Origin of the sequence: Mycobacterium sp. E2479, assembly GCF_001667925.1 — a bacterium.
Classification (GTDB): Bacteria; Actinomycetota; Actinomycetes; order Mycobacteriales; family Mycobacteriaceae; genus Mycobacterium.
In genome coordinates this window covers 1-55,389 of record NZ_LZJR01000079.1, presented here as the reverse complement: position 1 = coordinate 55,389, position 55,389 = coordinate 1, and the positions used below count along the sequence as shown (strand labels likewise).

Here is a 55,389-nt window from a genome sequence, read left to right as displayed (position 1 = left end):
AGTCGGCAAATCTGGAAATTACGGCGGCAGTGGTGGCGATTACAAAGCCGGTGCCGCGACGCTGAGCTTCCCGCCGAACCTGGCCGACGACAAGTTCGCTCTGCGGGGCCGCTGGACCCTGGACGACCAAGGGGCCATCGCGGACGGCGACGACTCCGCCGTCCGGCTGAACTACATCGCAAAAGATGTGTACGCCGTCGTCGGTGGCAGCGGCACCATCACGGTGACCCGGGACGGCAAGACCACCACGACCACGATCGGCGGAGCGCCCACGCTGCACCGCATCGTCGGCGACGACTCCGCGCACCGCGATCAGCTCGATATGCGAGTCAGCAGAGGCTTGCAGGTGTTCTCGTTCACATTCGGTTAGACGCCGAACTCACGACTTCGTCGCGAGACTGCCGAGCACCGCGACGATCACGCCCAACGCGACGATGGCGGCGCCGGCGAGCAATGTGGCGTCGAGCCACTGGCGCAGACCGGCTTCGGCGTGTTCGATCATCACCTCGGCGACTTGGCGGACGTTGCCGGTGGTGCGATTCAGCGCATCGTTGACGTAGCGGCGGGCGACCTCGATGCCCGCCCAGCCACCCGCCCCGACGACCAGCGCCGAGACGCCAAGGCTGCTCAGCGCCTTGCCGCGGCGGCGGGCGGTCGCCACCGTGAGCAGCGCGCACAAACCGCACAGCGCCGCCGCACCCAAACTGACCCACGGACCCCAGCTGGACATCCGGCTCAGCCGCCCCTGTCGCATCGAATGCGGGACCGAGACAGTAAGCGGGACACTAAGTTTCGCGGGAATCGTGACGTTGTGGCGGGCGAGTAGCGGCTGAATCGAGTCGTCGTTGAGCATCGGCGCCACGTCGACCGCCCATTGGTTGCCGTTCTCGTCGGCCACCGGGTCGCTGAACAGCCAGCCGTGTGCCGCCCGGTTCGCCCGGGCGAACAGTGGCGGAAACGCCGGCCCCGCAGTGAAGGCGTGGGCGGCCTCGTGAACCTCGGAACTGCCCGCCGCGGAGGGGATCCCGCCCTGCTCGGCGATGAGAGTCATTGCCCGGCTGCTCAATTCGGACGCCATAGCGGACTGCAGAGCCGGGTCCGTCGCCGCCTGTCGCGCCAGGGCGGCATAGCCGTCGGCGTCAATGACATGCAGTTGTGTCCACGCCGAGGGGATCGCCGCCGCCATTGCCAGCGTGGTGATGAGCCACAACAGCACGGTCGCCGCGAATCGCACGCCTGCGAATCTACTGAATCCCCCGCACGTACGCGGCCTGCCCGAGGTGCTGGGCGCAGTCGTCGATGATGCTCACCAATCGCGCGCTGGCCGTCACCGCCGGATCCCAGTTGGTGTCCACGATGCGGGCCAGTTCCTCGGCGCTGACTCCGGCGATGTATTCGAGGGTGAGCTTGTGCACCGCGTGGTAGTAGCCGGACAACAGATTCGCGGGCGCCTGCACCTTGGCCACGTCGTCGGGCCCGTGTCCATAACCGGTGTCGTCGCGCGGCAGGTCCAGTCCGAACCGGTCCACCCAGCCATCGCGGAACCACACCTGCTCCACACCGGCGACGTCGGCCAGCTGGACGTCCTGCACCCGAGCGCTGTGCCAGAGCAGCCACGCGATGCTGTTGGCGTTCGGGGTGGGCCGGTAGCCGGCCTCCTCGTCGGTCAACCCCTCGGTGATCTGGTCGACGTGCTCGATCAACCGGGTGAACGCGTCGCGCAGGAGCTCCTGTAGGGCGGCGGCATTGTCGGTGCTGGCCATACTCGCGACCCTACGGGAGGTTCCCACCGAAGGCGCATTCGACGTTACTGCCGTCGCGATCGCTTACGCAGAAGATCCTGGCACGACCTACCGCTGCGGTCGTAGATTGTTTGAATGACTTACGACCTCATCATCCGCAACGGCACCATCGTCGACGGGCTTGGGGGTGAGCCGTACATCGGTGATGTGGCGGTGCAAGGCAACGTCATCAAGGCGGTCGGCGCGATCAACGGGGCGACCGCCTCGCGGGAGATCGACGCCACCGGGCTGCTGGTCACGCCCGGCTTCGTCGACCTGCACACCCATTACGACGGCCAGTCCATCTGGTCGGAACGCCTGACACCGTCGTCGGCGCACGGGGTGACGACGGTGGTGATGGGCAACTGCGGGGTCGGCTTCGCGCCCTGCCGGCAGTCCGACCATGACGTCTTGGTCGACGTGATGGCGGGCGTCGAAGACATCCCCGGCGTCGTCATGACCGACGGACTGCCCTGGACGTGGGAGACGTTCCCCGAATACATGGACGCGCTCGACTCGGGTAAGCGCGACATCGACGTGGCCGCCTACCTGCCGCACTCACCGCTGCGGGTGTACGTGATGGGTCAGCGCGGCGCCGACCGCGAGCCGGCCACCGCCGACGACCTGGCCACGATGCGGCAGCTGGCCAAGGAGGCGATCGAGGTCGGCGCGCTTGGCTTCGCGTCGTCGCGGCTGACCATCCACAAGACCGAAAGCGGTTCGCCCATACCGAGTTACGAGGCCGCCCGGGAGGAGATCGAGGAGATCGCCCGCGGGGTCGTGGACGGCGGCGGCGGCCTGTTGCAGTTCGTTCCCGACATCCCGTCCGGCGGCTACCAGCCCGTGCTGCAGACGGTGTTCGACGTCGCCGAGGACGTCGGGCTGCCGGTCACCTTCACCCTCGTCGTCGCCAACGCCGGTGACCCGACCTGGCCGGACGCCATCACCATGATCGAGAAGGCTAACGCCGCGGGAGGCGATGTCACCGCGCAGCTGTTGCCCCGGCCGATCGGTCTGATCATCGGGTTACAGCTGTCCGCCAACCCGTTTGTGCTCTACCCCAGCTACCGGGAGATCGCGCACCTGCCGCTGGCCGAGCGGGTGGCCGAGATGCGCAAGCCCGAGGTCCGGGCCCGCATCCTGGCCGACAAGCCCGGTCAGGGTCACCCGATCCTGTTCGTGACGCAGATGTGGGACTGGATCTTCCCGCTGGGCGACACCCCCGACTACGAGCCCGACCCGTCGACCAGCATCGGTGCCCGCGCCCGCGCCCGCGGCGTGGAGCCGAGGGAAGAGGCTTATGACCGGCTGCTCGACGACGAGGGCCGGGCCATGCTGCTGGTCGCGACCAGCAACCTGCAGAACAACTCGCTGGACACCGTCGGGGAGCTGCTGCACCGCGACGACGTGGTGCTCGGTCTGGGCGACGGCGGCGCGCACTACGGAATGATCTGCGACGCCAGCTACTCGACGTACTTCCTGACGCACTGGGCGCGGGACCGCCAGGCCGGACGGTTCACGGTGCCCGAAGCGGTCCGCGAGCTCACATCGGTGCCGGCCCGCATCGCCGGGCTGGGTGATCGCGGCCGGATCGCGGTCGGCTACAAGGCCGACCTCAACGTCATCGACCACGCCGCACTGCGGCTGCACAAGCCGGTGATCAGCTACGACCTGCCCGCCGGGGGACGGCGCCTGGACCAGACCGCCGACGGATACGTCGCCACGATTGTGGCCGGCGAAGTGATCGCCGAAAATGGTGTTCCCACCGACGCCCGTCCAGGCAAGTTGGTGCGCGGCCGCCAGCCCGTCCCCGCAGCCTCGCGATAACACCACCAAAAGTGGCATATACCAGCTAAGTTGGGTCCGTGACGAGCCCGCATTTTGCGAGGTTGCCGCCAGAAGTCAACTCGGCATTAATTTTTTCCGGTCCTGGTCCCGGGCCGCTGCTTGCTGCCGCGGCGGCGTGGGACGGGCTGGCCGGGGAGTTGGCATCGTCGGCGTCGTCGTTTTCTTCAGTGACGGCGGATCTCGCGAGCGGGTCGTGGCAGGGCGCGTCGTCGACGGCCATGATGTCCGTGGCCAGCCACTACGTGAGCTGGCTCAGCGCGGCGGCCGCGCAGGCCGAAGAGGTGTCACACCAGGCCTCGGCCATTGCGACCGCGTTCGAGGTGGCACTGGCGGCCACGGTGCAGCCCGCTGTGGTGGCGGCCAACCGGGCCTTGGTTTCGGCCTTGGCGGCGAACAACCACCTCGGTCAGAACACCCCGGCCATCGCTGACATCGAGGCCGCCTACGAGCAGATGTGGGCCTCGGACGTGGCGGCGATGTTCGGCTACCACGCCGACGCGTCGGCGGCCGTGGCCAAGTTGCCGCCCTGGAATCAGGTGCTGCAGAACCTCGGCTTCTCCAACGTTGGCACGGCCGCCACGAGCCCGGCGCCGCAATAAATTCGGCGCCTATCCTGGAAGGTCATGCGCACCAAGAAGAAAGTCGATCTGCAGGCGCTGGCCAACGCGCTGGCTGACTACCCGTACGCCTACTTGATCACGGTCGACGACGAATACCGGGTGCACACCGTTACGGTCGAGCCGCAGCTGCGCGAGGCCACGCTCGACGTCGGGCTCATCGGAGGACGGACCCGCAACAACCTCGCCCGGCGCGCCGACGTGACCCTGTTGTGGCCGCCCACCGAACCCGGCGGTTACTCGCTGATCGTCGACGGCACCGCCGAAGTGACCGAGGCCGGGGCCGAAACCGCCCGCCTGGCGGTACTTCCCACCCGCGCGCTGCTGCATCGCGACGCCGACGAGCCCGACGCGGCGAAGGGCTGCCTGCACGACTGTGTGGTGTTCTCGCTGCCGGCCTAGCGGCGATCGCAAGCGCGGCGAAGCCGGGCGCAGCGGGTCGCCGCCATCGGGCTAGCGGCGATCGCAAGCGCGGCGAAGCCGGGCGCAGCGGGTCGCCGCCATCGGGCTAGGGCCGTACAGTCTCATCCGTGAGCCGCGTCGCACCGCTCGCTCCGCCGTGGAGCGAAGAAGATGCCGCTGGCATCAACAGCTGGGGCCACCCCGACCGCACTTACGAGCCGCTGCTCTTGGTGCGTTGCCTGCAGCGCCATCCGGTGCTGGCCTCCCGTCTGCGTAAGCTCGGCGAATCCCTCTATGTCGCAGCGCTTTTGCCGGGACGGACGCGGACCATCGCCATCCTTCGCATCTGCGCGCTACTGGGCTGTCAGTACGAGTGGGGCGGACAGGCGGCGTTCTGGGGCCCGATCGCGGGCGTCAGCGACGGCGAGTGCGACGCGTTGGTCAGCGGCGGCCCCGACGACCCGCGGTGGAGCCCGGCCGAGCGGACGCTGATCGAGGCGGTGGACGAACTCGAGCGCACCGGCACGTGGTCGGAGGCGACGTGGAGCGCGCTGGGCCGCGAGCTGGACGACGAGCAGCGCATCGAATTGCTCACCGCCGTGGGCTGGTATCGCACGATTTGCACGCTGTGCAACGCGCTCGCGCTGCCGGTGGAGGGCTGGATGCGGCCCTGGCCCGGCTCAGCGCGCTGAGCGGTCCCTGCGCAGTCCCGGGTGCTGGTTGTTCAATAGCGGCAACAGCACCCGACGCGGCATGAACCGAAACAGCTTGGTGCTGATCTGGCTTGGCAGGCCCGGGATCACGGTTCCGCGATCGCCGTCTAGCGCGTCGATGCCGGTGCGCGCCACGTCGCGGGCGGGCATCCACAGGAACTTCGGGAATGCGTCGGCGAAGGTGCGCTCGTCCATGCCGGCGCTCTTCAGGAATTCGGTGCGCACCAGGCCCGGGTTCAGCAGCGCGACGGTGATTCCGGTGCCGGCGAGTTCGGCGCGCAGCCCCTCGGTGTAGGTGATCACGAATGCCTTGGTGGCGGCGTACCCGACCTGCCCCGGGAAGGGATGGTATCCCGCGGTGGATCCGACGTTGAGGATCGCGCCTTTCTTGCGGGGCACCATCTGCTGGACCGCGCGGGTGGTCAAATCGATGACGGCTTCGACGTTGACCCGCACCTGTGCGATCTCGTCGCCGACGGAGGTGGTCGCCACCGATCCGATGGTGCCTATGCCGGCGTTGTTGACCAGGATGTCGGCGGTCAGGCCGCGACGGTCGACCTCCTCGAAAAGGCCGGCGCGGGCGGCGGAATCGCCGACGTCGCAGGCGATCACCTCGACGCGGACGCGGCCGGCGAGCTCGTCGGCCAGCTCCCGCAGCCGGTCTTCGCGGCGGGCGACGAGCGTGACGCCATGGCCGCGGCCGGCCAGCTCGCGCGCGAGGTCGGCGCCGATGCCCGACGACGCGCCGGTCACGACGGCGGTGCTGGTGGGTGAGGGAGTCGGAAGGGACACGGCCTAACACTAGGTCGCCGCGTGTTCAGAGCCCTCACCGCCGCCGAACGTGAAGCTGGCCGCACGCTCGGCGTCGAATGTGCGGCTAGCTTCACACTCGCCCGGGCACGAGCACACGAAAAAGCCCGGCCCCTTGTGAGGGCCGGGCCTTTTCGTACTCGAGTCGTGGACTTAGAAGTCCATGCCGCCCATGCCACCGGTCGGGTCGCCCGCGGGTGCGGCCGCCTTCTCCGGCTTGTCGGCGACGACGGCCTCGGTGGTGAGGAACAGCCCCGCGATGGACGCCGCGTTCTGCAGCGCCGAACGGGTCACCTTCACCGGGTCGGCGACGCCGGCCTTGAGCAGGTCCTCGTACTCACCGGTGGCGGCGTTCAGGCCGGTGCCGGCGGGCGAGTTGCGGACCTTCTCGGCCACGACGCCGGGCTCCAGACCACCGTTGAAGGCGATCTGCTTCAGCGGAGCCTCGAGCGCCACACGGACGATGTTGGCGCCGGTCGCCTCGTCACCGGTGAGCTTCAGCTCGTCCAGCGACGGGGTCGCGTGCAGCAGGGCCACGCCACCACCGGCGACGATGCCCTCCTCGACGGCGGCCTTGGCGTTGCGGACCGCGTCCTCGATGCGGTGCTTGCGCTCCTTGAGCTCGACCTCGGTGGCGGCCCCGGCCTTGATCACCGCAACACCGCCGGCCAACTTGGCCAGGCGCTCCTGCAGCTTCTCGCGGTCGTAGTCGGAGTCGCTGTTCTCGATCTCGCTGCGGATCTGGGCCACCCGCCCGGCGATCGCGTCGGAGTCACCGGCGCCCTCGACGATGGTGGTCTCGTCCTTGGTGACGACGACCTTGCGGGCCTTACCCAGCAGGGCGACGTCGGCGCTCTCCAGGGACAGGCCGACCTCTTCGCTGATGACCTGACCACCAGTGAGGATGGCCATGTCCTGCAGCATCGCCTTGCGGCGGTCACCGAAGCCGGGGGCCTTGACGGCGACCGACTTGAAGGTGCCGCGGATCTTGTTGACGACCAGGGTGCTCAACGCCTCGCCCTCGACATCCTCGGCGATGATCAGCAGCGGCTTACCGGCCTGGATGACCTTCTCCAGCAAGGGCAGCAGGTCCTTGACGGTCGAAACCTTGGAGCTGACCAGCAGGATGAAGGGGTCCTCCAGGACCGCTTCCTGACGCTCGGCGTCGGTCACGAAGTAGCCCGAGATGTAACCCTTGTCGAACCGCATACCCTCGGTGAGCTCGAGCTGCAGACCGAAGGTGTTGGACTCCTCGACGGTGATGACGCCCTCGTTGCCGACCTTGTCCATCGCCTCGGCGATCAGATCGCCGATCGACTGGTCGCCCGCGGAGATGGCCGCGGTCGCAGCGATCTGGTCCTTCGTCTCGACCTCTTTGGCCGACTTGAGCAAGGTCTCGGTGACCTTGTCGACGGCCTTCTCGATGCCGCGCTTCAGACCCAGCGGGTTGGCACCGGCCGCGACGTTGCGCAGGCCCTCACGGACCAGCGCCTGGGCCAGAACCGTGGCCGTCGTCGTGCCGTCACCGGCAACGTCGTCGGTCTTCTTGGCGACTTCCTTGACCAGCTCGGCGCCGATCTTCTCGTAGGGGTCCTCCAGCTCGATCTCCTTGGCGATGGACACACCATCGTTGGTGATCGTGGGGGCACCCCACTTCTTCTCCAGGACGACGTTGCGGCCCTTGGGACCCAACGTCACCTTTACCGCGTCGGCGAGGGCGTTGAGCCCCCGCTCGAGGCCGCGCCGGGCCTCTTCGTCGTACGCAATTGTCTTGGCCATTGCGAAGTGATTCCTCCGGATTGGGGATGACACGTTCTGGCCGGGTGCAGTGCCCGCGACGGACGGCTAGGTGTCTCCCGCTTGTCGCGGCCCTGGCCTCACCGTCCCGACCTAGCACTCGCTGGTCGCGAGTGCCAACGTCATTCTTAGCACTCGCCTATGTCGAGTGCAAGAAGCGGCCGGCCTTATCGCGCAGCGCGTAGACCGTCGACGACGACGTCGGTCACCCGCTCGGCCAAGTCCGAGTTGTAGGCCTCCATCGCCTGGCAGCCGACCATGATCGCCTTCACTTCGCGCACCCCGATGTCCTGGCGCGCGGAGCCCGCACTCTGGGCGGCCCGCAGCAGCTCGTCGAGCATGGCCAGGAACGCGTCCTCGGCGTCGGGCGCCGCGGTGGCGATGTCGATGCCGAATCCGGCCAGCGCGTCGACCAGACCTCGGTCCGCGGCGCCCCAGTGCAGCACCATCGACCGCAGGCAGGCGAACAGCGCTTCGCCCGGCCCGACGGATTCCAGCAGGGCACGGCCGTCGTCGACCAGTCGCTGCATCCGATCCTGGATCACCGCCTGGAACAGCGCCTCCTTCGTCGGAAAGTGCCGATAGACGGTGCCGGCCCCCACGCCCGCTCGCCGCGCTACCTCGTCGATGGGCACCGAGAGTCCCTCGGCTGCAAACGTTTCGTAGGCGACATCCAGCACGCGTGCCCGGTTGCGCGCCGCGTCGGCGCGCAACGGCCGTGCGGGTTGCGCCATCTGTTCACTCCTCAGCGGTTGACAAAGCGGGGCGTGCGTTCCATATAGTGGCACTCAACCGGAGCGATAGCCCCGTTTACTCTACTAGTTCAAGGAATCTCTCATGGCCAAGTGGACCACCGCTGACATTCCCGACCAGACCGGACGGGTCGCCGTCATCACCGGAGCCAACACGGGCCTGGGCTACGAGACGGCCCTGGCGCTGGCCGATCACGGCGCGCACGTCGTGCTGGCGGTGCGCAATCTGGACAAGGGCAAGGACGCGGCGGCCAAGATCACCGCGCAGAGCCCGCACGCCGACGTCGCGCTACAGGAACTCGACCTGACGTCGCTGGCGTCGGTCCGGGCGGCCGCCGAGCAGCTGCGGTCCGCGCACGACCGCATCGACCTGCTGATCAACAACGCGGGGGTGATGTACACGCCGAAGTCGACCACCAAGGACGGCTTCGAGCTGCAGTTCGGCACCAACCACCTGGGACACTTCGCCTTCACCGGCCTCCTGCTGGACCGGCTGCTGCCGGTCGCCGGCTCGCGGATCGTGACGGTCAGCAGCGTCGGCCATCGCATCCTCGCCGACATCCACTTCGACGACCTGCAGTGGGAGCGCCGCTACAACAGGGTCGCCGCCTACGGGCAGGCCAAGCTCGCCAACCTGCTGTTCACCTATGAACTGCAACGACGGCTTGCCCCGCATGGCACGACGATCGCCGCGGCCGCGCACCCCGGCATGTCCGACACCGAGCTGATGCGCAACATGCCCGCCCCGCTGGTCGTCGCCTTCGAGCGGATCGCACCCCTCGTCGCCCAGAACCCGGCCATGGGCGCCCTGCCGACCCTGCGCGCCGCCACCGATCCGGCGGTGCAAGGGGGGCAGTACTACGGGCCCGACGGCCTCGGCCAGACGCGCGGCTACCCCAAGGTCGTGGCGTCTAGCGCCAAGTCGCACGACGTCGAGCGGCAGCGCCGGCTGTGGACGGTCTCCGAGGAACTCACCGGGGTGACCTACCCCATCGATTAGCCCGAGGGACGACCCGCCGCGCCCGGCGGTGCGCCGCGCTCGCGATCGGCACTAGGGCAGATCGAGCAGCTGCTCGTAGAAGCCGCCGAAGCCGCGCGGGCGATCGACAAGGTGGATCTCGAGGATCCAGTGGCAGATGCGGCCGCGCGGATCGGTGCGGCGCATCGGCTTGTTCGATCCGGGCATGATGATCCACTCGACGCCTGGGCCGGCGATCTTCTTGTGCGGGAACTCGCCGATCAGGTGGCCCGCGATGCGGCTGCCCCACTCGAACCCCTCGGCGTCGGCCACCGCGACGACATAGTCGAACAGCTCGGCGCCGGTGATGTCGGGATGGCCGGCGAAGTGGTCGCGGCCGGCCTCCCAGACCCGTGGCAGCGCATCACGAAGGGCCGTCTTGTACGGGTCGTCGCCGAGCACGAACGTCCGCCCGAAATCGGCCTCCCACTCCTCGAAGATCGGACCGAGATCGAGGAACACGATGTCGTCGTCGACGATCACGCGATCCGGCGGGCGTTCCTGGAACGGCTGCAGCGTGTTCTGCCCGGCCCGCACGATCCGCCGGTGCCAGTGCCGGGTCACGCCGAACATCTCGCCGGCGAGGTCATGGATCCGGTCGGAGAGTTCCTTCTCGGCCAGCCCGGGGCGAATCATGGCCCGCCGCTCGATTTCGTCGAACAATTGCGCGGCTTTGCGTTCGGCATCGAGCAGCCGTTGCACGCGAACATCTTCGGCACTCGATCGCTCCACACCGGCGATGCTATGCGCACACTGGAACCATGTCTCTCGTCGTGCCGCCCTACCCGCCAGCCCGATACACCAAGGACGAGCCGGAGATCAGTGCCTGGTTCAAGCGTGCCGATCAGCCACCGGACTACGAGACGTCCGGGGTCAGGTACCACTACCTGGCCAACCAGCAAGACACCGCCGGCGACTACGGCCTCTACCGCGTCGACATCGCACCGGCCGGCGGCGGGCCCCCGGCGCACTTCCACCGCGCCATGTCCGAGGCGTTCTTCGTCTTGTCCGGAACGATGAAGCTCTATGACGGCACGCAGTGGGCGGACGGCCGTCAAGGCGACTTTCTCTACGTCCCGCCCGGCGGGGTGCACGGTTTTCGCAACGAGGCGGACGAACCGGCATCGATTCTGATGTTGTTCGCACCCGGCGCACCCCGCGAGGCTTACTTCGAGGGATTCGCGGCACTGGCCGACATGACCGACGACGAGCGCCGGGAATGGTTCATCCGCCACGACAATTACTGGGTGCAGTAAGCCTCAGGTAAATGCGAGATTGCTTCTGCCGGGACGTTTCTGGGCGCGACGCCGCCGCGGTTGAAGCCAAGAGCGTGCGGCTACGGACGTAGCAGGTAGTCCTCGACGACCATGCGGCGAGTGCGCTCGAAGAATGTCTTGCCGCTATAGGGCAATTGGGTGACGACCTTCCCGCTGGGATGTCGAAAGTAGTTGGTACAGGCCAGCCAGACCTTGCCCGCCATCGCGGCCTGGATCTCCTCGTTGTAGTGGCGCTGCGCCTCGGCCGTCACCTCGACGGTGCGCGCCCCGCGGCCGCCCATCACGTCGAGGATGTGGCAAATGAAGGTCGTCTGCGCCTCGTGGATGTAGATGATCGAGTTGACGCCGTTGGTGTTGGGGCCATACAGCACAAAGAAATTCGGATACCCGGCGACCAGCGTGCCCAGGTAGGCTTCCGCGCCGTCGCTCCAGTCATCGCGCAGGTGGCGACCGCCGGAACCGTACACGTCGATGCTGGCCAGATAGTCGGCGGCGGTGAACCCGGTGCCGTAGATGATGGTGTCGACGTGGTGTTCGACGCCGTCAACGGTACGCACCCCACGTTCGGTCAGTTCCGCGATCGGGGTCGTTTCCAGGCTGACGTTGGGCAGTGCGAACGTGGGGTACCACTCGCGCGACATCAGCGGCCGCTTGCACCCGGCGGGATAGTGCGGTGTCAGCTTCGCCCGCAACTCGGGATCGGCCACCTTGCGGGCCAGGTAACCGCGGGCAAGCTCGGTCGCCTCGAGGATCTGTGGGTGATCGACGTCGAAGCTGGACGACTCGTAGGCAGCGAAGGCCTCGTCGCGCAGCTTCTGTGCGGCGGCCGGCTCACGCTCGAACAGCTCGTGCTGCTCTGGGGTGAACGGGAAGTCGAATCGCGGCGCGATCCATATCGGGGTCCGCTGAAACACGGTCAGATGGGCGGTCTTTCGAGCTATCGCCGGTACGTATTGGATCGCGCTGGCACCGGTGCCGATGGAAGCGACGCGTTCTCCGTCGGTCGACTTGCTGTGGTCCCAGCGCGAGGAATGAAATCGGCGTCCGCGAAACCGCTTCGCCCCCATAATGTCCGGGACATATGGCACATCGAGCATGCCGACCGCGCTGACCACCACGTCGAAGTCGTACTGTCGGCCGTCAGCACTGGTGAGCGTCCAGCGGCGCTGCGAGTCCGACCAGCGCGCGGTGGTGATCGCGGTGTTGGCCCGCAGGTGCCCGGCCAGTTCGTGCTCGGTCGCCACCCTTTCGAGATACGCAAGGATCTCGGGCTGGTTGGCATAGGTCTTGCTCCACCGAGGGTTGGGCGCAAAGGAATACGAGTACAAATGCGACGGGACATCGCAGGCCGCACCCGGAAAAGTGTTGTGGCGCCAGGTTCCGCCGAATCCGTCTGCTCGGTCGAAGATCGTGAATTCGTAGCCCGCGTCGGCGAGTTGGATCCCCATCGCGATGCCGCCGGCGCCGGCCCCGATGATCCCGACCGAGGGCTTCGGGTCCACTATGCCCATTGCGCGAAATACGGCCGCTCGGGCCGGCTCTTCTCCACCAGGATGAACACCACACCCCAGGGATCGACGAACCAGGTGGTACGTACCCGTGCCACGTCGGCGATTCCGCTGACCACAAAGCGCACGCCCTTGGACTCCAGTTCCGCCCGGGTGGCGTCGATGTCCGCACAGATCAGCCCGACGTGCGAGAGCCCGGGGTCGGTCAGCGCCCGGCCGTCACCGGCAGGCCCGCTTTTGGCTCCGAGGTATTCGATCACCTCGAGCACCCGGTCACCGCCGTCGTCGAACCCGAGGATGGCAGCTTTCATGCTGGGATCGGACACCAACTCACCCATGTCGTCGCGAATGGCGTTGCCGGACATGACATATGGGGGCGAGAGCACACGCATGCCCAGCACATCGCGGTAGAACGCCACCGCAGCCTCGCAGTCCGGAACGCAAACCCCGGTGTGAGCCAATCCGGTAATCACGTTCTCACCTTACGTCCGCCCGGCAGGGCCACCCGCCCATCCGGCAGCAGCAGTTCCGATGAGTATCTTTTGGGCCATGCCTTCCAACGACGCAGAGACCCGCTCATGGTCGGAGGCTGATGTCCCGGATCAGACTGGCCGGGTCGTCGTCGTCACCGGCGCCAACACCGGCATCGGTTACGAGGCGGCGGCCGTGCTGGCCTACCGCGGCGCCCACGTCGTGCTCGCGGTGCGCGACCTGGAGAAGGGCAACGCGGCGCTGTCGCGCATCGTCGCCGCCAGTCCGCGCGCGGATGTCACGTTGCAGCAGCTGGACCTCACCTCCCTGGACGCGATCCGCTCGGCCGCCGACACGCTGCGCGCGGCCTACCCGCGCATCGATTTGCTGATCAACAACGCCGGGGTGATGTGGACGCCCAAGCAGGTCACCAAAGACGGCTTCGAATTGCAGTTCGGCACCAACCATCTGGGCCACTTCGCGCTGACCGGGCTGCTGCTGGAAAACCTGCTGGTGGTGCGGGATTCGCGGGTGGTGACGGTCAGCAGCCTCGGGCATCGGCTGAGGGCGGCGATCCAGTTCGACGACCTGCATGCCGAACGCGGCTACGACCGGATCGCCGCCTACGGGCAATCCAAGCTGGCCAACCTGCTGTTCACCTACGAGCTGCAGCGCCGGTTGGCCGCCACGCCCGACGCAAAGACCGTTGCCGTCGCAGCCCACCCCGGCGGCTCCAATACCGAGCTGGCCCGCAACCTGCCGGGCGTCTTGCGGTCGGTGAAGGCCCTGGTGGCCCCGGTGCTGTTCCAAAGCCCGGCGATGGGCGCGCTGCCCACGCTGCGGGCTGCCACCGATCCGGCCGTCCAGGGCGGGCAGTATTACGGCCCGGCCGGCTTCCTCGAGCAGCGCGGCCGCCCGAAGCTCGTCAACTCCAGCGCCCAGTCCCACGACGAGGAGTTGCAGCGTCGGCTCTGGGCCGTCTCCGAAGAACTCACCGGTGTCAGCTTCCCCGTCTGACGCGCGGATAATGGCTTCGATGCGCTCAGTCGCCGAACATCAGCGGGTCGTCACCGAGTTGATTCGTGCGCGCCCACCGGTCGGGGTCCCGCTGACCGACGCCCAGGGCCTGGTTCTGGCCGACGACGTGGTGGCGCAGCTGGCCTTGCCCGTCTTCGACAACTCCGCGATGGATGGCTACGCGGTGCGCGCCGAAGACACGGCGAGCGCCACGCCCGAAAGCCCGGTGGAGTTGCGTGTCGCCGAGGACATTCCGGCCGGACGCACCGACGAACTGACGCTGCGGCCCGGGACGGCGCACCGGATCATGACGGGCGCACCGCTGCCGGCCGGAGCCACGGCCGTCGTGCCGGTGGAGGACACCGACGGCGGCATGAACGTGGTGTCGATCCGCGCGCCCCGCACGGCCGGTAAGCACATCCGCCGTGCGGGTGAGGACGTCTCCCCCGGCACCACGGTCTTGCGCCGGGGTCAGGTCGTGACGCCGGCCGTGCTCGGCTTGGCGGCGGCGCTGGGCATCGCCGAGTTGCCGGTGATTCCGCGCCAGCGGGTGCTGGTGATCTCGACCGGATCGGAGCTGGTGACGCCGGGCACGCCGCTGCTGCCGGGGCAGATCTACGAGTCCAACTCGATCATGCTGGCCGGCGCGGTTCGGGATGCGGGGGCCGATCTGGTCGCCGTCGCGACCGCGGAAGACGACGTGGCCCAATTCAGTTCGATCATCGACCGATACGCGCGCCCGGACAACCAAGTGGACCTGATCATCACCAGCGGCGGGGTCAGCGCCGGCGCCTACGAGGTGGTCAAGGACGCGTTCGGGCGCGAGGGCGACCAGGGCGTGGAGTTCGTCAAGGTCGCCATGCAGCCGGGCATGCCGCAGGGCGTGGGGCGGGTGGCCGGCGCGACGATCGTCACGCTGCCGGGCAACCCGGTCAGCGCGCTGGTGTCCTTCGAGGTATTCATCCGGCCCGCGCTGCGAAGGGCCATGGGCCTGCCGCACCCGGAACGCCCGCACCGCAAGGCCGTCCTCGCCGAGTCGCTCACGTCACCTCGCGGCAAGCGCCAATTCCGGCGTGCGGTGCTCGACGATGACGCCGGCACGGTCGTCAGTTACGGACCGCCGGCGTCGCACCACCTGCGCTGGCTGGCGTCGGCGAACGGACTGCTGGACATCCCCGAGGACGTCGTCGAGGTGCCCGAGGGAACCCAACTGCAGGTCTGGGATCTGCGTTAGCGGGCTCGCTAGGCCGCGGGCGTGGCCACGTCACGATGGAACTCGTCGGCCTTGTCGAAAGCCGGTGTGCAACGGATGGCGACGGCGACGACCGACATCATCACCGGAATGGTGACCAGCGCCGCCGACAGCCCCACCCAACCCGACAGGTGGCCGATCAACGGCGGCCCGAGCAGGTAGCCCAGCCAACCAGCCGCGGCCACGACGGCGATCGCCGATCCGGCGCCGCTCGCGCCGTAGGCCGCGCTGAAGGCCGTGGGCACCAGCAGCGCCACGCCGACGCCCAGCGCGGCGAAGCCGAACACGCCCACCCGGGCGTCGGCGGCGGCCAGCGTCACACTCATGCCCAAAACGGACACCAGCGCCAGCGCCGGCAAGAGCCGGCGGCTGGACACCAGCGCGTGCAGTCGGGGCGCGCCGAACCGGGTGATGACCATCGCGCACGTGTAGGCGGCGTAGCTCAACGCGGCGACGCTGGGGCCGGCACCCACGACATTGCGCAGGTAGTTGGCCGACCAGTCGGTGGCGGCGCCTTCGCACAGAAACGACGCGAACGACACCGCGGCGAGGATCGCCACCCCCGGGGTCATCCAGGCGCGCTTACCCTGCGGCGGGGTCGATGACGCGGCGGCCGCGTCGACCGCGTCGGGGATCAGGCGACGGGTCAGCGGTTCCACCACGACCAGGACGACCAGCCCCAGACCAGTCAGCTGGGCGGTGAGGCTGACGCCCACGCTGACGCACGCCGCGCCGATCACGGCGCCCGCCAACGCCCCGACGCTCCACATGCCGTGAAACCGAGCCATGATCGGAGCCTCGGCGAGGCGCTCGACCGTGCCGGCCTGCGTGTTCATCGCGACGTCCAGGGCTCCCTGACACAGCCCCCACAGCGCCAGCGCACCGAACAGCGCGGCCGCGGATCCGGCCAGGCCCACCGTCGTTCCGGCCGCGGCATAGCCCGCGACCGTGACCGGGATCAGGCGGTGGCTGCCCCACCGGGGCAGTGCCCAGTGGCTGAGCAGCGTGGCCACCACCGATCCCAGCGGCGCGCCCAACAGGGCCGTCCCGAGCGCCGCGTCGGAAAGGCCGAGCTCGGCCTTGACGTGGGGAATGTGAGCGGCCCAGGAGGAGAACACCAGACCGTGCGCGATGAATACGGCGGTGACCGTGACTTTCGCCCAGAGCAACTGTGGGGCTCGCCGATCCGCGCTGTGCGATTCCATGTCGACGGTGGGCGTTCCCGCTGCGGGCGTCTACGAATCAACGGCGGGCTCCGTAAGATGGCCGCGTGGCACGACGCCCCCGCACTATCGGCCCCACGGCTTCGGACCCGAGCTTTAGCCCGCAACACGCGCTGGAGTTGGTGCGCTCCGCCATCCCGCCGGTGCATCCGGCCGGACGGCCGTTCATCGGCGGCGGCCTGGCGCTGGCCCTCGTCGGGCGCAAGCACCGATGGGTGCGACGGGCGGGACTGCTGGCCGCCGGGGCCTGCGCGGGGTTCTTCCGTCATCCGCCGCGGGTGCCCCCCACCCGGCCCGGCGCGATCGTCGCCCCCGCCGACGGCGAGATCTGCGTGATCGACTTCGCCGCCCCGCCCGCCGAACTGAGCATGGGCGACGCACCGCTGCCGCGAGTCAGCATCTTCCTGTCGCTGTTGGACGCCCATGTGCAGCGCGCTCCGGTCAGCGGCGAGGTAGTCGCCGTGCAGCACCGGCCGGGCCGATTCGGCTCGGCCGACCTGGCCTCGGCGAGCACCGAGAACGAACGCACCAGCCTGCACCTGCGCACCGCCAGCGGCGCGGACGTCGTCGCGGTGCAGGTCGCCGGGTTGCTCGCCCGCCGCATCATCTGCGACGCGCACGTCGGGGACAAGCTGTCGGTCGGTGACACCTACGGCCTTATCCGGTTCGGCTCCCGGCTGGACACCTACTTGCCGGCGGGTTCCGAACCGCTGGTGAAGGTGGGCCAGCGGGCGATCGCCGGCGAGACTGTCTTGGCCGAGCTGCGATGATCAGCAAGCCGCGCGGGCGCCCGGCGGTCAACCTGCAGATCCTGCCGAGTGCCATGACGGTGCTCTCCGTCTGCGCAGGACTGACGTCGATCCGGTTCGCCCTCGAGCACCAGCCCAAGGCGGCGATGGCGCTGATTGCCGCGGCCGCCATCCTGGACGGACTCGACGGGCGAGTGGCTCGCATCCTGGACGCCCAGTCGCGGATGGGCGAAGAGATCGACTCGCTGGCCGACGCGGTGAACTTCGGCGTAACCCCGGCGATCGTGATTTACGTGACGCTGTTGACCACGTCGCCGGCCGGGTGGGTGGTGATCCTGCTCTATGCGGTTTGTGTGGTGTTGCGGTTGGCGCGATTCAACGCATTGCTAGACGACGGCAGCCAGCCCTCCTACGCGCACGAATTCTTCGTCGGCATGCCCGCGCCGGCCGGCGCGATCTCGATGATCGGTCTCATCGGACTCAAACTGCAGTTCGGCGACGGCTGGTGGACCTCGCCACTGTTCCTGTGCATCTGGATCACCGGGACCTCGATCCTGATGGTCAGCAAGATCCCGATGCGCAAGATGCACGCGGTCGCCGTGCCGCCGAGTTGGGCGGCGCCCCTGCTCGCGCTCCTGGCGATCTGCGCGGCGGCGGCGGTGCTGGCCCCCTACATGTTGATCTGGGTGATCATCGTCGTCTACCTGTGCCACATACCGTTCGCCATCCGCAACTCGCGCTGGCTGGCCGCGCACCCCGAGGCGTGGGATGACGCACCCAAGCAGCGCCGCGCGGCGCGGCGGGCGATCCGCCGGGCACAGCCCAACCGCCGGTCGGTGGCGCGGCTGGGCCTGCGCAAGCCGGGCAGGCGCTTGCCGTGAGTCGCTCCGGCGACGACGCACACCGCTCCGGCTCGGTCCGTCAGCTCACCCTGACCGCCCGGCTGAACACCTCGGCCGTCGACTCCCGCCGCGGCGTCATTCGGTTACATCCGAATGCCATTGCCGCACTGGGGATTCGGGAATGGGACGCGGTGTCGCTGATCGGATCGCGCACGACGGCGGCCGTCGCCGCCCTGGCCGGCCCGGGCACGCCCGTCAGCAACGTGCTGCTCGATGACGTGACGCTGTCCAACGCGGGACTGCGCGAGGGAACCCCGGTGGTCGTCGGCACGGTCACCGTCTACGGCGCGCGGTCGGTGACGCTGGCCGGCTCGGCGCTGGCCACCCAGTCGGTCACGCCGGTCACGCTGCGACAAGCCTTGCTGGGCAAGGTGCTTACCGTCGGCGACGCCGTATCGCTGCTGCCCCGCGACCTGGGTCCCGGCACGTCGACGTCGGAGGCCACCCGCGCCCTGGCCACCGCGGTGGGCATCAGCTGGACCTCGGAGCTGCTCACCGTCACCGGCGTCGAGCCCGAGGGACCCGTGAGCGTGCAGCCCAACTCGCTGGTCACCTGGGGCGCCGGTGTTGTGTCCGGGGCGCGGGCATCGTCGCAGATTTCGGTCGAAGTCGCCAGGCCGGAGATGGTCGTCGAAGAACTGAAAGGCACCCAGCCGCAGGCGGCCAAGCTCGTCGAATGGCTCAAGCTGGCGCTCGACGAACCACACCTGCTCAAGACATTGGGCGCCGGTGCCAACCTCGGCGTGCTGGTGTCGGGCCCGGCCGGCGTGGGCAAGGTGACGCTGGTGCGCGCGGTGTGCGGCGATCGCAGGCTGGTCACACTTGACGGCCCGGAGGTCGGCGCGCTGGGTGCCGAAGATCGGCTCAAGGCAGTGGCTTCCGCGGTGCAAACGGTCCGCGACGGTGGCGGCGTGCTGCTGATCACCGATGTCGATGCCCTACTGCCGGCCACCGCCGAGCCGGTGGCCTCGCTGATCCTGAGCGAGCTGCGTACCGCCGTGGCCAGCGAGGGCGTCGCCCTGATCGCCACCTCCGCGCGACCTGATGCGCTCGACGCCCGGTTGCGGGCCCCCGATCTGTGCGACCGCGAGCTGGGCCTGCCGCTTCCGGACGCCGGCACCCGCAAAGCGCTACTGGAATCGCTGCTGCGAAACGTGCCGACCGGGGATCTAGACCTCGACGAGATCGCCTCTCGAACACCGGGTTTCGTTGTCGCCGACCTGGCCGCACTGGTGCGCGAGGCAGCGCTGCGGGCCGCGTCGCGGGCCAGCGCCGACGGCCGGCCGCCCGAGCTGAAGCAGGAGGACCTCATCGGTGCGTTGACCGTCATTCGGCCGCTGTCTCGCTCGGCCAGCGAGGAAGTCAGCGTCGGCAACATCACGCTCGACGACGTCGGCGACATGGCCGAGGCCAGACAGGCGCTGACCGAGGCCGTGTTATGGCCGCTACAGCATCCGGACACGTTCGCGCGGTTGGGGGTGGAGCCGCCGCGCGGGGTGCTGCTGTACGGGCCGCCGGGCTGCGGCAAGACCTTCATCGTGCGGGCGCTGGCCAGCACGGGGCAGTTGTCCGTGCACGCCGTTAAGGGCTCCGAGCTGATGGACAAATGGGTGGGCAGCTCGGAAAAGGCTGTGCGCGAACTATTTCGGCGCGCGCGCGATTCGGCGCCGTCGCTGGTCTTCCTCGATGAGGTGGACGCACTGGCGCCGCGGCGTGGGCAGAGCTTCGATTCGGGCGTGACCGATCGAGTGGTCGCCGCGCTGCTGACCGAGCTCGACGGCGTCGACCCGCTGCGCGACGTGGTCGTGCTGGGCGCCACCAACCGGCCGGATCTCATCGACCCCGCGCTGCTGCGACCCGGCCGGCTGGAGCGGCTGGTCTTCGTCGAACCGCCCGATGCGGCGGCCCGCCGCGAAATCCTGCGCACCGCAGGCAAATCCATTCCGCTGAGCGCCGACGTCGATCTGGATCAGGTAGCGGCCGGACTCGATGGCTACAGCGCCGCCGACTGCGTGGCGCTGCTGCGAGAGGCCGCACTGACGGCCATGCGTCGATCCATCGACGCCACCGATGTGACGGCCGCCGACCTCGCCGCGGCACACGAAAACGTCCGTCCATCCTTGGATCCCACGCAGGTCGAATCGCTACGAGCGTTCGCCAAAGCTTTGTAGCACGGCCAGGGCCGACGCCGCGACGTCCTTTTCCAGCCAGGTCGGCATCGGGTCATCGCGCGCGTGGCGCCGCACCACGGCGTAGGGCAGGTCGGCGACCGCCCGCGCGACGGCGTCGACGGATCGCGGTTTGCCGTTGCCATACAGTTGCCGGGCCAACACCGCGATGCGCTGGGTCAGCGGGGCGTTCATCGCGGCAAGGGTCTGCTGGAATGCCGCGTCCGGCTCGTCGTCGAGCAGGTCGCCGGGGCGGATGGTCAACAACAGCCGGGCGTCGTCGGGCAGGGCCCGCGCGAAGCCGACGGCGGCCACGGCCATCGCCACGGCGGTGTCCGTCGGGTTGTCGCCGTTGGCGGCCATTGCGCGCGTCTGGAAGCGTTCCAGCGCGCGCAGCCACGCCGCGGTCAGGATGCCGTCGCGGTTGCCGAACCGGTGATACAGCGTGCCCGCGGGCGCGCCGCTGGCTTTCGCGATTGCGGCCACGCTGGCCGCGCGCGGACCACCGTCGAGCACCAGTGCTCGAGCCGCGTCGAGGATCACATCGGTTTCGTGCTTCCGCGGAGGTGCCACGATCTAGTACATTCCTTCTATATGGAACGATTACCCTATATTGATGAGCATGCCATAACCATCGACGCCGGCAGCGAAGACACGTGGGCGGCGCTGCTGCGGGTGATGTGCCGCGATCCGCACGACCCGTCGACCGTGCCCTTCGGCTTCACCCTCGACGAAGCCCGACCGCCGGCGCGATTCGCGCTCAAGGGGCGCCACTGGTTCGCGGTCTACCGATGGGTGTTCGAGCTGGACGCGCTCGACGGCCCCGCGCGCACCCGGCTGCGGGCGGCCACCTGGGCGGACTTCCCAGGTATCCGCGGCAAGACCTATCGGGCGCTGGTGATCGGCACCGGCGGGCATCGCATCGTCGTGCGGCGGACCCTGAAACGCGTTGCCGCAGCGGTCCTCGACGAGCGGGCCGGCACCGGTGCGACCGCGGCCGATTACGTGGACGTGTTCGAGGTGCCTATCGCCGCCGGCGACACGCGCACCGCCGAACAAGCATTTCGCGACGGGCTCGGCGATAAGCCAACCGGGGGCGGGCGCCTGGTGGCGTGGGTCCACCGCAATGTACTGATGTTGCGGCTGGGCCCGCCCCGCTCGGCCGGTCACCTCATCGGCTGGTCGATCGTTCGTTCGGATCCCGACGAACTGGTGCTGGCGACGCGCGGGCCGCTGATGCGCGGCGAGCTGACGTTGCGCCGCCAGGACGGTCGGCGGGCGGTCCTGACCACCCGCCTGCACTACCGACGCCGAGTGACAGCGCGGGCGGTGTGGGCGTTGATCGGCCCACTGCATCGCATGGTGGCGCCGCAACTCATGCGACGCAGCGCGAGCCGGGGGCGCGCCATGGCGCCGATAGGTTGATCCGCGTGACCAACGCGAGGCCGGGCTGTGGGACCTCTCCGAAGGTTTTGTGCCACAACCTGACCGTGCGCCGGTTCATGGCTCGGGAAGTGGCGCCCATTCGCGGGACAGTCGCGAGGTGAAGCGCGGCGGCCGGTGCTCGAGGAACGCGGCGACGCCTTCGTCGGCGTCGGCACCGCCCATCAGCCATTCGTGCACAAGGGTTTCCAGCGAGGCGACCTGTCGCGGCGTGTAGCGATTGATCGCGCTGTCCCACAGCAGGCGTTTGCACAGCGCCGCCGACATCGGTGACACGTTGATCGCGATGTCGCGGGCCAGCGACAGGGCATGGTCGAGCACCTGTTCGGCGGGCAGAGCGCGGGTGGCGACGCCGAGCGCGGCTGCCTCGGTCCCGCCGAACGTGCGCCCGGTGAGCAGGATGTCTGCGGCCACCCCCAGGTTGGTCAACTGGGTGAGCGTCCAGTGCGACATGCAGTCGGGCAGCACCCCCCGGCGGACCTGCACCACACCGTATTTCGCGTTCTCGGCCACGACGCGGATGTCGGCCTGCAACGCAATGGTCAGCCCGATGCCGATGGCGTGGCCGTTGACCGCGGCGATCACCGGTTTACGCAACTCGAACGCCGCCGGGGTGATCGGCGAGGCCGAGAACGTGCCGGTCGGGCGGGAGTCGGTGGGTGCGCTGAACGGGCGTGCGTCGCCGGAAAAGTCGGCCCCGGCGCAAAATGCACGACCCGCCCCGGTCAGCACGATGGCTCGGACGTCGTCGTCCTCGTCGCAATCCCGGTATGCGCGGCTCAGCAGCGCGCCCATTTCGGCGGTGTAGGCGTTGAGGTGGGCGGGCCGGTTGAGCGTGAGCACCGCCACGCCCGAATCGATTTCGACCGTCAGGTCGGCGCTCATGACAGGACCGGCACCCGATGCGGGGCGCCGATCATGTCGGCGGCGCTTGCCGCCGCCCGCACCGGCGAACCGCTGACCCGAAGCTGCACCTTCATCCGTCCGTCCTTCACCCCGCCCGGTCATTCGGAAAGCTGAAACTCCACCACTTCGGCGACCGCGTCCACCGCCTCGCGCAGCGCGACAAGGCGGTCGGCGGCTCCCGGCGCCGACAGCACCGAGTAGCGGTCGGCCGTGCCGATCGGAATGCGAGACGCCAACGCGAACAAGCGCTTCCCCGCTGAGCCGGTCCGGTCATATGCCAAAATCACCTCACGGCCCGGAAGATTGATGTCGCGCGCCCGCGCAATGCGCTCGAACAGTGCCATGGCCCGGTCTTCGACCTCGAGCAGCTGGGTGTCCGACACCGCATCACCGGACTCGTCGGGCCACGGCGCGATCACCGCCCGCGGGTACGGGTCGTCGGGCAGCCATTCTTTCACTCGAATACGTTCTCCGGTACGGCAATTCAGCGAATACCGCCCGGCGCCGTGGTCGATGCACTCGGCAATCCGGGACAACACGCCGACGTCGCAACGTGCCTCACCGCCACCGACCTCACGCCCGCGCGAGATCAGTACCACCCCGAACGGGTCGCCGGTGTCCATACAATGCCGCACCAGCTCGCCATAGCGTGGCTCGAAGATCCGCAACGGCAGATCTTGGTCGGGTAGCAGCGCCGACTCCAGCGGAAACATCGCGAGCTCAAGGGCTTCCGTCATCAGATCTCCAGTTCGGCCACCAGCGCATCGACGACCGCACGCAGGTCGCCGTCATGTTCTTCGGCCACCCGGCGCTGCCGCTGGTAGGAGGCGCCTTGCCGCGGAATGTCGGCCACCGCGGCAAGCTCGTCGACGCAATCCAACTTCTTGGCCACCGGCTCCAGCCGGTTCAGCACGTCGTCGAGATCCTCGGTGACCAACCGCTCATTGCTGTCAGCGTCCAGGATGATGACCGCGTCCAGACCGTAGCGGGCGGCGCGCCACTTGTTCTCCTGGTTGTGCCAGGGCGGCATGCTCGGCAACGACTCGTCGGCTTCCAGTCTGCGGTCCAGGTCGACCACCAGGCAGTGGGTCAGCGCGACCAGGGCGCCCAGCTCGCGCAGGTTGGACACGCCATCGCAGATCCGCATTTCGAGCGTGCCCAGGTGTGGGGAAGGCCTGATGTCCCAACGGACTTCGTCGACATGGTCGATGATGCCGGTCTTCTTCTGGTCGTAGACGAAACGTTCGAATTCCGCCCACGTCTGGAATTGGAACGGCAGCCCGGCGGTGGGCAACTGCTGGAACATCATCGCCCGGTTGCTGGCGTATCCGGTGTCCACGCCCGTCCACCACGGTGACGACGCCGACAGCGCCAGCAGGTGCGGGTAGTAGTTCAGCAGCGAGGTCATGATCGGCATCACCTTGTTCGGCGAGGAGATGCCGACGTGCACGTGCACGCCCCAGATCAGCATCTGCCGTCCCCACCATTGGGTGCGCTTGATCAACTCGGCGTAGCGCGGGGCATCGGTGAACTTCTGAGAACTCCACTGCGCGAAAGGATGTGCCCCGGCACAGAACAACTCCATGCCGCGATCCCGGACGATGCGTCGCGCCGGCCCCAGGGTCTGCCGCAGATCCTCCATGGCCTCGCCCGCGGTGCGGCAGATGCCGGTGACCACCTCGACGGTGTTGCGCAGCAATTCCTTGTGTACGCGCGGGTTTTCGCCGATCTCGGCGATCACCGCGGTGGCTTCGTTGCTCAGGTCGCGGGTCTGCGCATCGACGAGCGCGAACTCCCACTCGACCCCGAGGGTCGGCCGTGGTGAGCGGGCGAAATCGATGTGGGTGTTGGCCCTGTTAACCGGCACCGATGACACCGCACGCCACCCGCTTGCCGGGGTCACCGGTACTCATCGTCATGTCGCGGGGGCCCGGCGTGCCATTGGTCTGGTTGTTGCCCCCCGATGGGGCGTTGGCGGAGCTGGCCGCACCGGCGTGGATGATGATCGCGGTCTTCTGCCCGGTGAGCAGATCCTCCATGGCGAATGCGTCCGTGGTAGTGACCAACCTTCCGGAGCCGTCCTTGCGCACCAGCAAGGTGGGCAGGTCTCCGCTCGCGGGCTCGCCGCTGTGCCCGGGCGCCTGAAAGTGGTCGCCGGCGGACAGGAAGTCCCCCGGCGCGCCGCCGGTCGGGGCCACCGAGTTGGGCTCGCACTTGCCGACCTTGTGAATGTGCACATCGTGGAAGCCCGGTGTAAGCACACCGTTGGCCGTCGTCTCGATGGTGACGGTGGCGTACCCGTTGTCGAATTCGAACGCCGCGGTGGCCACCTGGGTACCGTCCGGGGCCTTCAGGTGCGTGGTCATGCTCGGGGCCGCCCCCCCTCCAGGCTCCGAGGCTTTGGCGCCAGCCGGCGATGGCGATCCGGTCCAAACCGCTGGAGTGGTGCCCGGAACCGAGGACGCCCGCTCGGGCGACGAACAAGCACCCAGCAACACGACACAACCGGCCAGAACCAAACAGGGCAGGTTACGCATAACCAGCAGCCTAGCCCGGCGGCGAGGTTAGCCGGAACGGCTCGCTGAGGAGTCGGGCAGTCGAATCAGCCCGCCACAAGGACGATGACACCCGGCGGCTCCGCGCTGAGCGCGGGGATTCGCGGTTCGACGGGTGCGCCCAGGTTCTTGCCCACCGCATCGGCGGTGGCGTGTTCGTCACCGGCGTCGGTGTAGTAGACCGTGGTGGTCGAGACGTCGGGCACGGTCATGTTGTCGACCTTGGTGACTTTGAATCCGGCGGACGTCAGCTGGTCCTTAGTGCGCGCGGCGACACCCTCTTTCGCGGAGATGTTGTAGATCTGCACCTCGGCCTGGTTGCTCGCCGGCTTGTTGGTGGGGGATGTCGTCGTCGAGCTGGTGACGCTCGAGGTGGACACCGCCGACGCCGAATCGTCGTCAGAGCTCCCGGAAGAACCCAGAGCCTGCCAACCGAGCAGCAGGAAGATGACGCCGAGGAACAACAGCACCATCACCATGGCCCGCAGGGGCAGCCCAGTGGAGTCGGGAACTCGTTCTTTCATCGAGCCCTACTGTAACGAGTCAGGTCACCTCGAAGCCGAGGCGCCGTGCCGCGCGTGCCTTCTGCCTGCCGGCACGCAGCCTGCGCAGCCGTTTCACCAGCATCGGGTCGGCGGCCAGCGCCTCGGGCCGGTCGACGAGCGCGTTGAGCACTTGGTAGTAACGCGTTGCCGACATCGAGAACAACTCCTTGATGGCGTCTTCCTTCACACCGGCGAACTTCCACCACTGGCGCTCGAAGGCCAGGATGTCGTGCTCGCGGCGGGTCAGCCCATCTGCGATCTCAGAGTCGTCCCCCGATCGATTTGCCCGCGCCATGGCGCTGTCCATATCGCTTCCCCTGGACCCTTTCGGCGAATTCCGAACTGCTCGAATGACTTGACTTAGCTAAGGGCGTGTTTCGGCGATAATTGAAACACGCGCCAAACCCTCAAGCCGTCATCCAGACCCGCGAGTCGGCCGATTGGCCAAGATGGCCCAGACTCCGAGATCGCAGGCTGGGCAACCCAAGGGCGTGCGGTAGCTTAGCCGACCATGGCAGTCGTTCCGATCCGCATCGTGGGAGATCCCGTCCTGCATACCCCGACGCAGCCGGTGCCGGTCGCTGCCGACGGTTCGCTGCCGGCGGATCTGGCCGAGCTGATCGCGAACATGTACGACACCATGGACGCCGCGCACGGGGTCGGGCTGGCGGCCAACCAGATCGGGGTCGGCTTGCGGGTCTTCGTTTATGACTGCGCCGACGACCGGGGCCGCGCCGACCGCCGCCGCGGTGTCGTCGTCAACCCAGTCCTGGAAACCTCCGAGATACCCGAGACCATGCCCGACCCGGACAACGACGACGAGGGCTGCCTGTCGGTGCCCGGCGAGTCCTTCCCCACCGGCCGCGCGAAGTGGGCCCGCGTCACCGGACTCGACGCCGACGGCAAACCGGTCTGTATCGAAGGCAATGACCTGTTCGCACGGATGCTGCAGCACGAGACCGGGCACCTGGATGGCTTTCTGTATCTGGACCGTCTCATCGGCCGGCACGCGCGTAGCGCGAAACGCGCCGTCAAATCCCACAACTGGGGCGTTCCGGGCCTCTCTTGGACGCCCGGCGAAGGACCGGATCCGTTCGGGCACTGATGGTTTCGTGGCCCGACCCGGGTACCCGGGTGACGGTTCGCTACCGCCGCCCGGCCGGTTCGGTGCCGCCGTTGACCGACGCGGTGGGTCAGCTGCTGGCCGTCGACCCGATGGTGCGGGTGCGGACGAAGACCGGCGCCGTCGTCGAGTTCGCACCCGCCGATGCGGTCGCGCTGCGGGTGCTCACCGACACCCCGATCCGCACGTCACACATCCGCGCGCTCGAACACGCCGCCGCCACCGCCTGGCCGGGCGCACAGCATCTTTGGCTGGACGGCTGGCTCCTGCGGGCCGGCCACGGTGCCGGCCTTGCCGCGAATTCCGCAGTGCCGCTGGCACTTTCCGCTCAGCTGAGCTGCCTACCGGCGATCGTCGAATGGTACCAGGGCCGCGGCCTGACGCCACGACTTGCCCTGCCCGACCGCCTGCTGGAACTGCCGGCCGGCTTGACCGGCGAACGCACGGAACGGGTTGTGGTGCGCGATCTTTCCGACGCGGCCGCCCACAGCGCCGGCCCGTCCGTCAGACTGTCGCCGCGCCCCGATGACGCGTGGTTGCGGATATCCGGCGGCGAGATCCCGGTCGACGTGCTCACCGCCGTCATCGACGGCGAGCTCGCCTTCGGCGCGCACGGTGACACAGCGGTCGCGCGTGCCGCCGTGACCGACGCACCCGGCGGCGAACGCTGGGTGGGCATCTCGGCCGTGCGCTGGGCGCCGGACGCCGACGAGCGATCGGCGGCGGACCTGTGCGGGGCACTGTTGGCGTGGGGGGCCGACCGTGGAGCAACGCGCGGCTACCTGCGGGTACCCGACGTCGGCGTGACGACGCTTGCCGCCGCGTTGGGATTCCGTCTACACCACCGCCGTCGCTACGTGCCGGTGCGCCCGGACGGCTGGGCTAACGTCTAGCCATGCCCGACGGGACGGTTGATGGTGGCGGCGACGCGCCGCCCCAGCCGTCGCCGCACTTGCGATCGACGCTTCGGATGGCCACCTGGAATGTCAACTCGATTCGTTCCCGGCTGCACCGCGTCACCGACTGGCTGGCCCGCGCCGACGTCGACGTGCTGGCCATGCAGGAAACCAAATGCTCCGACGCCCAGTTCCCCACGTTGCCGTTCTTCGAACTCGGCTACGAGGTGGCCCACGTCGGTTTCAACCAGTGGAACGGCGTGGCGATCGCCTCCCGCGTCGGCCTGGGCGACGTGCAGATCGGATTCGAGGGTCAACCCACCTGGAGTAGCAAGCCGGAAGTCGCCGCCACCGCGGAGGCCCGTGCGTTGGCCGCCACGTGCGGTGGCGTCCGGATGTGGAGTCTCTACGTTCCCAACGGCCGGGCCCTGGGCGACCCGCACTACACGTACAAGCTTGAATGGCTTGCGGCACTGCGTAATTCGGCATCGAGTTGGTTGCGCGACGATCCCACCGCGGCCATCGCGCTGGCCGGCGACTGGAACATCGCCCCGCAAGACGACGACGTCTGGAGTATGGAGTTCTTCGCCGACGCCACGCACGTCTCCGCACCGGAGCGCCGCGCGTTCCACGCCATCGTCGATGCGCAATTCGCCGACGTGGTGCGCCCTTTCGCGCCGGGCCCCGGGGTCTACACCTACTGGGACTACACCCAGCTGCGGTTCCCGAAACGACAAGGCATGCGCATCGATTTCATCCTCGGCTCACCGGCCTTGGCGGGCCGCGTGATCGACGCCCAGATCGTCCGCGAAGAACGCAAAGGCAAGGCGGCCAGCGATCACGCGCCGGTGCTCATTGATGTGAGGCGAGACGAGCCGCGGCCATAAGGACGGGCCAGACCCACTCACATCAAGCTCACGCAATTCTCAGGTGCTTCTCGTTGTCTGCGCGATGACATGGTGGCAGGCTTTGGGGATTAGCAGCAATGGCAGGGAGTCATCATGAGTGTCATCGGCGGAGCATTCCGAGGCGTGAGTCAGGCGGTGAACCGCGCGGCGACCGCGACGACCGCAGCCGCCGGTGCCGTCGGTGGCGCGGCGGTCAACGGGGTCATCGGCGGCGTCACCGGAGCCGCGGAGGGCGTCAAGCGCGGCATGAACAGCGGTAGCCACTCGGCGCCCGCGGCCGCGCTGGCCTTCGGCGCGCTGGGCGTCGCCGGATTGGTGGAGTGGCCGGTGCTGCTGGCCGTCGGCGGCAGCGCCTTGCTGTTGCAGAGGTTGAGCCGCAAGCACGAGGCCGAGCCCCGCGCGGTCAAGGCGGACCTCAAGGCGGTTCCGGCCGAGCCGCCGACGCAGAAGAAGGCGCCCGCGAAAACCCCCGGCAATTCCCCGGCCAAGAAAACGGCCGGACGCCGGGCCGGCACCACGGGGTTGCGCAGCACCAACTAGGCGAATCCGCTGCCGATCAGCCGGCTGCTTCGCTAAAGACCGCCGAAGCCAATTGCGCCAACGGCCAGCGCACCACGCGATCGTCGGAGTGAGCAGATGGATCCGGACAGATCGGGCCCTGAACCACCCCGGACGGAACCTTCGCGCCGCGACGAGGAACCCGATCGTCTTGCCGAATCTCGACCACCCCGACGCGCCACAACAGCGCATAGAGTTCGAGTAGCGGCACCTTCAGCACCGAAGCAAACGATGAAACTAGCGGATCGCCCCCGGTGTCGGTCATCGTCGACATAGTTCCGACGGTGGACCCGCGACCCAGCGAGATGGGAAACCTCTCGTTACCGAAAGGCAAATGATGGCGGAAAAGAAGTCGCGGCGCGGCACGTCGCAGCGCGAGGCGGTGCAGAAGATCCGCGAGGGCGAAACCTTTGTGGTCAACCTGCCGGCGGTCGGTCAGATGGAAATCCCCAGGCCAGAGCAGTTGGCCTACTTCGGCGGGCTGGCGGCCCTGGCGGCCCTCGAACTCATCGACTGGCCGGTGGCCCTGGTCATCGCCGCCGGGCACTTACTGGCCAGCAACCACCACAACAAGCTGTTGGAGGAGCTCGGGGAAGCGATGGAGGAGGCCTAGCCGCCGCCCGATCGGCTCAGCTTTGCGCGACAGCGTGGTCGAACCGCAGGGTGACCCGAGTGCCGGCCGAGGTGCGTCGCGTTTCGACATCGTCGGCCAAACCGCTCATCAGGGTCAGCCCGCGCCCGCGGCGGCGGCTGCGCAAGCTGGCCGACGAATCGCCGACCCATCGGCCGGTGTCACTGACAGTGATCACGACGGTGTTCTGCCGCAGGAAGGCCTCGACCGACACCGTTTGACGCGGTTCGTTTCGGCTGCCGTGTTCGATCGCGTTGGTGACGGCTTCACCGGTCGCCAACAAGATGTCCGTTTCGCGACCCGGCAAGACTTCGATGGTGTTCAGCCAATCTCGCAGCTGCTCCCGCGCGACGGGAATCTGAGCGGGCGCGGCCGGCACCACGGTGACGAAGCTGCCCGCGGCCACGTGGCTCGGCCGCAGCGCGAGTACCACGACGTCGTCGCGGTAACCGGACGGCGGTGCCATCTTGGTCAGCAGCTCCGCGCAAATCTGTTCAACCGGGAGGCCGGCGCATTGCGCCGCGACCGCCCGCAGGCGCTCGAACCCGTCGTCGAGCGTCTCGCCGGGCCGTTCGATGAGTCCGTCGGTGTAGAGCAGGATCAATCCGCCCGCCGGCAGCTCGGCCGTCGCGGTGTCGCCGGATGACTGGTCCGCCGAATCGTGGAAGCCGTTTCCGGCCACAGAAACCGGCGCGCGCCGGCCGGACTCCAGATAGACCGCCTGCCCGTCGGGCAGCACCAGCACCGGATAGGGGTGCCCGGCGCAGCTGTAGCTGACGGTGGCAGCGCCGCGGCGGGATTCGGTGTCGATCCGCGCGTAGGCCACCGTCGCGCAGCGCGCGCCGTCGACGCTGGCGGCATACCTGTCCAGCGCGCCCAGTACTGCCTCCGGTTCGTCCGCGGTCAGCGCGGAGGCCGCGACCGCGGCGCGCAGCCTGCTCATCACGATCGCCGCGGGGAGGCCGTGCCCGACCACGTCTCCGACCGATATCGCGATCCTGCCGGGGTGGTCCAGTGGGGTCACGGAATACCAGTCGCCGCCGACCCGCATCGCCTCCCCCGCCGGCTGGTAGACGGCAGACACGACCGCGGCGGTAGAGCCGCGATCCAGGTCGAGCAGGTGCTCTTGGAAGTCAATGGCAATCTCGTGTTCGCGGGCCATCAGCCGAACCCGGTCCAGGGCCGAGGACGTCAGCTCGGCCATACGGGCAAAGGCATCGAGTTCGGTGGCGTCGAATTTGCGTGGAGCCGGCCACAACAACGCCAGCACACCCAAGATCCGGCCGGCGCCATCCCGCAGCGGGTGGGCCACGCAGGCGCGGATGCTCGCCGCGCTGTCCTGCACGGCGTGCGCGTAGCGCGGGGGCAGCTCGAACGTGTCGGCGACGATCATCGACTCACCGGTGCGCGCGACGTCGGCTCCGATCAACGGGGCGTCGAGCGCGACGACGTGGTAGCGGTCGCGGAACTCCGCCGGCAGATCGCCGGAGTATTCGAAGCGCAGGTAACGCTCGCCGTCGACGACACCGATCGCGACCGCGCCGGCGTCGCCCGAGCCGAAGGAGGAGCCCAGTAGGGCGTCCATGATCTCGCCGACCGAGCTGGCGCCCTGCAGCGCCGAGTCGAGATGCACCAGGTCGGCGGCGAGGCCCGACCGTGCCTCGCGACGCTGCCGCTCACGCTCGCGGCCAACCGCGGACAATCTCGACGCCACCCGGTCGATCAGCTCTTGGGTCCGGAACGGCTTGGGCAGATAGTCGTCGGCCCCGCCGGCATAGCCCTCGTTGATCGCCTCGGGACCGGCCCGCGCGGACAGCATCAGGATCGGCGTGGCCGCCAATTCCGGGTCCGCGCGGACGGCGGTGACAAATCCAAAGCCGTCGAGCCCGGGCATCATCACGTCGGTGACGATCGCGTCCGGGCGCAGTCTCCGCGTCGCGGCCAGCGCCGACTCTCCATCGCCGGCCAGAGCCGTCTCCCAGTGGGCGGACAGCACCCGGTCCAGGTGCGCCCGCATGTCCGCATTGTCGTCGGCGATCAGCACGAGTTGGCGCGTCCTATCGGGCGCGGCGGCCACGGGTTCGGGGGCCGTCGTCACCCATTGACTCGCCTCGGCGACATATGGATTCGTTTCATCCGGCATGGCGGGCGACGCGGCGACCACCGCGCCCGAGACCGATCGCGGCACCCGGATGGTCACGGTGGTTCCGCGGTCCAGCTCGCTGTCGATCTCCACCGTGCCGCAGTGCAGTTCGACCAGGCCCCGCACCAAAGACAACCCGATCCCGGTGCCCTCGACGCTGCGGCCACGAACGTTGTCGGCCCGGTAGAAGCGCTCGAACAACTGCTTCAGATCCTCGGCGCCGATGCCGACCCCGGTGTCGCGCACGTCGATCACGCAGTCATCGGATTCGGTCCGTACCTGCACCGAAATCGTGCCTCGCAGCGTGTATTTGACGGCATTGGACAGCAGGTTGAGAACGATCGTCTCCCACATGCCCGGATCGACGTCGGCCAGGGCCGGCGCGCAGTCCAGCTCGAGGTCGAGCCCCGCGCGATGACACAGCTCGGTGAACGACGACGCGATGTGCGCGGTGAGGGCGCCGACATCGGTGCACACCAACTTGGCGTTGGCCCGGCCGGCCTCGATGCGGGAGAAGTCGAGCAGCGAGTCGACCAGACGCTGCAGGCGCCGCGCGTTGCGTGCTGCGGTGGTAAGCCGCTCCGCGAGCAGGGTTTCCGGCGCCGCGTCCAGCAGCGCGTCGTCCAGCGGTCCGAGCAGCAGGGTCAGCGGAGTGCGGAACTCGTGGCTGACATTGGTGAGAAATGCCGTCTTCGCCCGGTCCAATTCGGCCAGCGCGTCGGCCCGGTGCCGTTCCTGCTCGTAGGAGACGATCGAGGCGAATGTCGACGTCAACTGGTCGGCCAGCAGCTGACAGAAGCCTTGAAATTGTGCGTCGAGGGGGCGCCTGGGGCTGGCGCCGAGCACCAAGGCCCCCGTGGTCAAGGCCTCCCCCAGGGGCAGCACCAGCATTTGCCGCGGACAGTCGGCGCCCAGGACCTCACCGATGCCGGGGATCGCGCCGGTGACATCCTCGATGACCTGGCTTTCGGCCCGGGACCGCGCCGCCGCATCCCAATCGGTCAGCTGCGCCAGTTCGCCGGGCAGCAGCGCCAGCACCGATGGCGTCGCGCCGCGCAGCGTGACATCGCCGGTCTCACCGCTGCCGGCGTAGACGGCGATGAAGGACAGGTCGGCCGGTTGCGATGCACACACCCTGACCGCGACACCGACCGCCTCGTCGATGCTGCGGCTCTCGACTATCGCCGAGGCGACCGTGTTGAGCAGATGCAGGCGGCGCTCGCTCAGCACCCGCTCGGTTGTCTCTGTGACCGCGCAGAAAATCCCAGAGACATCGCCGCTCGTGGCGATCATCGGGCCGTAGGTGAAGGTGAAATATCGGTCTTGCCGTCGACCTTCTATCACCATGGACAACAACAGGTCGCGCGACCACGTCGCCTCACCTGTCGCAATAACCCCCGTAAGCATCGGTCCGATGGAGTCCCAGATGTCCCACCACACTTCCCGGCCGCGCCGCCCCAGGGCAGCCGGATGCTTGTCGGCCAGAGCAGATATGTAGGCATCGTTGTAGACGAGGAACAGATCCTGCGGCCCCAGCCACAGCACGATCGGAAACCGCGACGTCAGCGCCGTCGTCACCGCTGCGCGGAATTCGGCCGGCCATTGGTCCGGCGGTCCCAGCGGATGAGTGTCCCAGTCGTATTCGGCGAACCGCCGGCCCATCTCACCGCCTAGCGAAACGGCAGCGGCCAGGTCAGCCGGCAGTCGCGAGTCCATCACCGCCGTCTTCGTTGCAACGCCGCGGACAGCGTCGGGTAGATGTCGAAGACCCGGTCTAGTTCGGTGACCTGGATCGGTCGCAGCACCTGGTCGTGGTCGGCCACCAGCCGAACCGAGGTCCCGTCGGCCTTTCCGCCCTCGTGACAGTCGAGCACCGCGTTCAGCGCCGCGCTCCCGAAGAAATCAACGGCCTGCAAATCGATGACCACCGGTCGGGCCGGCTGCGCCGAGGCCAGCCTGAGGGCGGTCGTCAGGTGAGCGGCAAGCTCGCCGACGGTACTGGAGTCAACATCGCCTTTGACGCTCACAATCACCGCATCGTTGTGGGCCTCGTGTTCGACCGCCAACAACTTCGTGCCTTTCGCCGCAGCCAACGTGGAGATCTGCAGCCGCTTAGCGCGATTACGCGGCGGTATGCGCGGTCGCGCACCGCAGACCACCCGAGATTAACCTGTACCCGAACTGCTCGTTTACCGAATCGTTGGTTACCCGGTTGACTCGGGCGGAATCCTCTCGTGCACGGTCAGCAGCAAATGGTCGAACTGGCTTTGCAAGGCGGCAACCGGTGACCCCAGGGTCGCCACTTCGGTGAGCAACTGCTTGGCCAGCGCACGCAATTTCACATTGGACTCCTGCGACCGCCACTGCAGCACACGAAACGCCTGCTCGGCGCTGACCCGGTAGACGAACATCAGCACGCCTTTGGCCTGCTCGATGGCCGCGCGGCTCTCGAAAAGGTCCGGCAGCGCCTCGTCGAGCACCTCCTGGCGGGTCGCGTCGAAGGTGTTGGTGAGGTCGATGTAGTAGCCCTCGGTGCCCAGCACGGCGCCCGACTCGTCGCGCATGCGGTCGGCGACGACGATGGCGTCGTGCAGCGTGCCCGCGGTGTCGACGAAGCGGTGCCTGCTCGAGAACGACTCTTCGGACTGCAACGCGAAGTCGAGGAGCTCCTGGACATGGGCGCGGTCGTCGGGATGTTTGTGCGACAGCAGCAGTTCGGTCGTCGGCTCGACCTCCCCGGGTTCGTAGCCGTGCATCCTGGCCACCTCGTCCGACCATTCCCAGCGTTGACCGACGAACCAGAAGCGGAACGCGCCGACGTTCAGGTACCCGGGGGCCGGCTCGCCGGGTTCCGAGAAGGACACGCCGCCCCCATCGGATGACGATTCCCCTGTTCGCCTGCGCTGTGGCACGTTTGCATTTTTCCACTAGGGGAACGCCTCCGGCTACCGCCCCGGTACAAAAGGCCGTCGACCATGTCGCTCGGCCCTGGGTCGGGGTAACGTCGCGTGCGGACCCATCCATACGACGCGGGAGCGCACGCCGAGTGCGCTGAGAGGACGGCTCGGGGCCGTCGACCGTACGAACCTGACCGGGTAATGCCGGCGTAGGGAGAAGAAAAATGACTGATGTCCTTTCCGGAACCGTGTCGGGCACCGCTTCGCACGGTGTTGAGCCGGCCGTGACCACCGGCCCTATCGCGGGCAGCAGCAAGGCCTACCGCGAGATCGAGGGCCCGGACGGCGTCACCTTGCGGGTGCCGCTGCGACGCGTGCACCTGTCCACCGGCGACGACTTCGATCTGTACGACACCTCCGGGCCCTACACCGATCCGGACGCGACGATCGATCTGACGGCCGGGCTGGCGGCTCGGCCCGGCGTGGTCCGCGACCGCGGCACCCAGCTGCAGCGCGCCCGCGCCGGCGAGGTCACCGCCGAGATGGCCTACATCGCCGCCCGCGAAGGCATGCCCGCCGAGCTGGTCCGTGACGAGGTCGCGCGGGGCCGTGCGGTGATCCCGGCCAACCACAACCACCCCGAAATCGAGCCGATGATCATCGGCAAGGCCTTTGCAACCAAAGTGAACGCAAACATCGGTAACTCAGCCGTGACGTCCTCGATCGCCGAGGAGGTCGACAAGATGGTATGGGCAACCCGGTGGGGCGCCGACACCATCATGGACCTGTCCACCGGCAAGAACATCCATGAGACCCGTGAGTGGATTCTGCGCAATTCGCCGGTGCCGGTCGGGACCGTGCCGATTTACCAGGCCCTGGAGAAGACCAAGGGCGACCCGACCCAGCTGACGTGGGAGCTGTACCGCGACACCGTGATCGAGCAGTGCGAGCAGGGTGTGGACTACATGACCGTGCACGCGGGCGTCCTGCTGCGTTACGTGCCGCTGACCGCCAAGCGGGTCACCGGCATCGTCTCCCGCGGCGGCTCGATCATGGCGGCCTGGTGCCTGGCGCATCACCGAGAGTCGTTTTTGTACACCAACTTCGACGAGCTTTGCGAGATATTCGCCCGCTACGACGTCACCTTCTCCCTCGGTGACGGCCTGCGGCCGGGCTCGATCGCCGACGCCAACGACGGCGCGCAGTTCGCCGAGCTGCGCACCCTGGGCGAGTTGACCAAGATCGCGAAATCCCATGGCGTGCAAGTGATGATCGAGGGACCGGGCCACGTCCCGATGCACAAGATCGTCGAGAACGTGCGGCTGGAAGAGGAGTGGTGCGAGGAAGCCCCCTTCTACACCCTGGGCCCGCTGGCCACTGACATCGCGCCCGCCTACGACCACATCACCTCGGCGATCGGCGCGGCCATCATCGCCCAGGCCGGCACCGCGATGCTTTGCTACGTGACCCCCAAGGAACATTTGGGGTTGCCAGATCGCAAGGATGTCAAGGACGGGGTGATCGCCTACAAGATCGCCGCGCACGCAGGCGATTTGGCCAAGGGACACCCGCACGCGCAGGAGCGCGACAACGCGCTGTCTACGGCACGCTTCGAGTTCCGGTGGCACGACCAGTTCGCGCTGTCGCTGGACCCGGACACCGCGCGGGAGTACCACGACGAGACGCTGCCGGCCGAACCCGCCAAGACCGCGCACTTCTGCTCGATGTGCGGGCCGAAGTTCTGCTCGATGCGCATCACTCAGGATGTGCGCGACTACGCCGCCAAGCACGGCCTGGACAGCGAGGAAGCTATCGAGGCGGCCATGTCGGAGGGCATGGCTGAGAAGTCGCGTGAGTTCGCCGAGCACGGCAACCGGGTGTATCTACCGCTGGCCCAGCGGTGATCGCAAGCGCGGCGCAGCCGGGCGCAGCGGGTCGCCGCCATCCGGCTGCGGTGATCGCAAGCGCGGCGCAGCCGGGCGCAGCGGGTCGCCGCCATCCAGCCCAGTGACTTTCCTGCCGCTGCCTGCGCCGGGCACGACGCCGCGGCGGGTGCTGTCCATCGCCGGATCGGATTCCGGGGGTGGCGCGGGCATCGAAGCCGACATGCGCACGATGGCGCTGCTGGGCGTGCACGCGTGCGTCGCGGTCACCGCGGTCACCGTCCAGAACACGTTGGGCGTGCAGAGCTTTCATGAGGTGCCCGATGACGTGGTCGCGGGGCAGATCGAAGCCGTGGTCGACGACATCGGCATCCAGTGCGCCAAGACCGGGATGCTGGCATCGCCGCGCATCATCGACACCGTCGCCACCACCTGGACCCGGCTCGGGTTGAGGGTTCCACTCGTGGTCGATCCGGTGGCGGCGTCCATGCACGGCGATGCCCTGATGGCGCCGCCAGCGCTGGATTCGCTTCGCAATCAACTGTTTCCATTGGCGACGTTGGTGACACCGAACCTTGACGAGGTGCGGCTGCTGGTCGACATCGACGTGGTGGATCCCGCCTCGCAGCGTGCGGCGGCCAAGGCGCTGCACGCCTTGGGCCCGCGGTGGGTGCTGGTGAAGGGCGGTCATTTGCGGTCGTCGGATCACAGCTGCGACCTGCTCTATGACGGTGCTGATTTCCGCGAGTTCGACGCGCAGCGGGTCGCCACCGGCAACGACCACGGCGGCGGCGACACGCTCGCCAGCGCGATCGCGTGCGCCCTGGCGTACGACTTCACGGTGCCGGCCGCCGTCGAGTTCGGGAAGCGATGGGTCACCGAATGTCTGCGCGCCGCTTATCCACTCGGCGACGGTCATGGCCCCGTCTCCCCGCTTTTTCGGCTGTCATCGGCGCGCGCATGAATCTCGATCGGATCGCGGGCATCGCACACGAACCGGACGGTGCGCCAGAAGGCGTGGTAGTGCTGACCCACGGCGCCGGCGGCAACCGGGATGCCGTTCTGCTGCAGCAGGTTTGCGAGGAATGGGCGCAGCGTGGCTGGCTTGCGGTGCGCTATAACCTGCCGTATCGCCGGCGCCGGCCCACCGGCCCGCCCTCTGGTTCCGCCGCCACCGACCGGGCCGGCATCGTCGAGGCGATCGCGGTGTGCCGCGGCCTTGCCGACGGCCCGCTGATCGCCGGTGGGCATTCCTATGGCGGTCGGCAGACGTCCATGGTGGTTGCGGCAGGGGAGGCCGCGGTCGACGTGCTTACGCTGTTCTCCTATCCGGTGCATCCCCCGGGCAAGCCCGAACGCGTGCGCACCGAGCACCTGCCCGACATCACGGTTCCGACGGTGTTCACGCACGGCACGTCGGATCCATTCGGCACGCCCGACGAGCTGCGTGCCGCCGCGGCATTGATCACCGGAACGACGGCCGTCGTCGAGATCGCCAGTGCACGACACGATCTGCGATCCAAGACGCTGAACGTCCCGGCATTGGCGGTCGATGCCGCTCTGCAGCTACTGGGACGGAATTAGGCAGTTTCAACTGGACAGTTTTAGCTGTCTAATTTAGGATGTTGGCGTGGGCGACGTCAGCGAATCCGCGGTAGTGGCGGCCCGCGATATCCGGGTGGTGTTCAGCCGGCTGCGGCGCCGGTTGAAAGACGTCTCGGTCGACGGCCTGACACCGTCCCAGACGGCGGTGCTCACCCGGCTGTGGAAAGACGGACCGTCATCAGCCAGTGCGTTGGCCGGTGCGGAACAGGTACGACCCCAGTCGATGGCCACCATCCTGGCGGCCCTGGGCCAACGCGGCCTCATCAAGCGCGAACCGGACCCGAATGACGGCCGGCGCCAAGTGGTCTCACTAACCCAGGCGGGGAGAAGGCGTGCCGAAAGCGGCCGACGCGCCCGCGAAGAGTGGCTGGCACGCACCATCCAGGAGCGTTACAGCGAATCCGAGCGGCGCGTCATCGTCGACGCGTTGTCGCTGCTCGAGCGCTTGACCCATTGACCCGCCAATATAGGACGCGAAAGGACCTAAACTGCAATGGAATTGGGATTACATTTCATCGATTTTCTGCCCGGCGAGCCGGCCAAACTAGGCCCCACGCTTGCTGAAGTGGCCAAGGCCGCCGAACAAGGCGGCGCCACGCTCTTCACCCTCGCGGACCACTTCTTCCAGATGGAAAACATTGGTCGCGCCGAGGACCCGTTCCTCGAGGGCTACACATCGTTGGGCTTCCTGGCTGCCCAGACGACGACGATCGATCTGGCCCTGCTGGTCACGGGCGTCACCTACCGCTATCCCGGCATGTTGGCCAAGGCGGTCACGACCCTCGACGTGCTGTCGCAGGGCAGATCGATGTTGGGGCTGGGTGCGGCCTGGTACGAACGTGAGCACACCGCACTGGGTATTCCCTATCCGCCACTGCGTACCCGCTTCGAAATGCTGGAGGAGACGCTGCAGATCTGCCGGCAGATGTGGAGTGAGGACGACGGGCCCTACACCGGCACGCACTACCGGCTGAACGAGACCATCTGCGAGCCACAGCCGATTCGGCGGCCTCCGATCCTGATCGGCGGGGACGGCGAGAAGAAGACGCTGCGCCTGGTTGCGCAATACGCCGACATTTGGAACAGCATGGCCGCTGACGCCGAAGAGCTCGAGCACAAGATCGAGGTGTTGAACCGGCACTGCGACAAGGTGGGCAGGAATCCCAATGACATTCGCAAGACAGCCGGCGGCCTGGCCACCACCGATCCTTTCGACGACACATTCCTGAAGACGGTTGAACGCTACGCAGCGCTTGGTGTCGACATGATCAACATCGGCCCGCTGCCCGGCAATCCGGATCCGCTCGGCTTCGTTAACCGCTTGGGCGACGAGGTGATTCCGCGGCTCGCCGAAGTGGGTTGACCGTCGATGGTTCGTCAGATGGGGTAGCGCGAATAACAGGCGTCCGTATTGCCGGTCACGCCACCGCGGAACGCCGCAATCCGAGTGAAACCGGCCGGCACGCTGGTGCCGTCAGCGTCACTGGCGACCAGATGGTTGGTGAGCAGGCCGGCGACCGCTTCGTCGAGATCACCTGCGGTCAGCAGCAATTGGTTGTGCGAGGGTAGGTCGATCGGCTCGGCCATCTTGCGGTGTGCCACACCGGTCAGGCATGCCGTACGCAGCGCGGTCCACGGACTCTGCATTGCCAGGCCGCGTTCATGCTGAACCGCCAGCGCGTATCTGGACATCACGACGGACAGCGCGGTGTCGTCGCCTTGCGGCAGCGTCTGTTGCTTCTCGTCTGCGACCGTGCCCAGGGCGGCGAGTCCGGGCAGGTCGACCACGATAGTGTTGGTGCCTGGACAGTACGACGCCGGTGGTGTCGCCTTGGCGTCCGGGCAATCGGCCGGCTGGTAGGACAGTGCCGGAGGGTTGGTCGGGGCGAAGATCTTTCCCAGCACATCCATCAAATTCGACAAGGTGTCCTTGTTGATCGACACCTCACCGGTCTCCGTTGCCCCCGAGTTGTCGACTCGCAACGCGTTTGGCAAATCGCCGCGGCGCTTCTCGATTTCGTTACGGTTGATCGCCGCGCAGGCCGAGGTACCGCTGAGAAAACCCAGCTGGAAGGCGCTGACGCGGTCCAAGGCCGAACCGTGCGCGTCGTCGTTGACCGTTTCGCTGTCCATCACTGGGTCACGGGTGGTGATGATCCCCGCCAATACATGGTCGAGCCCGTCGGCGGTGCTCAGCGTGAAGCGCGGCGACTTGCCGTCGGCGACCCAGTACAGATAGACGCCCGCGAAGCAATCGGCCTGCTGCTCGCGGATGATGGTCGCGTCCCGTCTAGTCACCAGCTTCGCCATCTGCTGCAGCGCATGCCCGAATTCGTGCGCCAGCACACCGGTGACGGACATGTCACCGAAGTACTTCTGCGCCATGGGCATGAATACGCCGCGGTCCCAGGCAATCAGATTGCATCTGCCGGTGTAGAAGGCGTTGACGAGCTTGTAGGTGTCGTTGTGGCACACGATCGGGCTGCTCGGATCGGTCGAGTTGTAAGACACCATCTTGCTGACCGGAACGAACTTGCCCTTCAGCGACCGGTCGTACACCGACTGCCAGTAGTCCTCGATGTCGTTGACCGACAGCAGCGCCAGCGAGTCGATCTTCCCGTTGTCGGTGTTGAGCACCTTGCCTTTCGTCCTGGGTGCGTTCGAACGGATTCCGCTGGGCCCGTTGGTCGCCGGCAGACCACCGACCAGGAAGGGGTCGTTGAGCATCGACAGTGCACGCCCGCCGACGAATGTCGTGCAGCCGGCCACCACGAGGACCGCCGCCGCCCATGCGAATGCCGACCTGAGCGCATGGCTATTCATGAGCAACCTCATCCCGACCGGCCGCAGGGCAGCATCAAGGAAACTCATCCTAGAGGGATTCAGCCCACAAGACAGCACAAATCGAGGGACCCAGCAAACGTCGGCTCCGCGCAGAGTTGCTCAAAAGGCGGTGGCTCGCCGTCGCCCCTCGACCGGCCGCTCCGGGTGTGTTACTTGAACGGCTAATCGTGCTTGGCGGTTGTGGCGCCGTTCGGTGGCGATGCGTGTCGCGCGGTTTTGGGCGCGGGTGCTGCGGCGTTTGGGCATCATGACGGTGGGGTCGGCGCAGCGTTGGTTTCCGGGTGTGGCGGGTGCGGGCGCATCGCCGGTGGGGGCGCACACAAGGACGGGGACAGCAGCGCGCTGCCCGGGGTCGTGACGTAGGTGTGCGGGCCCGGCAGCGGCCAAATTACGGTCCCGCCGACGAGTTGGCGGTCATGCCAAGCGGACTGACTCCAGTAATCGACGCGTTCCTCGGCTTACACTTCCGCAATGTTCTCGGAGACGCGCTATGCGATGAACGGGGACTTGGGCGTCGCCTATCGCACGTCGCGCGAAGGTCCCCGCGACATCGTGTTCGTCCCGAACTGGTTCACCTGTTGCGAGCTGTTCCCGGACCTGCCGTCAACTCAGGGCTGGGTCGAGGCGATGACATCGCTCGGGCGAGTGATCTTCTTCGACCAGCCGGGGAGTGGAGCGTCGGATCCTGTCGAGCCTGGCGCGCTGCCGACCTTGGAGCAATGGGCCGACAGCATCACTGCGGTGCTCGACGATCTCCAGAGCCGCGAAGCAGTACTCATCACCGGGCCCGGTGCGTTTGCGACGGGTGCGGTGTTCGCTGCTACATATCCGGCGCGTACCTCCGCGCTCGTGGTGCTGGAGGGCTACGCCAATCCAGTTAATGACCGGGCTGATGGAGTTAATTCAGAGGAAATCATCGCTGGCCTGGCGGCCATGTGGGGAACGGGCAATTACTGGCCTTCGATCAATCCCGACATGCCATACAACGAGGAGATCGGCGCCGCGCTGGCGCGACATGACCGGCTTGCCGCGAGCCCACGCACCTACGCTCTCTTAATGCCTTTATTGACCGAGGTAGACGTGCGGGCGGTGCTTCCGACCATCCGCGTACCAACTCTCGTGCTCCAGCACACCGACGACCCGATGGTCCCGCCCCCGTGGGGCAAGTATGTCGCTGACCACATACCTGGCACGAAATACGTCGAACTGCCCGGACGCAACTTGTACCACTTCGTGGAACCGTGGCGGGATTCATTTCAGGAGATCGCTGAGTTCCTCACAGGCCACCGCGCAGAAGTTGCCGATGATCGGGTTCTCGCCACAGTGCTGTTCACCGACATCGTGGACTCAACACGGCGCGCTGCGGAGATGGGCGACCGCGATTGGCGTGCTCTGCTCGACGCTCACGACGCCGTCGTTCGTTCGCAACTCGCTCGCTTTCGGGGCCGCGAGGTGAACACCTCGGGAGACGGCTTCCTCGCGATGTTCGACGGGCCGCAGCGAGCGATACGCTGCGCCATGGCAATTCGCGACGCGGTACAGACATTAGGCATCCAGGTACGCGCCGGGTTGCATACCGGTGAGTGCGAGGTCCGTGGCGAGGACATCGGCGGGATTGGCGTGCACATCGGCGCGCGGGTGAGCGCCCTGGCCGAGCCGAGCGACGTCCTGGTGTCGAGTACGTTGCGCGACTTGGTGATCGGGTCAGGAATCGAGTTCGAGGATCGCGGCACGCATGACCTCAAGGGTGTGCCGGGTGAGTGGCGTTTGTTCGCCGTCGCTTCCTCTTAGCGGCGGCGCGCCTGGGGGTGTGTCTTCCAAAAATGCCCGTGCCGTCCGGCCGTTGCTCGTCGCTCCAGCCGTTGCGGCCGACCCAGAACGTTTTGAGCATGTGGTGGCAACGACTGGCTAGAGAACATTTCAGCAACGCGGCGCCGGCCCGGTTACGGTAGCAACGGCAGACGCCACAGCGGCGTCCCGGGATCGAGAAAAAAGAGCCGTATCGCTGTCACTCGCAGGATCCGCACTGCGCCAATGATCATGATCGCCGCGAGCGGCAGGTTGCCGATGGCGGCCGTCAACATCGGGACAGCCAAATTTCGCCCCAGGCCGGCGGTCAAGATATCGAACCAGGCATCACAGATCAGCAGAACGCCCGTCGTGAACGCGGTGAGCAGTACCAGCTGGCGACGCAGCCAGCCCAACACCGCGGTCGCGGCCATGAACGCAACGAGCAGACAGTCGAAGCCCATCCACGTAGCCGGCCAGTTCTGGGCAACATAGTTCGCGGGCAGGCTGAAACCGAGGTAGACGATCCATGGAATCAATGCGCTCGAGCCGCCCACCATCAAGGTCAACCGCGTCCGCCGCATGCGACGCGCGACGGGTGGTGGAAACACTTCGTCAAGCGGACGCTGCAGCCGCTGAATCAAGTCGCGGCGTTCATCGGGCGACATCGCCGCGATGCGGGAATCCGACAGCACGCCATCGCCGTAGCCAGTCATGACTCTTGAGTATCCCCGTCGGCCACCGCGTCGATACTGGCACTGCCAGCAACGTTTTGAGCACTGATGGTATCGACTGACCGAAGAACACTCTGATGGCAAGCAGCGTGGGCATTTTGGGGCAAACCCCGGGTGGGGCGGATAACGTCGAGATCGTGGGCACGACGACTGAACACAACAGCACTGGCGGCGTTCGGGTCGAGAAGGACGGTGCCGTGACCACGGTCATCATGAATCGCCCGGAAGCTCGTAACGCGGTCAATGGATCGGCTGTGTCGGCGCTGCTCGCCGCGTTCGCTGAGTTCGACACAGACGACTCGGCGTCCATAGCGGTGCTGTGGGGCGATCACGGGAATTTCTGCTCAGGCGCGGATCTGAAGGGGGCCGAAACGGGTGACTTCAACCCCGTGAGCCCAACCGGGCCGGGACCGATGGGTCCTAGTCGGATGACCCTGTCCAAGCCGGTGATTGCTGCTGTCAGTGGCTATGCCGTCGCTGGCGGTCTTGAGTTAGCGGTGTGGTGCGATTTGCGGGTAGTCGAGGAGGGCGCAATCTTCGGGGTGTTTTGCCGTCGCTGGGGTTTACCGTTGATCGACGGCGGCACGGTCCGACTACCCCGGCTGATCGGGCACAGTCGGGCGATGGATCTGATCCTGACCGGGCGAGCGGTGGACGCCACCGAGGCGCTAGCTATCGGGTTGGCGAATCGCGTCGTACCAACTGGCACAGCCCGCGAGGCAGCAGAGGAGCTAGCTGCCGAACTCTCGGCGCTGCCGCAAATGTGCTTGCGCTCGGACCGCCTGTCGACGCTCTACCAATGGGGTCGAAGCGAGGCCGAGGCGATGGACTTCGAGTTCGACAGTTTGTCGCGTTCGGCATCCGAATTGCAGTCAGGCGCGAAGCGGTTCACCGACGGTGCGGGCCGACATGGCTCCAGAACGTGATGGTCCGACCGTGAATAAGGCACAGCGCCTTGAGGTTAGAGGCATGCGTGGCACCGCCGTCGGCGTAGAGGATCGTATGGTCGAGAGCGCAGTCGGTGGCCGGACGGTCACACCCCGGAGCCCGACAGGTCAGATCCCGGCAGCGCACGAAGTCGGCCAGTGCGGTCCAAAGGGTGTAGCGGGGTTCAGCGCCGGCCAGTGTCGCACCAGCCGTGCCGAGCGGGCCAGCTGCGCGAGCACCTCGGCCGGGATGAGTCCTTCTCGTCCGGGCAAGGCGCGGGGGTGGACCCGCGGCCCTCGACGCTGGCCTGCTCGGCGATCACATGGATCACTACGTGGGCCTTGGGTGCCGGCGTGCCCGCGGCGCAGTCGCGACGTCCGCAGCCACACACCAGCCGCGAGCCGCCGGTGGCCAATGCCCCCAACGCATCAGCACGCCGCTGCGTGGCCGTCCGCGGATCGGCATCGCACACGGTCGCGGCCAATTCGTCGAGGCGACGATCCAGAGCCTTGCCGTCGGTCGCGACCAAGCTGCCGGTCACATACGCCATCCCTGACGCGTCGGCAAGCACATCCACATACCGATCGTTGAGCGCCTGCCGGGCGCGGCGCACCGCATCGGCATCCACGACGGCCACCACCCGGTCCACCGCGGCGGCCAGTCCACCGCGGGTCAGCGACGGGCGCCGCGACAGCAGCGCCGCCAACTGCCCGTCCACCCGGACCAGCACCTCGGCATCGGTGATCAAGTCGGTGCGGAACACGATGGTCTGAAACGCCCGATAGTCGATGTGGCCGGCCCGAAACACCTTGCCGACCTCCGGCAACCGATCCCGCATCGCCATGGCATAACGCAGATAGCTGTGGCCCATCGCCACGCTGCACCCCGCCGCCGCGGCCACCTGCGCTGCCACCGCTTCCCAGGCGTCCGCCGACCATTCGGCCCGCTCCCCCGTCTCGCGGCAACGCAGTACCAACAGCTCCCCGGTGGCCACCAACCGCTGAGCCGCCGCCCGTGCCTCCGCGCGCCCGGCGTCGCGTACCCGATCCTGCAGCGCCGCGGCCTCCGGCGTCTCCCGCGAGGCATACCACCACTCGAACATAGGTTCGATCATGCCAGTCGGGTATGACAAGCCGCGCCGTTACGGCACCCGGGTGCGGTGCCGCTTGTTGTGGGCCGGCACCCCGTTGACCCCACCGATCGACTCCGCGTAGCTGCCGACGGCGAACCCGACGCCGGAACCCATGACCCCCAACGCATCCCGGTTGATGTTGTCGACGGTGTCGCGAGGGCTCTGGAGGTTCGGGTCGAACGCCACGCCGGCCTGACCGCCCCACAACCGGGCCTGCACGGGGGTTTTCGGCTGCGACGCTCCGGTGGTCATGCCGCCGATGGGCACGCCGGCGATCATGAAGGGGTGGTAGTCGGCCCTGGTGTCCAACGGCATGTCGGCGGGCCGCTTGCCGGCAAGGTTCAGATAACCGGCCAGAGTGCGTTCGATCCCGGCCGAGCCTTCGGGCACGTCCGCGGCGGAGACACCGGGTCCGGGCGGGCCGGACTGATCACCGTCGTCGGTGAAGAATCCGGCATTGGGCGAACCCAGCATGGTGAAGTTCAAGTACAACGCGATGTCGTTGAGTTGCTCACGGTCCATGCCGAACACGTAATCCATGACCCCGTTGCGCCCATCCTCCTCGGCGCCCCAGAACACGAACCGCACGGCGTTGTTCACCGGCGCGAGCGGGCCCAGTCGCAGCGCGGTCTCGAGCACGGCGGCCACCCCGGAACCGTCGTCGTTGATCCCGGGTCCGGCGCGCGGTCCGTCCAGTTGCGCACCCACCACGACGACGTCATGGGCCGATCCGGTCTTGGTCTGCGCCACCACATTCCGGGAGGTGATCTTGACGTTCTGCGCATCCAGGACCAGCCGTACGGGTGCGGTCGAGCCCGCTAGCGCGCCGGCGCCGGAGGAACCCAGCACGGCGACCGGCACGGTCAGCTGCTTGAAGTAGCCGGTGGTGAACAGCGTGGGTGGGGCTCCTCGCCCCGTGGGGGAGCTGAGCACGATCAGGGCGCTCGCGCCCTTGGCCACCGCGCTGTTCTGTTTGTCGACCACCGAACACTGCTCGTCGTCGACCACGGCGATCGCGCCTTTAGGCATGGGGGCCGGGTAATCGCTGGCCCTGCAACCCGACGGCTGCGATGGACGGATCGGCTGCCCGGTCAATCCGCCGGGCGGTGTCTGAACCAGCAGCGAGGCTTGGTCAACGGGATAGGTGCGGCCGGCAACGGTCAGCGACGGCTTGCCCAACGACACGGTGTAGAGTCGGTCGAACTCCGGTGTCTGAACATCGAAACCCTTGTCGTGCAGTATTTTTGCGACGTAGTCCACGCTGGCGTTGAAGCCCGGCATCCCGTCTGCCCGGTTGCCGCCATTGGTGTTGGCGATGTTCTGCAGGGCACGCAGGTGCGTCAGCATCCCCTCAACAGTCACCTTGTTGGCCAGACTGTGCCCAAGGTCCGGTGTCGCGGTCGGCAGCGCCAGCCGCGTCGAGGAACAACCGGCCACCATCGCGATCAGGAGCAGAGTCGCGCCCAGCCGGGAGATCATGACTTGACGAGCACGTGCCGGGTGCGGTCCGCCATGGCGGGCACGCCGTTGTGTCCGCCGACGTCTTGCGCATAGAGACCGATCGCGTAAGCCACGCCGCCGCCGTTGATCCCCAGCGCGGTGCGGTCGACGTGGTCGAGAGTGTCGGTTTTCTGGTGGTAATTGGGGTCGAAGGGTTGATCGGCGTTGCCACCCCACAACTTCGCTTGGTCGGCGGACATCTTGCCCTCGGCACCCGAGAACAGGCCGCCGGCGGGGATGCCCGCCAGCGTGAATCCGTCGTAGTCGGACCGGCCGTCGAACGAGGTGTCCTGCGCGGTCTTTCCCGCCGACTTCAGGTAGTCGACCAGCGTTCGCTCGATGCCTGCCGAACCCTCGGGTACCACCGGCCGACCACGAGCGTCCACCGGCAGCGACTGGTCGCCGTCGTAGGTGAAGTAACCGGGGTTCGGCGACGCGAGCATGTCGAAGTTCAGGTACAGCGCAATGTTTTTCAGCCCAGTCAGGTCCAGGGACTCCACATAGTTGCGCGAACCGATCAGTCCGAGCTCCTCCGCACCCCAGAAGCCGAACCGCACCGTGTTGTGCACCGAAGGCGAACTACCCAGCCGGACAGCGGTTTCCAGCACCGCGGCCACTCCCGATCCATCGTCATTGATGCCCGGCCCGTCGGGCACGCTGTCCAGGTGCGCGCCGGCCATCACCACGTTGGTCCCCGATCCGGTTTTGGTTTGCGCAATCACGTTGCGCGCCCGAAAGCTTTGCGCGCTGGCATTGAGCTTGATCGTGGTGGGCCCCGGCTGCCCGCGCAACTGCACCCCCACCGATCGGGTCACGCTCAGGACTGGGATCTTCACCTCGGTGGTGGGCCCCAGCGTGCCGCCCATCTGTTGTTCGTCGACGTTGTCGGCGACGATCATGGCCACTGCGCCACGCTCTGCGGCGGCGTCCTCCTTCTGAGCGAACGGGCAGGTGCCACGATCCACCAGCACCACAGCGCCGCGCACCGGCAGGTTGGCGTAATCGGAGGCCGCGCAGCCGAGGTTGTCCGGCGGTGCGGCGACCAGCGGCCCCCGCACACCCTCCGGTCCGGTGCCCAGGCTGAAGTCCAGCGCGTGCGCCTCCACCGCCTTGCCGCCGACGGTAACCTCCGGCTTGTCGCCATGAAACACTCGCGCCGAAAATTCGGGGGTTTGCACGTCGAATCCGCTGTCCCGCAATACGTTCACCACATAGTCGACGCTGGCCTCGTATCCGGGCGTACCCACCGCCCGGGTGCCGTTGTTGGCGTTGGCGATGTCTTGCAGCTTGGATAGGTGTGCCATCATCGCGTCGGTAGTCACCTTGCCGCGCAATGCGGAGGCGAAGTCGGCTGCGGCGGGGTCGCCGGTTATTTGGCGCGAGCCAGCTGACCGGTGGAAGCAGCCGGTTGCGAATGCCGTCAGGGCGAGCAAGGCGAGCAATGCGGGAATCGCCGTGAATTTGTTCACCATCGCGCCTCAGGTTAGACCGCGGCCCAAGCCGCCCGGTTCAGGACACGGCGGTATCAAACGTGTAGTGCGCTGAACGGCGCAATGGGGATGTTGCGCACCACGAACCAGGCCAGCACCAACGACAGCGCCACGACGGCGGCCCAGCGGCGGTGTTGCCAACCGCGGATCCGCCGACCCACCAGGCGCCCGTAGGTCCAGGACACATACGCCCACACCAACAGCACGACAGCCGCCAATCCCAACGCATTGAACCTGGCTGCCGCCAACAGATTGCCATGCATGAGCGAATACACCATGCGCAAGCTGCCGCATCCGGGACAGTCGATACCCAACAATGCCTTGGTAGGGCACACCGGCAGCGGGCCGTTCGGGGTGGTCGGATCGCCCGCCCAGATGGCGGCGCACATCAGCGTCGTGGATGCAGCCACCACCAGTGGTGCACCCAGATTCGCGTGCGCCGCCCCCCAGCGGGTCACCATGATCGGACGCTCTAGAACATCGCGGCAAGGGCCGCGTTGGTGTTCATGTTCAGCGCACCGATCCCCATCAAGATGGCGTAGATGATGCCCGCGACGACACCGATGACCGCCGACCAGACCACCCATCTTTTGGCGCTTTCGGCGGACGCTTGCGCCTCGGCGTAACGACCCTGCGCCCACAACCCGTTGACCTGGCTCGACTTGACGATCGCCACGATTCCGAACGGAAGGCAGCAGAAGAGGGTCACCAGAATCGACCACACCAGATAGTTATTCGGCGCTTGGCCGGCCGGCTGCTGCGGCGGGTAACCGGGAGGAGGCGGCGGATAACCGGGCGGCGGCGGAGGGGGTTGTGTCATGGATTCTCCAGTCAAGAGAAGTTAGCTGACGTAAAGCGGTGCTAACCCTACCCGAGCGGGCCCTGATCGGCACTGGCAATGGAAAATTCTTGTTCAGGCCGCGCGTGAACGAAATGCGCTACCGACGCCCCTGCTCCGCCGGAAATCGGGATTATCGGCACCTCAATGTAATTCAAGGTCCTGTGCGACGACCCGCACGCCACTGGCATTGGCCTGCCAGTCCGTGGGTTGGTCCGACGAAGGATGACCAGACAGACAATTTCCAGCGGAATGTATTGCTTTACCACGACATAGCCCTACTATCCGTGTTTAGACGCGGCCGTTAAGGAGCCATTCATGTCTGATTTCAGCAATGCGCTGAGGGCGGTGACGGCAACGGCGCTCACAGGTGGTTTGGCCTTAGCGGGCGGCACGCCAGCGGGCGCGGATCCCGCCACCACCGGGAGCCCCTCGGATATCAACACACTTGCGGCCTCGCTGTCGAAGGGCTACGGCCTGAACAACTGCACCGCCCAGACCATCGACCGCAGCACACAACTGGCCGTGCTCACCTGCGGGCAGAGCCCCGATCCACGCGGTCCGGTTCAGGCCAAGTACGTCCTGTTCACCAATGCCGACCATTTGGCCACCTCTTTTAGGGCCACCATCAACGAGGACGTGTTGACCCCATGCGGGGACGCCCACCAATCACCCTCGAGTTGGCATAAGGACGGCTCTGCCGCCAGCGCCGGGCAGGCGGCCTGCGGAACCTACCGAAACGGCGCCGAGATCATCTGGACCACGGATGCGAAGAACACGTTGAGTTATTTGCGCGCGTCCAACACCGACGTTGGGGCACTCTACCAGTGGTGGCGTGCAAACGGGTGACGGTTCCGTTGTGCCGCAACGGAATCGGTGAACCCATATTCGAAGAACGTCCGCCCCTCGTTATTTAAATCAACCGCAGGGAGTCAGAACCACGCGACACCGACCTGGACCACCGCGCCATACCCGTTGGGACAGCTCACCTCGGCCGAATCCGACGTGAACGCCGCTACCAATGGTGGCGCACGAACGCTGACGTCTAGAGCTGAGCCGCAATCAGATCCGCTACCGCCCGCATCCCTGCTGCGTTCGGGTGCAAGGGAGCGGGGCGACCCGGCAGCAGAACACCGAAGCGTGCCGGCAGCGTCGTCCATGGCTCTGCCGACCACGCGTGATGTTCGCGACTCGCCACGCCGGCGCGGATGACTTCGCAACCGGTCGCCGCGGCGGCGTCAGCCGTCATCGTTTCCAGCGCGTCGGCCACATGCCGGCCCAGGTCGGCATCGGTAGGTGACAGCGGAGTCGCCGGCACGCCCGGCGGCGGCAGCATCGTCAGGTAGTCGACAAAGAAGATCCGCGCGCGTGCCGATCGCTGACGCAGCGTACGTCCGACCGCGCACAGCGATTCAAAGACCGCGTCCAGGGCGCGATCCCGCTCCTGGCGATCCAGCAGTTCGCAGATGCGACCCCCCAGCAGCGGCAGGTGACGTAGCGAACGCGGCAGTGCCGCGGCCATCAACAGCGGAATGTAGCCGACGTCATTGCCGCCGATGGTCACCGTTACCAGGCTCTCGGTGCCGTCTAGCGCGGCGATCTGGGGTGGTGCGCCGCGTTGGCGCTCGGCGAGCACGTGCGCGGTGGTCGCCCCGGAGAAGGTGACGTCGACCAAGTCGTGCCGGTATCGCTGCGCGATCAGATGCGCGTAGTTGCGTGCGGATCGGCCCGACCAGCGCGGAGCCCCACCGGCGCGCGGCCGAATGCCGGGACCGGCGGCCATCGAACTACCCAGCGCCACATAACGACTCATGGCTGCGGGCTCGAAGCCTGCGCCCAGAACCGCTTCGGGATGCGCCCGGCGCGCCGGGCCAGATACCCGGCGGTGACGGCGGCGGCCATCGCGGCCGCCATCGCGGCCGGATCGGCGGCCCGGGTCACCGCGGTGGCCAACAGCACGGCGTCACAACCCAATTCCATTGCCAACGCGGCGTCGCTGGCCGTTCCGATGCCCGCGTCGAGCACCACCGGAACGCCCGCCCGGGCGACGATCATTTCTATGTTGTGCGGATTGGTGATGCCAAGGCCGGTACCAATCGGCGAACCCAGCGGCATGACCGCAGCACAGCCGGCGTCCTCGAGCCGGCGGGCCAGCACCGGATCATCGTTGGTGTAGGGCAGGACGACGAACCCGTCATCGACCAATTGCTCTGCGGCGCGCACTAATTCGACCGCGTCGGGTAGCAGCGTGCGTTCGTCGGCGATCACCTCGAGCTTGATCCAGTTGGTGTTCAGCGCTTCGCGGGCCAACTGTGCGGTGAGCACCGCCTCGGCCGCGCCCCGGCATCCCGCGGTGTTGGGCAGCGGCGTGATGCCCAGCCGGTTGAGCAGATCGAGCAGCCCGGTGCCGCCCTCGGCGTCGACCCGGCGGATGGCCACGGTGGTCAGTTCGGTGCCCGAGGCCACCAGCGCCTCTTCGAGCACCGCAAGGTTGCTCGCTCCCCCGGTTCCCATGATGAGCCGGGACGCGAAGCTGCGGTCGCCAATGGTCAGTTTTGCATCAGCCACCTTGCACCGCCGTCACTACCTCGAGCCGGTCCCCTTCGAAAAGTTCTGTGCTCCAACGGGATCGCGGTAGTACCGCGTCGTCCATGGCCACTGCGACGCCACGGTCCGGAAAACCCAGGGAATGCAGTAGCGCGGCGACCGTGACGTGCGCTTCGGCATCGACCTTTTGCTCGTTGACCACGACGATCATTGGCCCCGCTCCTCCTCATCGCATCGCTGAAGCATCGTCAAAGCGCGGATCATCGGTGTGCTCCCACCGGGGCCAGTTCGGAAACAATCTGTTCTGCGGTCCAGGGCGCCAACAGGAATCCTGACCGGCCGTGGCCGGCGGCCACCAGCGTTCGCGTGTCCAGGCGATGCACCAACGGCAGGTTATCGGGTGTCATCGGGCGCAACCCGGCTGCGCACTCGGCCAGCTCGTATTCACCCAGCGACGGCAGCACCGCGCACGCGTCGTCGAGCAGGTCACGCACCCCCGAGACGACCGGGGCGGTGTCGCGACCGTGTTCGTACTGGGTGGCGCCGACCACCAACCCATCGGCACGCGGCACCAGGTACACCTGCCGTCCGTGCACTCGGCCGCGAATAACCCGCCGCGGCAACGGCATGCAACCCCTGCGCCACCGCAGTCGCAGGACTTCGCCCTTCACCGGCCGCACCGGCAGGCCGGGCCACAACCCCGGCGCGTCGATGCCGTTGGCGATCACCACCGCGTCGGCCTGCACGCGCGACAGCTCATACACCGGAGGCGCCCATGACACCCCGAGGCGCTCGCACTCCGCGGCCAACGCGTCCAGCACCGCCCGGTTGTCCACGGCCAGCTCGGTGGGCGCCCGAAAGCCGTGCCGGATGCCCTGCGCCAGCAGCGGTTCGACGTCGCGGACGGCCGACTCCCAGACCACCGGGTGCCCCTGGGCCGACAACCACTCCGCGACGGTGCGCAGGTCGGCGGTGTCGGCACGGTCGACAGCGACCACCAGCGACTCGCGCGCGGTGACCACTTCGGGCGGCAGCCCGTCCAGGAAATCTCCGCGCCACAGTCGCAGCGATTCCAGGCCCAGCCGAAGCAACCGCTCTTCGCCGGGCCAGCCCTCGCTGTGCGGCGCGAGCATGCCGCCGGCGACCCAGGATGCACCCATCTGGTCGCTGCGGTGCACCCGTACCGACCACCCGGCTTGCGCGGCGCGGCGCGCCACTGCGAGCCCGATGACGCCGCCGCCGATGACGGCAAGGGACCCCAGTGGGGACCCGGGGGGCATCCCGGTCATTCTCGAGCCTCCCTTCGCCGGCATGACCCGGATCAGGTGTGACGGTAAGGGCAGGTCCGGGTGGCTCCGGCTGTGCCCACTCTCAGCCCCGCAGTCAGTCGACTACCCGGGACTCCCGTGTCTGGTGGTTCGCTTCGGCTCCACGCTAGCGCGCTAGCGTCTCGGTGTGCAGCGTCCCATCGATAGACGACTTTCCGTCCTGGCGACCGCGCGGCTGTATCTGTGCACCGACGCGCGCCGTGAGCACGGCGATCTGGCGGAGTTCGCCGACGCCGCCCTGGCCGGCGGGGTGGACATCATCCAGCTGCGCGACAAGGGATCGGCCGGCGCGCAGCGGTTCGGCCCGCTCGAAGCGCGCGAAGAGCTGGCGGCGTGCCGGGTCCTGGCTGACGCGGCGCGCCGGCACGGCGCCTTGTTCGCCGTCAACGACCGGGCCGACATCGCCCGCGCGGCCGGCGCCGATGTGCTGCACCTGGGGCAGGGCGACCTGCCGCTGGACGTCGCCCGCGACATCGTCGGGCCGGATGTGCTGCTCGGATTGTCCAGCCACGACCGCGACCAGGCGGCCGCCGCGGCCGGCGGTCGGGCCGACTACTTCTGCGTCGGTCCCTGCTGGCCGACGCCCACCAAACCGGGCCGCCAGGCGCCGGGCCTGGGACTGGTGCGGACCGTCGCCGAACTTGCAACCGACAAGCCCTGGTTCGCGATCGGCGGCATCGATGAGCGGCGGCTGCCCGAGGTGCTCGGTGCCGGTGCCGGGCGCATCGTGGTGGTCCGGGCGATCACCGCGGCCGCCGACCCGCGGGCCGCGGCCGAACGGCTCAGCTCGGCGCTGGCAGCAGCGAGCTGATCCGGCGGGTCAGCTGCGAGGGCTCTTGGCCGGCGTCCCCGGGCATGCACCAGACGAAGACGCCCGCCTCGATCTCGATCGTTCGCGGCAGGTATCGGCGTCTTTCGTCGCCGTCGTCCAGCGGCAACACCGCCGACGCGGTGCGCAGCCGCTGCCAGCTGGCCGCGAAGCCGGGATGCAGCGGCAGGTCGGCGACTTCGTTTTCGGCGACCCAACGCATCTCGGCGCTTTCCCGGTTGGGCACGGTGTGCAGCAATTCCTCGGCGTCGGCGACGACGGTGGTGTAGCTCCAGTGCGTGCCGGCCATTCCGGCGACCTTCGCCGTGACGACGGTCGCACGCACGGCGAGTCGCTCACCTTGCAGCCCGGCCTCTTCGTTTGCTTCGCGGACGGCGGTCTCCTCCGGCGTTTCGTGGCTGTCCCGGGCGCCGCCCGGCAGCCCCCAGGTTCCGCCCTGATGACTCCACACGGCGCGATGCTGCAGCAGGACCGCGGGCGTGCCGTCGGCTTGCGGGGCCCGCAGCAGCAAACCTGCCGCGCCGAAGCGGCCCCAGTAGTGAGCGCCGCTGTCGGAGATCACCCAGCCGTCACCGTCGCCCCGCACCGGTTCAGGATATGCAGACTTGGTGGGGGCGTCGCCAATTGCGTCCGCCTCCACCCATCCACCCGAACAAGCTCTTAGACTTCGCTTATAGATGTCCGTGCAGCGAAATCGAGTGGCCGAGAGACGAGGGCTGATTAGACGTGACGGTTGAGCTGGCGCACCCGTCGACCGAGCCGCAGGGATCGCGGTCACCGGCCGAACCAGCCCATCCACGCTGGTGGTTCGTCTCGACGACGCCCGGCCGCGAACGACAGCGGCTCGGTGTGGTTGAGCACAGTGGTGAGCACTTGCTGCCGGTGGTTGATGGTGGTCGAGGTGGCGAAGGCGCTGATCCCGCCTAGCGCGGCCAGCACGATGCCGATGGTCAAGATGCGGCCGGGCGTCGTCGAGACGAACCACCAGCGTGGATGGGCTGGTTCGGCCGGTGACCGCGATCCCTGCGGCTCGG

At 67.7% G+C, this 55,389-nt stretch carries 58 protein-coding genes, 2 pseudogenes and 2 riboswitches (1 of these 62 only partly in view); of the genes and pseudogenes, 27 read left to right on the top strand and 33 right to left on the bottom strand.

Features of this window, described 5'->3' with window-relative positions; all coding sequences use genetic code 11:
* Positions 1–370, top strand: the 3' portion of a protein-coding gene (locus tag A5686_RS10990; RefSeq protein WP_067933986.1) for a cytochrome c biogenesis protein DipZ. 1,373 nt of this gene lie to the left of the window's left edge; the window shows 370 of its 1,743 coding nt (coding positions 1,374–1,743); its start codon lies off the left edge, out of view; its stop codon occupies positions 368–370.
* Between the two features lie 9 nt (positions 371–379).
* Here the strand turns inward: A5686_RS10990 and A5686_RS10985 are convergent, their stop codons facing one another.
* Together A5686_RS10985 and A5686_RS10980 are read right to left on the bottom strand one after the other, a co-directional pair.
* The gene (locus A5686_RS10985; protein WP_067933984.1) at positions 380–1,234 is read right to left on the bottom strand and encodes a hypothetical protein; all 855 of its coding nucleotides are present in this window, start codon (positions 1,232–1,234) and stop codon (positions 380–382) included.
* 10 nt (positions 1,235–1,244) lie between these two features.
* The gene (locus tag A5686_RS10980) at positions 1,245–1,763 is read right to left on the bottom strand and encodes a mycothiol transferase (protein WP_067933982.1); all 519 of its coding nucleotides are present in this window, start codon (positions 1,761–1,763) and stop codon (positions 1,245–1,247) included.
* Positions 1,764–1,877: 114 nt separating this feature from the next.
* On the opposite strand from A5686_RS10980, the gene A5686_RS10975 reads away from it, so the two are divergent.
* From A5686_RS10975 to A5686_RS10960, 4 genes and pseudogenes are all read left to right on the top strand, one after another.
* Positions 1,878–3,608 (top strand): amidohydrolase family protein, encoded by a 1,731-nt coding sequence (locus A5686_RS10975; protein ID WP_067933980.1) that lies wholly within the window; start codon positions 1,878–1,880, stop codon positions 3,606–3,608.
* A 38-nt stretch (positions 3,609–3,646) separates the two neighbouring features.
* Positions 3,647–4,183 (top strand): annotated as a pseudogene (locus A5686_RS10970) (PPE family protein); the annotation flags it as partial.
* A 69-nt stretch (positions 4,184–4,252) separates the two neighbouring features.
* Positions 4,253–4,648 carry a hypothetical protein gene (locus A5686_RS10965; protein ID WP_067933979.1) on the top strand — a complete coding sequence of 132 codons (396 nt, stop codon included), beginning with the start codon at positions 4,253–4,255 and terminating at the stop codon, positions 4,646–4,648.
* Positions 4,649–4,776: 128 nt separating this feature from the next.
* Positions 4,777–5,340, top strand: a complete 564-nt coding sequence (locus A5686_RS10960; RefSeq protein ID WP_067933977.1) for a carboxymuconolactone decarboxylase family protein — start codon at positions 4,777–4,779, stop codon at positions 5,338–5,340.
* Here the strand turns inward: A5686_RS10960 and A5686_RS10955 are convergent.
* The 3 genes from A5686_RS10955 to A5686_RS10945 form a co-directional block, all read right to left on the bottom strand.
* Positions 5,329–6,153 carry an SDR family oxidoreductase gene (locus tag A5686_RS10955; RefSeq protein WP_067933976.1) on the bottom strand — a complete coding sequence of 275 codons (825 nt, stop codon included), beginning with the start codon at positions 6,151–6,153 and terminating at the stop codon, positions 5,329–5,331. The two genes, A5686_RS10960 and A5686_RS10955, sit on opposite strands and share 12 nt — an antisense overlap.
* A 171-nt stretch (positions 6,154–6,324) precedes the next feature.
* Complete coding sequence (groL, locus tag A5686_RS10950; RefSeq protein ID WP_064950651.1) at positions 6,325–7,950, bottom strand: chaperonin GroEL; 1,626 nt, start codon at positions 7,948–7,950, stop codon at positions 6,325–6,327.
* Between the two features lie 185 nt (positions 7,951–8,135).
* Positions 8,136–8,702 (bottom strand): TetR/AcrR family transcriptional regulator, encoded by a 567-nt coding sequence (locus tag A5686_RS10945; RefSeq protein ID WP_067933973.1) that lies wholly within the window; start codon positions 8,700–8,702, stop codon positions 8,136–8,138.
* A gap of 103 nt (positions 8,703–8,805) precedes the next feature.
* On the opposite strand from A5686_RS10945, the gene A5686_RS10940 reads away from it, so the two are divergent.
* A complete protein-coding gene (locus A5686_RS10940; protein WP_067933971.1) occupies positions 8,806–9,720 on the top strand; it encodes an SDR family NAD(P)-dependent oxidoreductase in 915 nt (304 codons plus the stop codon).
* Positions 9,721–9,771: 51 nt separating this feature from the next.
* Here the strand turns inward: A5686_RS10940 and A5686_RS10935 are convergent, their stop codons facing one another.
* Positions 9,772–10,470 carry a M24 family metallopeptidase gene (locus A5686_RS10935; RefSeq protein WP_067933970.1) on the bottom strand — a complete coding sequence of 233 codons (699 nt, stop codon included), beginning with the start codon at positions 10,468–10,470 and terminating at the stop codon, positions 9,772–9,774.
* Between the two features lie 29 nt (positions 10,471–10,499).
* Here A5686_RS10935 and A5686_RS10930 point away from each other — a divergent pair, with 29 nt between their 5' ends.
* Positions 10,500–10,994, top strand: coding sequence for a cupin domain-containing protein (locus A5686_RS10930; RefSeq protein WP_067933968.1), 495 nt, complete (start codon positions 10,500–10,502; stop codon positions 10,992–10,994).
* Between the two features lie 80 nt (positions 10,995–11,074).
* On the opposite strand, the gene A5686_RS10925 is transcribed toward A5686_RS10930, so the two are convergent.
* Both A5686_RS10925 and A5686_RS10920 read right to left on the bottom strand, forming a co-directional pair.
* Positions 11,075–12,517 (bottom strand): flavin-containing monooxygenase, encoded by a 1,443-nt coding sequence (locus A5686_RS10925; protein ID WP_369829697.1) that lies wholly within the window; start codon positions 12,515–12,517, stop codon positions 11,075–11,077.
* Positions 12,517–12,996, bottom strand: coding sequence for a VOC family protein (locus A5686_RS10920; RefSeq protein ID WP_067933964.1), 480 nt, complete (start codon positions 12,994–12,996; stop codon positions 12,517–12,519). Before A5686_RS10920 ends, A5686_RS10925 begins: the two co-directional genes overlap by 1 nt.
* Positions 12,997–13,072: 76 nt before the next feature.
* Between A5686_RS10920 and A5686_RS10915 the strand changes: the two genes are divergently transcribed.
* A complete protein-coding gene (locus A5686_RS10915) occupies positions 13,073–14,011 on the top strand; it encodes an SDR family NAD(P)-dependent oxidoreductase (RefSeq protein WP_067933962.1) in 939 nt (312 codons plus the stop codon).
* A gap of 19 nt (positions 14,012–14,030) precedes the next feature.
* Complete coding sequence (glp, locus tag A5686_RS10910) at positions 14,031–15,245, top strand: gephyrin-like molybdotransferase Glp (protein ID WP_067933999.1); 1,215 nt, start codon at positions 14,031–14,033, stop codon at positions 15,243–15,245.
* An 8-nt stretch (positions 15,246–15,253) separates the two neighbouring features.
* On the opposite strand, the gene A5686_RS10905 is transcribed toward glp, so the two are convergent.
* A complete protein-coding gene (locus A5686_RS10905; RefSeq protein WP_067933961.1) occupies positions 15,254–16,468 on the bottom strand; it encodes an MFS transporter in 1,215 nt (404 codons plus the stop codon).
* Between the two features lie 65 nt (positions 16,469–16,533).
* On the opposite strand from A5686_RS10905, the gene A5686_RS10900 reads away from it, so the two are divergent.
* From A5686_RS10900 to A5686_RS10890, 3 genes are read left to right on the top strand one after another with little or no spacing between them, the layout of a single operon-like run.
* Positions 16,534–17,256, top strand: coding sequence for a phosphatidylserine decarboxylase (locus A5686_RS10900; RefSeq protein ID WP_197520546.1), 723 nt, complete (start codon positions 16,534–16,536; stop codon positions 17,254–17,256).
* Positions 17,253–18,116 carry a CDP-diacylglycerol--serine O-phosphatidyltransferase gene (pssA, locus tag A5686_RS10895; protein ID WP_067933957.1) on the top strand — a complete coding sequence of 288 codons (864 nt, stop codon included), beginning with the start codon at positions 17,253–17,255 and terminating at the stop codon, positions 18,114–18,116. The genes A5686_RS10900 and pssA overlap by 4 nt, the downstream gene beginning before the upstream one ends.
* Positions 18,113–20,308, top strand: a complete 2,196-nt coding sequence (locus A5686_RS10890) for an AAA family ATPase (protein WP_067933956.1) — start codon at positions 18,113–18,115, stop codon at positions 20,306–20,308. The genes pssA and A5686_RS10890 overlap by 4 nt, the downstream gene beginning before the upstream one ends.
* Here A5686_RS10890 and A5686_RS10885 read toward each other — a convergent pair.
* Positions 20,282–20,878, bottom strand: coding sequence for a TetR/AcrR family transcriptional regulator (locus tag A5686_RS10885; RefSeq protein WP_067933954.1), 597 nt, complete (start codon positions 20,876–20,878; stop codon positions 20,282–20,284). The genes A5686_RS10890 and A5686_RS10885 overlap by 27 nt on opposite strands.
* Before the next feature lie 21 nt (positions 20,879–20,899).
* Between A5686_RS10885 and A5686_RS10880 the strand changes: the two genes are divergently transcribed.
* Positions 20,900–21,730 (top strand): DUF2867 domain-containing protein, encoded by an 831-nt coding sequence (locus A5686_RS10880; protein ID WP_067933952.1) that lies wholly within the window; start codon positions 20,900–20,902, stop codon positions 21,728–21,730.
* Between the two features lie 75 nt (positions 21,731–21,805).
* Here A5686_RS10880 and A5686_RS10875 read toward each other — a convergent pair whose 3' ends face one another.
* The 6 genes from A5686_RS10875 to A5686_RS10850 all read right to left on the bottom strand — a co-directional run bounded on the left by A5686_RS10875 (position 21,806) and on the right by A5686_RS10850 (position 26,061).
* Positions 21,806–22,633: an enoyl-CoA hydratase-related protein gene (locus A5686_RS10875; protein ID WP_067933950.1), complete on the bottom strand. Its 828-nt coding sequence runs from the start codon at positions 22,631–22,633 to the stop codon at positions 21,806–21,808.
* Positions 22,634–22,752: 119 nt separating this feature from the next.
* On the bottom strand, positions 22,753–23,391 hold the full coding sequence (locus A5686_RS10870) for an LON peptidase substrate-binding domain-containing protein (RefSeq protein WP_067933948.1): 639 nt from the start codon (positions 23,389–23,391) through the stop codon (positions 22,753–22,755).
* On the bottom strand, positions 23,391–24,530 hold the full coding sequence (locus A5686_RS10865) for a glutamate--cysteine ligase (protein WP_197520547.1): 1,140 nt from the start codon (positions 24,528–24,530) through the stop codon (positions 23,391–23,393). The genes A5686_RS10870 and A5686_RS10865 overlap by 1 nt, the downstream gene beginning before the upstream one ends.
* Positions 24,511–25,191 (bottom strand): superoxide dismutase family protein, encoded by a 681-nt coding sequence (locus A5686_RS10860; protein WP_067933945.1) that lies wholly within the window; start codon positions 25,189–25,191, stop codon positions 24,511–24,513. Before A5686_RS10860 ends, A5686_RS10865 begins: the two co-directional genes overlap by 20 nt.
* A gap of 65 nt (positions 25,192–25,256) precedes the next feature.
* Positions 25,257–25,733 (bottom strand): LytR C-terminal domain-containing protein, encoded by a 477-nt coding sequence (locus A5686_RS10855; protein ID WP_067933943.1) that lies wholly within the window; start codon positions 25,731–25,733, stop codon positions 25,257–25,259.
* 19 nt (positions 25,734–25,752) lie between these two features.
* Positions 25,753–26,061: a DUF3263 domain-containing protein gene (locus A5686_RS10850; RefSeq protein WP_067933941.1), complete on the bottom strand. Its 309-nt coding sequence runs from the start codon at positions 26,059–26,061 to the stop codon at positions 25,753–25,755.
* Positions 26,062–26,265: 204 nt separating this feature from the next.
* On the opposite strand from A5686_RS10850, the gene A5686_RS10845 reads away from it, so the two are divergent.
* The 4 genes from A5686_RS10845 (at position 26,266) to A5686_RS10830 (ending at position 29,221) form a co-directional block, all read left to right on the top strand.
* The gene (locus A5686_RS10845) at positions 26,266–26,859 is read left to right on the top strand and encodes a peptide deformylase (RefSeq protein WP_067933940.1); all 594 of its coding nucleotides are present in this window, start codon (positions 26,266–26,268) and stop codon (positions 26,857–26,859) included.
* Positions 26,859–27,770, top strand: coding sequence for a GCN5 family acetyltransferase (locus A5686_RS10840; RefSeq protein WP_067933938.1), 912 nt, complete (start codon positions 26,859–26,861; stop codon positions 27,768–27,770). Before A5686_RS10845 ends, A5686_RS10840 begins: the two co-directional genes overlap by 1 nt.
* Before the next feature lie 77 nt (positions 27,771–27,847).
* Positions 27,848–28,660 (top strand): exodeoxyribonuclease III, encoded by an 813-nt coding sequence (locus tag A5686_RS10835; protein ID WP_067933998.1) that lies wholly within the window; start codon positions 27,848–27,850, stop codon positions 28,658–28,660.
* A gap of 114 nt (positions 28,661–28,774) precedes the next feature.
* Positions 28,775–29,221, top strand: coding sequence for a hypothetical protein (locus A5686_RS10830; protein ID WP_067933936.1), 447 nt, complete (start codon positions 28,775–28,777; stop codon positions 29,219–29,221).
* A gap of 16 nt (positions 29,222–29,237) precedes the next feature.
* Here A5686_RS10830 and A5686_RS10825 read toward each other — a convergent pair whose 3' ends face one another.
* The gene (locus tag A5686_RS10825; RefSeq protein WP_067933934.1) at positions 29,238–29,504 is read right to left on the bottom strand and encodes an Rv1535 domain-containing protein; all 267 of its coding nucleotides are present in this window, start codon (positions 29,502–29,504) and stop codon (positions 29,238–29,240) included.
* A 72-nt stretch (positions 29,505–29,576) separates the two neighbouring features.
* Here A5686_RS10825 and A5686_RS10820 point away from each other — a divergent pair, with 72 nt between their 5' ends.
* The gene (locus A5686_RS10820) at positions 29,577–29,852 is read left to right on the top strand and encodes a hypothetical protein (protein ID WP_156750034.1); all 276 of its coding nucleotides are present in this window, start codon (positions 29,577–29,579) and stop codon (positions 29,850–29,852) included.
* Between the two features lie 16 nt (positions 29,853–29,868).
* Here A5686_RS10820 and A5686_RS10815 read toward each other — a convergent pair whose 3' ends face one another.
* The 3 genes from A5686_RS10815 to A5686_RS10805 form a co-directional block, all read right to left on the bottom strand.
* A complete protein-coding gene (locus tag A5686_RS10815; protein ID WP_067933931.1) occupies positions 29,869–33,729 on the bottom strand; it encodes a SpoIIE family protein phosphatase in 3,861 nt (1,286 codons plus the stop codon).
* Complete coding sequence (locus A5686_RS10810) at positions 33,729–34,082, bottom strand: STAS domain-containing protein (protein ID WP_067933995.1); 354 nt, start codon at positions 34,080–34,082, stop codon at positions 33,729–33,731. Before A5686_RS10810 ends, A5686_RS10815 begins: the two co-directional genes overlap by 1 nt.
* 135 nt (positions 34,083–34,217) lie before the next feature.
* Entirely contained in the window at positions 34,218–34,877 is a 660-nt protein-coding gene (locus A5686_RS10805; RefSeq protein WP_067933929.1) for a PAS and ANTAR domain-containing protein, read from the bottom strand.
* A gap of 155 nt (positions 34,878–35,032) precedes the next feature.
* Positions 35,033–35,143: riboswitch (TPP riboswitch) on the top strand.
* Between A5686_RS10805 and thiC the strand changes: the two genes are divergently transcribed.
* The 5 genes from thiC (at position 35,135) to A5686_RS10780 (ending at position 39,761) form a co-directional block, all read left to right on the top strand.
* A complete protein-coding gene (gene thiC / locus A5686_RS10800) occupies positions 35,135–36,814 on the top strand; it encodes a phosphomethylpyrimidine synthase ThiC (RefSeq protein ID WP_067933927.1) in 1,680 nt (559 codons plus the stop codon). It overlaps the preceding riboswitch by 9 nt.
* A 103-nt stretch (positions 36,815–36,917) precedes the next feature.
* Positions 36,918–37,757 carry a bifunctional hydroxymethylpyrimidine kinase/phosphomethylpyrimidine kinase gene (thiD, locus tag A5686_RS10795; RefSeq protein WP_067933925.1) on the top strand — a complete coding sequence of 280 codons (840 nt, stop codon included), beginning with the start codon at positions 36,918–36,920 and terminating at the stop codon, positions 37,755–37,757.
* Positions 37,754–38,377 carry an alpha/beta family hydrolase gene (locus A5686_RS10790; RefSeq protein WP_067933924.1) on the top strand — a complete coding sequence of 208 codons (624 nt, stop codon included), beginning with the start codon at positions 37,754–37,756 and terminating at the stop codon, positions 38,375–38,377. Before thiD ends, A5686_RS10790 begins: the two co-directional genes overlap by 4 nt.
* 46 nt (positions 38,378–38,423) lie before the next feature.
* Complete coding sequence (locus tag A5686_RS10785) at positions 38,424–38,855, top strand: MarR family winged helix-turn-helix transcriptional regulator (RefSeq protein WP_067933922.1); 432 nt, start codon at positions 38,424–38,426, stop codon at positions 38,853–38,855.
* Between the two features lie 36 nt (positions 38,856–38,891).
* Positions 38,892–39,761 (top strand): LLM class F420-dependent oxidoreductase, encoded by an 870-nt coding sequence (locus tag A5686_RS10780; RefSeq protein ID WP_067933920.1) that lies wholly within the window; start codon positions 38,892–38,894, stop codon positions 39,759–39,761.
* A 14-nt stretch (positions 39,762–39,775) separates the two neighbouring features.
* On the opposite strand, the gene A5686_RS10775 is transcribed toward A5686_RS10780, so the two are convergent.
* Positions 39,776–41,221 (bottom strand): neutral zinc metallopeptidase, encoded by a 1,446-nt coding sequence (locus A5686_RS10775; RefSeq protein WP_067933918.1) that lies wholly within the window; start codon positions 41,219–41,221, stop codon positions 39,776–39,778.
* 492 nt (positions 41,222–41,713) lie between these two features.
* Between A5686_RS10775 and A5686_RS10770 the strand changes: the two genes are divergently transcribed.
* Positions 41,714–43,033, top strand: a complete 1,320-nt coding sequence (locus A5686_RS10770; protein WP_067933917.1) for an adenylate/guanylate cyclase domain-containing protein — start codon at positions 41,714–41,716, stop codon at positions 43,031–43,033.
* A 152-nt stretch (positions 43,034–43,185) separates the two neighbouring features.
* Here the strand turns inward: A5686_RS10770 and A5686_RS10765 are convergent, their stop codons facing one another.
* Positions 43,186–43,746 carry a hypothetical protein gene (locus A5686_RS10765; RefSeq protein WP_067933915.1) on the bottom strand — a complete coding sequence of 187 codons (561 nt, stop codon included), beginning with the start codon at positions 43,744–43,746 and terminating at the stop codon, positions 43,186–43,188.
* Positions 43,747–43,841: 95 nt separating this feature from the next.
* Here A5686_RS10765 and A5686_RS10760 point away from each other — a divergent pair, with 95 nt between their 5' ends.
* Positions 43,842–44,690, top strand: a complete 849-nt coding sequence (locus A5686_RS10760) for a crotonase/enoyl-CoA hydratase family protein (protein ID WP_082947585.1) — start codon at positions 43,842–43,844, stop codon at positions 44,688–44,690.
* A gap of 185 nt (positions 44,691–44,875) precedes the next feature.
* Here A5686_RS10760 and A5686_RS10755 read toward each other — a convergent pair whose 3' ends face one another.
* From A5686_RS10755 to A5686_RS10735, 5 genes are read right to left on the bottom strand one after another with little or no spacing between them, the layout of a single operon-like run.
* On the bottom strand, positions 44,876–45,805 hold the full coding sequence (locus A5686_RS10755) for a DUF222 domain-containing protein (RefSeq protein WP_231986345.1): 930 nt from the start codon (positions 45,803–45,805) through the stop codon (positions 44,876–44,878).
* 27 nt (positions 45,806–45,832) lie between these two features.
* A complete protein-coding gene (locus tag A5686_RS10750; RefSeq protein WP_067933913.1) occupies positions 45,833–47,302 on the bottom strand; it encodes a M28 family peptidase in 1,470 nt (489 codons plus the stop codon).
* Positions 47,299–48,795: a M28 family metallopeptidase gene (locus A5686_RS10745; protein ID WP_067933911.1), complete on the bottom strand. Its 1,497-nt coding sequence runs from the start codon at positions 48,793–48,795 to the stop codon at positions 47,299–47,301. Before A5686_RS10745 ends, A5686_RS10750 begins: the two co-directional genes overlap by 4 nt.
* 53 nt (positions 48,796–48,848) lie before the next feature.
* A complete protein-coding gene (locus A5686_RS10740) occupies positions 48,849–49,274 on the bottom strand; it encodes a DUF2752 domain-containing protein (protein ID WP_067933909.1) in 426 nt (141 codons plus the stop codon).
* An 11-nt stretch (positions 49,275–49,285) separates the two neighbouring features.
* Positions 49,286–49,633: a CD225/dispanin family protein gene (locus A5686_RS10735; protein WP_067933908.1), complete on the bottom strand. Its 348-nt coding sequence runs from the start codon at positions 49,631–49,633 to the stop codon at positions 49,286–49,288.
* Between the two features lie 336 nt (positions 49,634–49,969).
* Here A5686_RS10735 and A5686_RS10730 point away from each other — a divergent pair, with 336 nt between their 5' ends.
* Complete coding sequence (locus A5686_RS10730) at positions 49,970–50,500, top strand: serine/threonine protein kinase (protein ID WP_067933906.1); 531 nt, start codon at positions 49,970–49,972, stop codon at positions 50,498–50,500.
* 196 nt (positions 50,501–50,696) lie between these two features.
* On the opposite strand, the gene A5686_RS10725 is transcribed toward A5686_RS10730, so the two are convergent.
* The 4 genes from A5686_RS10725 to thiO are packed head-to-tail and all read right to left on the bottom strand — an operon-like array spanning position 50,697 to position 53,478.
* Complete coding sequence (locus A5686_RS10725) at positions 50,697–51,464, bottom strand: SGNH/GDSL hydrolase family protein (protein WP_067933904.1); 768 nt, start codon at positions 51,462–51,464, stop codon at positions 50,697–50,699.
* Positions 51,461–52,219: a thiazole synthase gene (locus A5686_RS10720; RefSeq protein ID WP_067933902.1), complete on the bottom strand. Its 759-nt coding sequence runs from the start codon at positions 52,217–52,219 to the stop codon at positions 51,461–51,463. The genes A5686_RS10725 and A5686_RS10720 overlap by 4 nt, the downstream gene beginning before the upstream one ends.
* Positions 52,212–52,409 (bottom strand): sulfur carrier protein ThiS, encoded by a 198-nt coding sequence (thiS, locus tag A5686_RS10715; RefSeq protein WP_067933901.1) that lies wholly within the window; start codon positions 52,407–52,409, stop codon positions 52,212–52,214. The genes A5686_RS10720 and thiS overlap by 8 nt, the downstream gene beginning before the upstream one ends.
* A 49-nt stretch (positions 52,410–52,458) precedes the next feature.
* A complete protein-coding gene (gene thiO / locus A5686_RS10710; protein ID WP_067933992.1) occupies positions 52,459–53,478 on the bottom strand; it encodes a glycine oxidase ThiO in 1,020 nt (339 codons plus the stop codon).
* A gap of 1 nt (position 53,479) precedes the next feature.
* Positions 53,480–53,616: riboswitch (TPP riboswitch) on the bottom strand.
* Positions 53,617–53,665: 49 nt separating this feature from the next.
* Between thiO and thiE the strand changes: the two genes are divergently transcribed.
* On the top strand, positions 53,666–54,337 hold the full coding sequence (thiE, locus tag A5686_RS10705; protein WP_082947589.1) for a thiamine phosphate synthase: 672 nt from the start codon (positions 53,666–53,668) through the stop codon (positions 54,335–54,337).
* Here the strand turns inward: thiE and A5686_RS10700 are convergent.
* Together A5686_RS10700 and A5686_RS10695 are read right to left on the bottom strand one after the other, a co-directional pair.
* Entirely contained in the window at positions 54,309–54,941 is a 633-nt protein-coding gene (locus A5686_RS10700; RefSeq protein WP_067933898.1) for an NUDIX hydrolase, read from the bottom strand. The genes thiE and A5686_RS10700 overlap by 29 nt on opposite strands.
* Positions 54,942–55,174: 233 nt before the next feature.
* Positions 55,175–55,389, bottom strand: a pseudogene (locus A5686_RS10695) (hypothetical protein); the annotation flags it as partial.

Excerpts from the sequence above, each read along its gene's own strand:
- A5686_RS10905 (WP_067933961.1), bottom strand. The coding sequence starts at position 16,468 with ATGGAATCGCACAGCGCGGATCGGCGAGCCCCACAGTTGCTCTGGGCG.
- A5686_RS10740 (WP_067933909.1), bottom strand. The coding sequence starts at position 49,274 with ATGGTGACCCGCTGGGGGGCGGCGCACGCGAATCTGGGTGCACCACTG.
- A5686_RS10735 (WP_067933908.1), bottom strand. The coding sequence starts at position 49,633 with ATGACACAACCCCCTCCGCCGCCGCCCGGTTATCCGCCGCCTCCTCCC.
- A5686_RS10880 (WP_067933952.1), top strand. The coding sequence starts at position 20,900 with ATGGAACGATTACCCTATATTGATGAGCATGCCATAACCATCGACGCC.
- A5686_RS10790 (WP_067933924.1), top strand. The coding sequence starts at position 37,754 with ATGAATCTCGATCGGATCGCGGGCATCGCACACGAACCGGACGGTGCG.
- A5686_RS10820 (WP_156750034.1), top strand. The coding sequence starts at position 29,577 with ATGGCGGAAAAGAAGTCGCGGCGCGGCACGTCGCAGCGCGAGGCGGTG.
- A5686_RS10915 (WP_067933962.1), top strand. The coding sequence starts at position 13,073 with ATGCCTTCCAACGACGCAGAGACCCGCTCATGGTCGGAGGCTGATGTC.
- A5686_RS10770 (WP_067933917.1), top strand. The coding sequence starts at position 41,714 with ATGTTCTCGGAGACGCGCTATGCGATGAACGGGGACTTGGGCGTCGCC.
- glp (WP_067933999.1), top strand. The coding sequence starts at position 14,031 with ATGCGCTCAGTCGCCGAACATCAGCGGGTCGTCACCGAGTTGATTCGT.
- A5686_RS10760 (WP_082947585.1), top strand. The coding sequence starts at position 43,842 with ATGGCAAGCAGCGTGGGCATTTTGGGGCAAACCCCGGGTGGGGCGGAT.
- A5686_RS10745 (WP_067933911.1), bottom strand. The coding sequence starts at position 48,795 with ATGGTGAACAAATTCACGGCGATTCCCGCATTGCTCGCCTTGCTCGCC.
- A5686_RS10975 (WP_067933980.1), top strand. The coding sequence starts at position 1,878 with ATGACTTACGACCTCATCATCCGCAACGGCACCATCGTCGACGGGCTT.
- A5686_RS10840 (WP_067933938.1), top strand. The coding sequence starts at position 26,859 with ATGGTTTCGTGGCCCGACCCGGGTACCCGGGTGACGGTTCGCTACCGC.
- A5686_RS10940 (WP_067933971.1), top strand. The coding sequence starts at position 8,806 with ATGGCCAAGTGGACCACCGCTGACATTCCCGACCAGACCGGACGGGTC.
- A5686_RS10930 (WP_067933968.1), top strand. The coding sequence starts at position 10,500 with ATGTCTCTCGTCGTGCCGCCCTACCCGCCAGCCCGATACACCAAGGAC.
- thiS (WP_067933901.1), bottom strand. The coding sequence starts at position 52,409 with ATGATCGTCGTGGTCAACGAGCAAAAGGTCGATGCCGAAGCGCACGTC.
- thiC (WP_067933927.1), top strand. The coding sequence starts at position 35,135 with ATGACTGATGTCCTTTCCGGAACCGTGTCGGGCACCGCTTCGCACGGT.
- A5686_RS10855 (WP_067933943.1), bottom strand. The coding sequence starts at position 25,733 with ATGAAAGAACGAGTTCCCGACTCCACTGGGCTGCCCCTGCGGGCCATG.
- thiO (WP_067933992.1), bottom strand. The coding sequence starts at position 53,478 with ATGCCCCCCGGGTCCCCACTGGGGTCCCTTGCCGTCATCGGCGGCGGC.
- groL (WP_064950651.1), bottom strand. The coding sequence starts at position 7,950 with ATGGCCAAGACAATTGCGTACGACGAAGAGGCCCGGCGCGGCCTCGAG.
- A5686_RS10765 (WP_067933915.1), bottom strand. The coding sequence starts at position 43,746 with ATGACTGGCTACGGCGATGGCGTGCTGTCGGATTCCCGCATCGCGGCG.
- A5686_RS10980 (WP_067933982.1), bottom strand. The coding sequence starts at position 1,763 with ATGGCCAGCACCGACAATGCCGCCGCCCTACAGGAGCTCCTGCGCGAC.
- A5686_RS10860 (WP_067933945.1), bottom strand. The coding sequence starts at position 25,191 with ATGCGTAACCTGCCCTGTTTGGTTCTGGCCGGTTGTGTCGTGTTGCTG.
- A5686_RS10965 (WP_067933979.1), top strand. The coding sequence starts at position 4,253 with ATGCGCACCAAGAAGAAAGTCGATCTGCAGGCGCTGGCCAACGCGCTG.
- A5686_RS10850 (WP_067933941.1), bottom strand. The coding sequence starts at position 26,061 with ATGGACAGCGCCATGGCGCGGGCAAATCGATCGGGGGACGACTCTGAG.
- A5686_RS10825 (WP_067933934.1), bottom strand. The coding sequence starts at position 29,504 with ATGACCGACACCGGGGGCGATCCGCTAGTTTCATCGTTTGCTTCGGTG.
- A5686_RS10780 (WP_067933920.1), top strand. The coding sequence starts at position 38,892 with ATGGAATTGGGATTACATTTCATCGATTTTCTGCCCGGCGAGCCGGCC.
- pssA (WP_067933957.1), top strand. The coding sequence starts at position 17,253 with ATGATCAGCAAGCCGCGCGGGCGCCCGGCGGTCAACCTGCAGATCCTG.
- A5686_RS10870 (WP_067933948.1), bottom strand. The coding sequence starts at position 23,391 with ATGACGGAAGCCCTTGAGCTCGCGATGTTTCCGCTGGAGTCGGCGCTG.
- A5686_RS10845 (WP_067933940.1), top strand. The coding sequence starts at position 26,266 with ATGGCAGTCGTTCCGATCCGCATCGTGGGAGATCCCGTCCTGCATACC.
- A5686_RS10750 (WP_067933913.1), bottom strand. The coding sequence starts at position 47,302 with ATGATCTCCCGGCTGGGCGCGACTCTGCTCCTGATCGCGATGGTGGCC.
- A5686_RS10875 (WP_067933950.1), bottom strand. The coding sequence starts at position 22,633 with ATGAGCGCCGACCTGACGGTCGAAATCGATTCGGGCGTGGCGGTGCTC.
- A5686_RS10730 (WP_067933906.1), top strand. The coding sequence starts at position 49,970 with ATGTCTGATTTCAGCAATGCGCTGAGGGCGGTGACGGCAACGGCGCTC.
- A5686_RS10945 (WP_067933973.1), bottom strand. The coding sequence starts at position 8,702 with ATGGCGCAACCCGCACGGCCGTTGCGCGCCGACGCGGCGCGCAACCGG.
- A5686_RS10815 (WP_067933931.1), bottom strand. The coding sequence starts at position 33,729 with ATGGACTCGCGACTGCCGGCTGACCTGGCCGCTGCCGTTTCGCTAGGC.
- A5686_RS10755 (WP_231986345.1), bottom strand. The coding sequence starts at position 45,805 with ATGATCGAACCTATGTTCGAGTGGTGGTATGCCTCGCGGGAGACGCCG.
- A5686_RS10725 (WP_067933904.1), bottom strand. The coding sequence starts at position 51,464 with ATGAGTCGTTATGTGGCGCTGGGTAGTTCGATGGCCGCCGGTCCCGGC.
- A5686_RS10775 (WP_067933918.1), bottom strand. The coding sequence starts at position 41,221 with ATGAATAGCCATGCGCTCAGGTCGGCATTCGCATGGGCGGCGGCGGTC.
- A5686_RS10835 (WP_067933998.1), top strand. The coding sequence starts at position 27,848 with ATGGCCACCTGGAATGTCAACTCGATTCGTTCCCGGCTGCACCGCGTC.
- A5686_RS10830 (WP_067933936.1), top strand. The coding sequence starts at position 28,775 with ATGAGTGTCATCGGCGGAGCATTCCGAGGCGTGAGTCAGGCGGTGAAC.